Origin of the sequence: Aeromonas sp. MR16 (assembly GCF_022549315.1) — a bacterium.
GTDB lineage: Bacteria > Pseudomonadota > Gammaproteobacteria > Enterobacterales > Aeromonadaceae > Aeromonas > Aeromonas aquatica.
Genome location: NZ_JAKZFK010000025.1, coordinates 1 through 54,931 on the forward strand (window position 1 = coordinate 1; position 54,931 = coordinate 54,931).

57 protein-coding genes and 2 pseudogenes (1 of these 59 cut by a window edge) are annotated in these 54,931 nt (G+C 62.4%); 21 read left to right on the forward strand and 38 right to left on the reverse strand.

Annotated elements, in window-relative coordinates; translation table 11 throughout:
• Positions 1–251 precede the first annotated feature (251 nt).
• Both pnp and MM194_RS16270 read left to right on the forward strand, forming a co-directional pair.
• Positions 252–2,399, forward strand: a complete 2,148-nt coding sequence (pnp, locus tag MM194_RS16265) for a polyribonucleotide nucleotidyltransferase (RefSeq protein ID WP_241344140.1) — start codon at positions 252–254, stop codon at positions 2,397–2,399.
• A gap of 153 nt (positions 2,400–2,552) precedes the next feature.
• Positions 2,553–3,770: an MFS transporter gene (locus MM194_RS16270; protein WP_241344141.1), complete on the forward strand. Its 1,218-nt coding sequence runs from the start codon at positions 2,553–2,555 to the stop codon at positions 3,768–3,770.
• Positions 3,771–3,773: 3 nt separating this feature from the next.
• Here the strand turns inward: MM194_RS16270 and MM194_RS16275 are convergent, their stop codons facing one another.
• Positions 3,774–4,127: a DsrE/DsrF/TusD sulfur relay family protein gene (locus tag MM194_RS16275; protein WP_241344142.1), complete on the reverse strand. Its 354-nt coding sequence runs from the start codon at positions 4,125–4,127 to the stop codon at positions 3,774–3,776.
• Positions 4,128–4,305: 178 nt separating this feature from the next.
• On the opposite strand from MM194_RS16275, the gene MM194_RS16280 reads away from it, so the two are divergent.
• Positions 4,306–4,680: a DUF1090 domain-containing protein gene (locus MM194_RS16280; protein ID WP_241344143.1), complete on the forward strand. Its 375-nt coding sequence runs from the start codon at positions 4,306–4,308 to the stop codon at positions 4,678–4,680.
• 86 nt (positions 4,681–4,766) lie between these two features.
• On the opposite strand, the gene MM194_RS16285 is transcribed toward MM194_RS16280, so the two are convergent.
• Positions 4,767–5,015: a YfhL family 4Fe-4S dicluster ferredoxin gene (locus tag MM194_RS16285; RefSeq protein ID WP_033130936.1), complete on the reverse strand. Its 249-nt coding sequence runs from the start codon at positions 5,013–5,015 to the stop codon at positions 4,767–4,769.
• Between the two features lies 1 nt (position 5,016).
• Complete coding sequence (yegQ, locus tag MM194_RS16290) at positions 5,017–6,378, reverse strand: tRNA 5-hydroxyuridine modification protein YegQ (RefSeq protein WP_033130937.1); 1,362 nt, start codon at positions 6,376–6,378, stop codon at positions 5,017–5,019.
• Positions 6,379–6,833: 455 nt separating this feature from the next.
• Here yegQ and MM194_RS16295 point away from each other — a divergent pair, with 455 nt between their 5' ends.
• Entirely contained in the window at positions 6,834–7,760 is a 927-nt protein-coding gene (locus tag MM194_RS16295) for a L,D-transpeptidase family protein (protein WP_033130938.1), read from the forward strand.
• Between the two features lie 99 nt (positions 7,761–7,859).
• Here the strand turns inward: MM194_RS16295 and MM194_RS16300 are convergent, their stop codons facing one another.
• The 7 genes and pseudogenes from MM194_RS16300 to fldB all read right to left on the reverse strand — a co-directional run bounded on the left by MM194_RS16300 (position 7,860) and on the right by fldB (position 12,396).
• On the reverse strand, positions 7,860–8,234 hold the full coding sequence (locus tag MM194_RS16300) for a VOC family protein (protein ID WP_241344144.1): 375 nt from the start codon (positions 8,232–8,234) through the stop codon (positions 7,860–7,862).
• 225 nt (positions 8,235–8,459) lie between these two features.
• Positions 8,460–9,800: a TldD/PmbA family protein gene (locus MM194_RS16305; RefSeq protein ID WP_241344145.1), complete on the reverse strand. Its 1,341-nt coding sequence runs from the start codon at positions 9,798–9,800 to the stop codon at positions 8,460–8,462.
• On the reverse strand, positions 9,800–9,901 hold the full coding sequence (locus tag MM194_RS16310; protein WP_152599239.1) for a TldD protein: 102 nt from the start codon (positions 9,899–9,901) through the stop codon (positions 9,800–9,802). The genes MM194_RS16305 and MM194_RS16310 overlap by 1 nt, the downstream gene beginning before the upstream one ends.
• Before the next feature lie 99 nt (positions 9,902–10,000).
• Positions 10,001–10,102 (reverse strand): TldD protein, encoded by a 102-nt coding sequence (locus MM194_RS16315; protein ID WP_241344146.1) that lies wholly within the window; start codon positions 10,100–10,102, stop codon positions 10,001–10,003.
• Positions 10,102–11,502: a TldD/PmbA family protein gene (locus tag MM194_RS16320; RefSeq protein WP_241344147.1), complete on the reverse strand. Its 1,401-nt coding sequence runs from the start codon at positions 11,500–11,502 to the stop codon at positions 10,102–10,104. Before MM194_RS16320 ends, MM194_RS16315 begins: the two co-directional genes overlap by 1 nt.
• A gap of 171 nt (positions 11,503–11,673) precedes the next feature.
• Positions 11,674–11,766, reverse strand: a pseudogene (locus MM194_RS16325) (flavodoxin FldB); the annotation flags it as partial.
• 111 nt (positions 11,767–11,877) lie between these two features.
• Positions 11,878–12,396 (reverse strand): flavodoxin FldB, encoded by a 519-nt coding sequence (gene fldB / locus MM194_RS16330; protein WP_033130942.1) that lies wholly within the window; start codon positions 12,394–12,396, stop codon positions 11,878–11,880.
• A gap of 234 nt (positions 12,397–12,630) precedes the next feature.
• Here fldB and xerD point away from each other — a divergent pair, with 234 nt between their 5' ends.
• Positions 12,631–13,542 (forward strand): site-specific tyrosine recombinase XerD, encoded by a 912-nt coding sequence (gene xerD / locus MM194_RS16335; protein WP_241344148.1) that lies wholly within the window; start codon positions 12,631–12,633, stop codon positions 13,540–13,542.
• A gap of 103 nt (positions 13,543–13,645) precedes the next feature.
• On the opposite strand, the gene mscL is transcribed toward xerD, so the two are convergent.
• Positions 13,646–14,056, reverse strand: coding sequence for a large-conductance mechanosensitive channel protein MscL (gene mscL / locus MM194_RS16340; protein WP_033131098.1), 411 nt, complete (start codon positions 14,054–14,056; stop codon positions 13,646–13,648).
• Between the two features lie 79 nt (positions 14,057–14,135).
• On the opposite strand from mscL, the gene MM194_RS16345 reads away from it, so the two are divergent.
• The 7 genes from MM194_RS16345 (at position 14,136) to nqrE (ending at position 19,989) form a co-directional block, all read left to right on the forward strand.
• Positions 14,136–14,285, forward strand: a complete 150-nt coding sequence (locus tag MM194_RS16345) for a hypothetical protein (protein WP_241344149.1) — start codon at positions 14,136–14,138, stop codon at positions 14,283–14,285.
• A 31-nt stretch (positions 14,286–14,316) separates the two neighbouring features.
• Positions 14,317–15,033 (forward strand): disulfide isomerase DsbC N-terminal domain-containing protein, encoded by a 717-nt coding sequence (locus tag MM194_RS16350; RefSeq protein WP_241344150.1) that lies wholly within the window; start codon positions 14,317–14,319, stop codon positions 15,031–15,033.
• Complete coding sequence (gene recJ, locus MM194_RS16355; RefSeq protein WP_241344151.1) at positions 14,999–16,729, forward strand: single-stranded-DNA-specific exonuclease RecJ; 1,731 nt, start codon at positions 14,999–15,001, stop codon at positions 16,727–16,729. Before MM194_RS16350 ends, recJ begins: the two co-directional genes overlap by 35 nt.
• Positions 16,730–16,886: 157 nt before the next feature.
• Positions 16,887–18,068, forward strand: coding sequence for a MerR family transcriptional regulator (locus MM194_RS16360; RefSeq protein ID WP_241344152.1), 1,182 nt, complete (start codon positions 16,887–16,889; stop codon positions 18,066–18,068).
• A 27-nt stretch (positions 18,069–18,095) separates the two neighbouring features.
• Positions 18,096–18,599, forward strand: coding sequence for an N-acetyltransferase (locus MM194_RS16365; RefSeq protein WP_241344153.1), 504 nt, complete (start codon positions 18,096–18,098; stop codon positions 18,597–18,599).
• Positions 18,600–18,827: 228 nt separating this feature from the next.
• Complete coding sequence (locus MM194_RS16370) at positions 18,828–19,217, forward strand: hypothetical protein (RefSeq protein ID WP_033130947.1); 390 nt, start codon at positions 18,828–18,830, stop codon at positions 19,215–19,217.
• A gap of 172 nt (positions 19,218–19,389) precedes the next feature.
• Positions 19,390–19,989 (forward strand): NADH:ubiquinone reductase (Na(+)-transporting) subunit E, encoded by a 600-nt coding sequence (gene nqrE / locus MM194_RS16375; protein WP_241344154.1) that lies wholly within the window; start codon positions 19,390–19,392, stop codon positions 19,987–19,989.
• Positions 19,990–20,014: 25 nt separating this feature from the next.
• Here the strand turns inward: nqrE and MM194_RS16380 are convergent, their stop codons facing one another.
• The 16 genes and pseudogenes from MM194_RS16380 to leuS all read right to left on the reverse strand — a co-directional run bounded on the left by MM194_RS16380 (position 20,015) and on the right by leuS (position 35,634).
• Entirely contained in the window at positions 20,015–20,527 is a 513-nt protein-coding gene (locus MM194_RS16380) for a GNAT family N-acetyltransferase (protein ID WP_241344155.1), read from the reverse strand.
• Between the two features lie 180 nt (positions 20,528–20,707).
• Entirely contained in the window at positions 20,708–21,673 is a 966-nt protein-coding gene (gene lipA / locus MM194_RS16385) for a lipoyl synthase (RefSeq protein ID WP_033130949.1), read from the reverse strand.
• An 85-nt stretch (positions 21,674–21,758) separates the two neighbouring features.
• On the reverse strand, positions 21,759–22,436 hold the full coding sequence (gene lipB / locus MM194_RS16390) for a lipoyl(octanoyl) transferase LipB (protein ID WP_241344156.1): 678 nt from the start codon (positions 22,434–22,436) through the stop codon (positions 21,759–21,761).
• Positions 22,437–22,521: 85 nt separating this feature from the next.
• Complete coding sequence (gene ybeD, locus MM194_RS16395; protein ID WP_033130951.1) at positions 22,522–22,785, reverse strand: DUF493 family protein YbeD; 264 nt, start codon at positions 22,783–22,785, stop codon at positions 22,522–22,524.
• 270 nt (positions 22,786–23,055) lie between these two features.
• Positions 23,056–24,285 (reverse strand): D-alanyl-D-alanine carboxypeptidase family protein, encoded by a 1,230-nt coding sequence (locus MM194_RS16400; protein ID WP_241344157.1) that lies wholly within the window; start codon positions 24,283–24,285, stop codon positions 23,056–23,058.
• 202 nt (positions 24,286–24,487) lie between these two features.
• Entirely contained in the window at positions 24,488–25,432 is a 945-nt protein-coding gene (locus MM194_RS16405) for a septal ring lytic transglycosylase RlpA family protein (RefSeq protein ID WP_241344158.1), read from the reverse strand.
• Entirely contained in the window at positions 25,374–26,384 is a 1,011-nt protein-coding gene (mltB, locus tag MM194_RS16410) for a lytic murein transglycosylase B (RefSeq protein WP_241344159.1), read from the reverse strand. The genes MM194_RS16405 and mltB overlap by 59 nt, the downstream gene beginning before the upstream one ends.
• Positions 26,384–27,487, reverse strand: coding sequence for a rod shape-determining protein RodA (rodA, locus tag MM194_RS16415; RefSeq protein WP_033130954.1), 1,104 nt, complete (start codon positions 27,485–27,487; stop codon positions 26,384–26,386). Before rodA ends, mltB begins: the two co-directional genes overlap by 1 nt.
• Positions 27,480–29,441: a penicillin-binding protein 2 gene (gene mrdA, locus MM194_RS16420; protein ID WP_052101017.1), complete on the reverse strand. Its 1,962-nt coding sequence runs from the start codon at positions 29,439–29,441 to the stop codon at positions 27,480–27,482. Before mrdA ends, rodA begins: the two co-directional genes overlap by 8 nt.
• A gap of 91 nt (positions 29,442–29,532) precedes the next feature.
• Positions 29,533–30,000, reverse strand: a complete 468-nt coding sequence (rlmH, locus tag MM194_RS16425) for a 23S rRNA (pseudouridine(1915)-N(3))-methyltransferase RlmH (RefSeq protein ID WP_033130955.1) — start codon at positions 29,998–30,000, stop codon at positions 29,533–29,535.
• Positions 30,001–30,041: 41 nt separating this feature from the next.
• Complete coding sequence (rsfS, locus tag MM194_RS16430) at positions 30,042–30,380, reverse strand: ribosome silencing factor (protein ID WP_033130956.1); 339 nt, start codon at positions 30,378–30,380, stop codon at positions 30,042–30,044.
• A gap of 186 nt (positions 30,381–30,566) precedes the next feature.
• Positions 30,567–31,214: a nicotinate-nucleotide adenylyltransferase gene (gene nadD, locus MM194_RS16435; protein ID WP_241344160.1), complete on the reverse strand. Its 648-nt coding sequence runs from the start codon at positions 31,212–31,214 to the stop codon at positions 30,567–30,569.
• A 70-nt stretch (positions 31,215–31,284) separates the two neighbouring features.
• A complete protein-coding gene (gene holA / locus MM194_RS16440) occupies positions 31,285–32,319 on the reverse strand; it encodes a DNA polymerase III subunit delta (protein WP_241344161.1) in 1,035 nt (344 codons plus the stop codon).
• A gap of 67 nt (positions 32,320–32,386) precedes the next feature.
• Positions 32,387–32,479, reverse strand: a pseudogene (locus MM194_RS22050) (DNA polymerase III subunit delta); the annotation flags it as partial.
• Between the two features lie 13 nt (positions 32,480–32,492).
• Positions 32,493–32,975, reverse strand: coding sequence for an LPS assembly lipoprotein LptE (lptE, locus tag MM194_RS16450; RefSeq protein WP_033130960.1), 483 nt, complete (start codon positions 32,973–32,975; stop codon positions 32,493–32,495).
• Positions 32,976–33,054: 79 nt separating this feature from the next.
• A complete protein-coding gene (leuS, locus tag MM194_RS16455; RefSeq protein WP_241344162.1) occupies positions 33,055–35,634 on the reverse strand; it encodes a leucine--tRNA ligase in 2,580 nt (859 codons plus the stop codon).
• Between the two features lie 145 nt (positions 35,635–35,779).
• Here leuS and MM194_RS16460 point away from each other — a divergent pair, with 145 nt between their 5' ends.
• Positions 35,780–36,262: a zinc ribbon-containing protein gene (locus MM194_RS16460; protein ID WP_033130962.1), complete on the forward strand. Its 483-nt coding sequence runs from the start codon at positions 35,780–35,782 to the stop codon at positions 36,260–36,262.
• An 82-nt stretch (positions 36,263–36,344) separates the two neighbouring features.
• Here MM194_RS16460 and lnt read toward each other — a convergent pair whose 3' ends face one another.
• The 5 genes from lnt to miaB all read right to left on the reverse strand — a co-directional run bounded on the left by lnt (position 36,345) and on the right by miaB (position 42,155).
• Positions 36,345–37,922, reverse strand: a complete 1,578-nt coding sequence (lnt, locus tag MM194_RS16465) for an apolipoprotein N-acyltransferase (protein ID WP_241344163.1) — start codon at positions 37,920–37,922, stop codon at positions 36,345–36,347.
• A gap of 139 nt (positions 37,923–38,061) precedes the next feature.
• On the reverse strand, positions 38,062–38,943 hold the full coding sequence (gene corC / locus MM194_RS16470) for a CNNM family magnesium/cobalt transport protein CorC (RefSeq protein ID WP_033130964.1): 882 nt from the start codon (positions 38,941–38,943) through the stop codon (positions 38,062–38,064).
• 203 nt (positions 38,944–39,146) lie between these two features.
• A complete protein-coding gene (gene ybeY, locus MM194_RS16475; protein ID WP_241344164.1) occupies positions 39,147–39,614 on the reverse strand; it encodes an rRNA maturation RNase YbeY in 468 nt (155 codons plus the stop codon).
• Positions 39,611–40,666, reverse strand: coding sequence for a PhoH family protein (locus MM194_RS16480; RefSeq protein ID WP_033130966.1), 1,056 nt, complete (start codon positions 40,664–40,666; stop codon positions 39,611–39,613). Before MM194_RS16480 ends, ybeY begins: the two co-directional genes overlap by 4 nt.
• Positions 40,667–40,721: 55 nt before the next feature.
• Complete coding sequence (miaB, locus tag MM194_RS16485) at positions 40,722–42,155, reverse strand: tRNA (N6-isopentenyl adenosine(37)-C2)-methylthiotransferase MiaB (RefSeq protein ID WP_033130967.1); 1,434 nt, start codon at positions 42,153–42,155, stop codon at positions 40,722–40,724.
• 257 nt (positions 42,156–42,412) lie between these two features.
• Here miaB and MM194_RS16490 point away from each other — a divergent pair, with 257 nt between their 5' ends.
• The 3 genes from MM194_RS16490 to MM194_RS16500 all read left to right on the forward strand — a co-directional run bounded on the left by MM194_RS16490 (position 42,413) and on the right by MM194_RS16500 (position 45,095).
• On the forward strand, positions 42,413–43,576 hold the full coding sequence (locus MM194_RS16490) for an FAD-dependent monooxygenase (protein ID WP_241344165.1): 1,164 nt from the start codon (positions 42,413–42,415) through the stop codon (positions 43,574–43,576).
• 154 nt (positions 43,577–43,730) lie between these two features.
• The gene (locus MM194_RS16495; protein WP_241344166.1) at positions 43,731–44,297 is read left to right on the forward strand and encodes an isochorismatase family cysteine hydrolase; all 567 of its coding nucleotides are present in this window, start codon (positions 43,731–43,733) and stop codon (positions 44,295–44,297) included.
• Positions 44,298–44,405: 108 nt separating this feature from the next.
• Positions 44,406–45,095, forward strand: a complete 690-nt coding sequence (locus MM194_RS16500; RefSeq protein ID WP_033130970.1) for an excalibur calcium-binding domain-containing protein — start codon at positions 44,406–44,408, stop codon at positions 45,093–45,095.
• Between the two features lie 95 nt (positions 45,096–45,190).
• Here MM194_RS16500 and MM194_RS16505 read toward each other — a convergent pair whose 3' ends face one another.
• Complete coding sequence (locus tag MM194_RS16505; RefSeq protein WP_241344167.1) at positions 45,191–46,102, reverse strand: LysR family transcriptional regulator; 912 nt, start codon at positions 46,100–46,102, stop codon at positions 45,191–45,193.
• 115 nt (positions 46,103–46,217) lie between these two features.
• Here MM194_RS16505 and MM194_RS16510 point away from each other — a divergent pair, with 115 nt between their 5' ends.
• Positions 46,218–46,463, forward strand: a complete 246-nt coding sequence (locus tag MM194_RS16510) for a hypothetical protein (RefSeq protein ID WP_033130972.1) — start codon at positions 46,218–46,220, stop codon at positions 46,461–46,463.
• Positions 46,460–47,122 carry an HAD-IA family hydrolase gene (locus tag MM194_RS16515; protein ID WP_241344168.1) on the forward strand — a complete coding sequence of 221 codons (663 nt, stop codon included), beginning with the start codon at positions 46,460–46,462 and terminating at the stop codon, positions 47,120–47,122. The genes MM194_RS16510 and MM194_RS16515 overlap by 4 nt, the downstream gene beginning before the upstream one ends.
• 52 nt (positions 47,123–47,174) lie before the next feature.
• On the opposite strand, the gene MM194_RS16520 is transcribed toward MM194_RS16515, so the two are convergent.
• Positions 47,175–47,777 (reverse strand): nitroreductase family protein, encoded by a 603-nt coding sequence (locus tag MM194_RS16520; RefSeq protein WP_033130974.1) that lies wholly within the window; start codon positions 47,775–47,777, stop codon positions 47,175–47,177.
• A 291-nt stretch (positions 47,778–48,068) separates the two neighbouring features.
• Between MM194_RS16520 and MM194_RS16525 the strand changes: the two genes are divergently transcribed.
• The 3 genes from MM194_RS16525 to MM194_RS16535 all read left to right on the forward strand — a co-directional run bounded on the left by MM194_RS16525 (position 48,069) and on the right by MM194_RS16535 (position 51,684).
• Positions 48,069–49,613, forward strand: coding sequence for a sensor domain-containing diguanylate cyclase (locus MM194_RS16525; protein ID WP_033130975.1), 1,545 nt, complete (start codon positions 48,069–48,071; stop codon positions 49,611–49,613).
• Positions 49,614–49,863: 250 nt separating this feature from the next.
• Positions 49,864–50,349, forward strand: coding sequence for a YMGG-like glycine zipper-containing protein (locus MM194_RS16530; protein WP_033130976.1), 486 nt, complete (start codon positions 49,864–49,866; stop codon positions 50,347–50,349).
• A 252-nt stretch (positions 50,350–50,601) separates the two neighbouring features.
• Positions 50,602–51,684, forward strand: a complete 1,083-nt coding sequence (locus MM194_RS16535) for a glycerophosphodiester phosphodiesterase (protein ID WP_241344169.1) — start codon at positions 50,602–50,604, stop codon at positions 51,682–51,684.
• A gap of 177 nt (positions 51,685–51,861) precedes the next feature.
• On the opposite strand, the gene MM194_RS16540 is transcribed toward MM194_RS16535, so the two are convergent.
• The 4 genes from MM194_RS16540 to efp all read right to left on the reverse strand — a co-directional run.
• Complete coding sequence (locus MM194_RS16540; RefSeq protein WP_241344170.1) at positions 51,862–52,818, reverse strand: D-2-hydroxyacid dehydrogenase; 957 nt, start codon at positions 52,816–52,818, stop codon at positions 51,862–51,864.
• Between the two features lie 118 nt (positions 52,819–52,936).
• Positions 52,937–53,689, reverse strand: a complete 753-nt coding sequence (locus MM194_RS16545; protein WP_241344171.1) for a DUF3530 family protein — start codon at positions 53,687–53,689, stop codon at positions 52,937–52,939.
• Between the two features lie 110 nt (positions 53,690–53,799).
• Entirely contained in the window at positions 53,800–54,411 is a 612-nt protein-coding gene (locus tag MM194_RS16550; RefSeq protein WP_241344172.1) for a DUF2238 domain-containing protein, read from the reverse strand.
• A gap of 196 nt (positions 54,412–54,607) precedes the next feature.
• Positions 54,608–54,931, reverse strand: the 3' portion of a protein-coding gene (gene efp, locus MM194_RS16555) for an elongation factor P (RefSeq protein ID WP_011707002.1). 243 nt of this gene lie beyond the right edge of the window; 324 of the gene's 567 nt are visible here — the last part of the coding sequence; the start codon falls outside the window, past its right edge; the stop codon is at positions 54,608–54,610.

Below are 54,931 nucleotides of genomic sequence, written 5' to 3' on the forward strand. Positions count from 1 at the left end.
TGGATATTTACAACCTGGAGCGACCGCATCATACGTTGACATACAGAACCCCCGATGCGGTACATCGGGGGTTCTGAGTCACGTGAAGCTAGACGAAAATGTGTAAACCTATTTCAGGACTAGACAGTATTTTTCTGAGGCCGCAAGTCGTTGCCTGCCTCACAGAATTCGTGTCGCCGCTTACCTTTTGGTTCGAATCAAGTATACTTGCACGCGAATTTAAAGCGCCAAATTGTAAAAAGGAAATTCACGTGAATCCTATTGTAAAGTCATTCCAGTACGGTCAACACACCGTTACCCTGGAAACCGGTGTGATGGCCCGTCAAGCCACTGCGGCCGTAATGGTCAGCATGGACGATACCTGCGTATTTGTGACCGTCGTTGGCAAGAAAGAGGCCGATCACGGCCGTGATTTCTTCCCGCTGACCGTCAACTACCAGGAGCGTACCTATGCTGCTGGTCGTATCCCGGGTGGTTTCTTCCGTCGCGAAGGCCGTCCGAGCGAAGGCGAGACCCTCATCTCCCGTCTGATCGACCGTCCTATTCGTCCGCTGTTCCCGGAAGGCTTCCTCAATGAGGTTCAGGTGGTTGCCACCGTCATGTCCGTGAACCCGGCCGTGTCCCCCGACATCGTTGCCATGATCGGTGCCTCTGCTGCACTGGCCATCTCCGGCATCCCGTTCGGCGGCCCGATTGCTGCTGCTCGCGTCGGCTACATGAACGGCCAGTACGTGCTGAACCCGACCACCCAGGAACTGCCGCAGAGCGATCTGGATCTGGTCGTCGCCGGTACCGCCAACGCGGTGCTGATGGTGGAATCCGAAGCGGCCATCCTGTCCGAAGAAGTGATGCTGGGCGCCGTGGTCTATGGCCACGAGCAGATGCAAGTGGTGATCAACGCCATCAACGCATTCGCCGCCGACGTGGGTACCCAGCCGTGGGATTGGACCCCGCCTGCGACCAACGAAGCGCTGAAGGCCAAGATTGCCGAGCTGGCCACCGCCGAGCTGGGTGAAGCCTACCGCATCACCGAGAAGGCCGTGCGTTACGCCGCCATCGGTGCCATCAAGCAGCGTGTGGTTGAGCAAGTCATCGCCTCCGGCGTGGAAGAAGATGCCAAGAAGATCGGCGAAGAGTTCCACAGCCTGGAAAGCCGCATCGTCCGTGGCCGTGTGGTTCGTGGCGAGCCGCGCATCGATGGTCGCGATCCGGAAATGATCCGCGCCCTGTCCGTCGGCACCGGCATCCTGCCGCGCGCTCACGGCTCCGCCCTGTTCACCCGTGGTGAGACTCAGGCCATTGTGGTTGCGACCCTGGGTACCGAGCGTGACGCCCAGAACATCGACGAGCTGGCTGGCCACCGTGCCGACCGCTTCATGCTGCACTACAACTTCCCGCCGTACTGCGTCGGTGAGACCGGCATGATGGGTAGCCCTAAGCGTCGTGAAATCGGTCACGGTCGTCTGGCCAAGCGCGGCGTTGCTGCCGTGATGCCGAGCGCCGCCGAGTTCCCGTACGTGGTGCGCGTGGTGTCTGAAATCACCGAGTCCAACGGTTCCTCCTCCATGGCTTCCGTCTGTGGTTCCTCCCTGGCGCTGATGGACGCGGGTGTGCCGATCAAGGCCTCCGTCGCCGGTATCGCCATGGGTCTGGTGAAGGAAGAAGAAGGTTTCGTCGTGTTGTCCGACATCCTGGGTGACGAAGATCATCTGGGCGACATGGACTTCAAGGTAGCCGGTACTACCCAAGGTATCACCGCGCTGCAGATGGACATCAAGATCGAAGGCATCACCAAAGAGATCATGGAGATTGCCCTCAAGCAAGCCCGTGGCGCTCGCCTGCACATCCTGAAGGTCATGGACGAAGCCATCCAGGCTCCCCGTAGCGAGATCTCCGATTTCGCTCCGCGCATCCACACCATCAAGATCAATCCTGAGAAGATCAAGGATGTGATCGGCAAGGGTGGTTCCGTGATCCGTGCCCTGACCGAAGAGACCGGCACCAACATCGAGCTGGATGATGACGGCACCGTCCGCATCTCCGCCGTTGCCAACGAAGCCGCCATGGAAGCCATCCGTCGTATCGAGGCCATCACCGCCGAGATCGAAGTGAACCGCATCTATGAAGGCAAGGTTGTGCGTCTGGCCGATTTCGGCGCTTTCGTCAACATCCTGCCGGGTAAAGACGGTCTGGTACACATCTCCCAGATCACCGATGCCCGCGTGCAGAACGTGGCCGACTTCCTGAAGATCGGTGATGTTGTGAAGGTGAAGGTACTGGAAGTGGATCGTCAAGGCCGTGTGCGTCTCTCCATCAAGGAAGCGAATGCACCGACCGAAGCCGCCGCTCCGGTTGCCGACGTGGCCGTTGCCGCCGTCGAAGAGCCGACCGCCGAATAAGGCTGCCATGCCGTGAAAAAGCCGACTCTTGGGTCGGCTTTTTTTATGCCGGCGTTTCTCTCTGACTCTGTTGCAAGCGAGATGGCTTGTTCCTTTTGGCGCCAATTGTTATAAGGGACGACCCGCCTCTTCGCTGTCAAAAGGAATTGCAGTATGTCATGGGCCTATCTCAGGCATTTTCCCCCTCTGGTTTGGATCGTGATCCTGGGCACCTTCATGGTGCGCACCACTTTTTTCATGGTCTGGCCGTTTCTCTCCATTCTGCTCTACCGTGACTACGGTCTGTCGGCGACGCTGATTGGCCTCATCCTGGGGTCAACTGCGGCACTCTCTACCCTGGTCAGCTTCTATGGGGGCTGGCTGTCGGACAAGTGGGGACGGCGCAACATACTGTTGTTTGGCTGCCTGGTGTCGGCCTTGAGTGTCAGCCTGCTCGGGCTCTCCCATCAGGTGTTCTGGCTGGCGATCGGCGTGGTAGGCAGTGGACTCTCCTACGGGCTCATCGATTCACCGGGCAAGGCGCTGATGGCCGATAGCCTGGCCGAGCCGAAAGCTCGCGAGCTGGCGCTGCACCTTCGTTACTTTCTGCTCAACCTGGGCGCGGCCATAGGCCCCCTACTCGGTGTCAGCTATGGCCTGAGTGCCCGGCAGGAGACCTTTCTGTTGCTCAGTGCCAGCTATCTGCTGCTCGGCCTCATCTTCATACTCGGTTTTCGACTCGCGGGAGCTCAGGCAGGCAGTGCAGCCGGCCCCGGCATGCGGGCCGTGTTGCGCGTGCTCTGGCAGGACAGGGGCTTCCTGTTGTTGACCCTGGCCAACGTGCTGCTGATGCTGGTCTATGCCCAGTTCGAGTCGCCGCTCATCCAGTATCTGACCCGGGCGGGGACTCCCGAGGTGGAGCGGCTCATCGGCTGGCTGGTGTCGGCCAATGCACTGACCATAGTGATCCTGCAGTTCCCACTGTTGCACCTGACCGCCAACTGGCTCATCAAGAGCCGGTTGCAACTCGGGGTGGCGATCTTTCTTGGCGCTCAGGTGCTGTTTGCACTCGGGGATACCGCCATCTGGTGGCACTGGATAGTGGCGGTGATCCTGCTCAGCGTCGGTGAGTGCATCCTGTTCCCGCTGCTCAACGTGCTGATCGATCAGATGGCGCCAAGCCACCTCAAGGGCAGTTATTTTGGGGCCGCGTCCATGTCCGGGCTAGGGATCGCCATCGGGGCGCTGTTGGGAGGCTGGATCCTGACCAATTGGGGAGGCAGCTGGCTCTACGGGCTCATGGCGCTGCTCTGTCTGGCTATTCTGGTTCTCTATGGATGGGGGACCCGGATCCCGCGTCCGACGCTGATCCAGGTCAGTACTGAGTACTGAGGATTAGAAGGTCAGCACCTTGTCGGCCGCCAGGGTCCACTGGGCCAGCAGGGGCAGGGTGCCTATCTCGATGCCCTCGATAAGGGGCAGGGCCGTGATGCCGCGGGCATCGGTGCAAGTCTTGCACAGCCGGATCAGGGTGCCCTGTGCCAGCAGGATCTCCAGCATCTGGCGCAGGTTGTAGCCCTCGGCTGGCGCCTGGCTGGCCAGAGCGGCGCCGACGGCATCGGACATCAGGAACAGCTTCAGGATGACGCCACCCTGCTCGTTGAGGGCGATGGCCAGACGCAGGGCGTTGAACAGGGACTCGCTGCCATAGGGGGCGCCGTTGGCGATGATGACGATCTGTTGCTTCATGGGGCTCTCCGGATTGAAAGGTGTCATTGTAGCGCCATATGGACTCTGTTGACGTGATGGGGTCCCAAGTCTGTCGTAGGTTTTTTCCGCCGGCTTGACCTCGGAGGGTGAGTCAGGTCTCATAGGCAGCCATCCAATATGACAGAATGACGAGGTCGTTATGTGGAAAATTGCCGGAATGAGTATGCTGCTGTTGGCCGGTCAGGCCTATGGTAGCCAGGAGGTTGGCTGCAAGGCTCGGCATCAGGCGGTGACCGATCAGCTGGTCTTCGCCAAGGCACACAACAATGCGGATCAGGTGGCCGGGCTGGAGCAGGCCCTGCGCAACATCGAGACCCACTGCACCGATGCGGGCCTGATCGAGGAGCAACAACAGAAAGTGGCCAAGCAGAAGGAGGAGGTGGAAGAGCGCCTTGCCGATCTGCAGAGTGCGCGGGTGTCGGGCAAGCCGGACAAGATCGCCAAGAAGCAGGTCAAGCTGGAGGAGTCCCAGGCCGAGCTGCTGGAAGCCCAGCGCGAGCTTGAGGCGCTGCAGAAACTGATCAAGCCCTGACCGGGCTGCAGCGCAATAGAAAAAGCCGGGCATGCCCGGCTTTTTCTATTTCTGGATGGTGCAGTCCGTAACCCGCAGGTCCGGCATTACTGCCGATGCATCAGCACAAACTTGTCCATCAGCTGCTCTTCGGTCTCCACGTGGGCGGGATCCCAGATGATGCAGTCGATGGGACAGACGCTGATGCAGGTCGGCTTCTCATAGTGACCGACGCATTCGGTGCAGCGATCCGGGTCTATCTCGTAGATCTTGGCCCCCAGGCTGATGGCCTGGTTCGGACACTCGGGATCGCACATGTCACAGTTGATGCATTTGCTGGTGATGAGCAGCGCCATCTCAGGCCGCCGAGTGCGGCTGACGGGTGTCCTGACGATCGCCGAGGTTGCGCAGCAGTATGCCGTAGTTGATGTCGATCTCTTTGGGGACCGGCACATAGACCACGTGACCGTTGCCCGGCGCGGTGTCGATAAGCTCCCCTTTGCGGTTCTGCATCTGCTCCAGGTTGAAGCTGACGTTGCCCTGGGGCGTCATCAGCTCCAGGCTGTTGCCCACCAGGAACTTGTTCTTCACTTCCACTTCCACCATGTCGCCCTGACGGCCGGTGATCTCGCCGACGAACTGCTGGGTGTCGGAGACGGAGTAGCCGTAGTCGTAGTTCTGGTACTCGCTGTGGTTGTGGCGACGCAGGAAGCCCTCGGTGTAGCCGCGGTGAGCCAGGTTCTCGAGGGTGCCCATCAGGGTCGGATCGAACGGCCGGCCGGCGACCGCATCGTCGATGGCCTTGCGATAGACCTGGGCGGTGCGGGCGCAGTAGTAGAAGGACTTGGTACGGCCTTCGATCTTGAGGGAATGCACACCCATCTTGGTCAGACGCTCCACGTGCTCGACGGCGCGCAAGTCCTTGGAGTTCATGATGTAGGTGCCGTGCTCATCCTCGAACGCCGTCATGTACTCGCCCGGACGGTTGGACTCTTCCAGCAGCACCAGCGCATCGCTCGGTTTGCCGAGCCCCAGGGTGTTGTCCGGACGCACGGCAATCGGCTCCTGACGGTGGACTATCTGGCCCACGTCATCTTCCTTGCCCTCGTGCACCTTGTACTCCCAGCGGCAGGAGTTGGTGCAGGTGCCCTGGTTGGGGTCGCGCTTGTTGATGTAACCGGACAGCAGGCAGCGGCCGGAGTAGGCCATGCACAGGGCGCCGTGGACGAAGACTTCCAGCTCCATCTCCGGCACCTGCATGCGGATCTCCTCGATTTCGTCGAGGGAGAGCTCGCGGGACAGGATGGCGCGGGTCAGGCCCATCTGATGCCAGAACTTCACCGTGGCCCAGTTGACCGCGTTGGCCTGCACCGACAGGTGGATCGGCATGTCCGGGAAGGCTTCGCGCATCATCATGATGAGACCGGGGTCGGACATGATCAACGCGTCCGGCTTCATGTCCACCACCGGGCGCATGTCGCGGATGAAGGTCTTGAGCTTGGAGTTGTGGGGCTGGATGTTGGCCACCACGTAGAACTGCTTGCCCAGCGCGTGGGCTTCGTTGATGCCGAGCTGCAGGTTCTCGTGATCGAATTCGTTGTTGCGCACCCGCAGGCTGTAGCGCGGCTGGCCCGCATAGACGGCGTCGGCGCCATAGGCATAGGCGTAACGCATATTCTTGAGGGTCCCGGCAGGGGAGAGCAATTCTGGTCTGAACATGTTGGACTCTTTCTATCTGATTGCAAATCAGGACGACGCCACCTGATGGCGTCGTATTGGTTCATCTGTGATGCACGACGGTACTCGACGCACTGGCACCCGATGGGGTACACCCTGAGTATGAAATGGCTCGATACTCCTGATATACGGGGTGCGAGATTGTACTCGTCACTGGCCCATCATGCAATTTGAGCGGGTGACACAGGAGGTTCACGGTTGTTCATTTTACGCTCAGATTGTCGATGCTAGGGTGTCGGGGCGCCGATGGAGGGAATTGTTGAGGGCAGAATGGATCTTTTCCGCTAAAAAGCCCCCTCTTCAAGTTGAAATTTTGTCCGACTCGGGAAAGAATGCGCGCTCGGTGATTGGTCCAGGGCGCGAGTGAATCGCAGCAGGACAAACCGGGAAAAAAACAGGTCTCAGGCCCACAGGAACAGGAACAATACAGGAACTTTATGAATCCCCTTCGCATTGCCGCTTCGGCCCTTTTTTGTACTCTGACTCTGGTCAGCCAGCAGGCTTCCGCCGTTGAATACGTGCTGCCCGCCGCCAACAGCCGCCTGATCGGCGAGAATCAGGAGTACGTGGTGCCTGCGGATAATCGTCCGCTGGAGCAGATCGCCTCCGACTTCCAACTGGGCCTGACCAACATCATGGAAGCGAACCCGGGCGTTGACCCCTATCTGCCGACCCCGGGCAGCAAGCTGGTCATCCCCCATCAGCTGATCCTGCCGAATGCGCCGCGCGAGGGGATCGTCATCAACGTGGCAGAGATGCGTCTGTACTACTACCCGAAAGGCCAGAACGTGGTGCAAGTGCTGCCCATCGGCATCGGCCAGCTGGGGGTCAACACCCCGGAAAACTGGATCACCAAGGTGGAGCGCAAGCGCGCCAACCCGACCTGGACCCCGACCGAGAACATCCGTCGCCGCTATGCCGCCCAGGGCAAGACCCTGCCTGCGGTCTGGCCGGCCGGCCCGGATAACCCCATGGGCCTGCATGCGCTCTACATCGGCAACCTCTACGCCATCCACGGTACCAACGCCACCTTCGGCATCGGTCTGCGGGTGAGCAGTGGCTGCGTGCGCCTGCGCGCCGACGACATCAAGTACCTGTTTGACAAGGTGCCGGTCGGTACCCGCGTCCAGTTCGTGAACCAGCCGGTCAAGTCCACCGTCGAGCCGGATGGCGGTCGCTACATGGAAGTTCATGAGCCCCTGTCCCGTACTGAGGCGGAGTTCAATTCCAGCGAATCCGTGCCCTTGCCCATGACCCCGGCCATCACCCGCTTCATCGCCCACATGGACAGCGATTCCAATGTGGTCAAGCAGGTGCTGGAGCAGCGTAACGGCTTGCCGACCCGTCTTAACCCGCAGGCCTGATGGCCGCTGACGAGACAATGAACAACGGCGACCTCAGGTCGCCGTTGTTGTTTCTGCCGTGGCCGAGCCTTGTCTGAGTGGTTGTCAGGGTGAATGCACTCAGGCGGCGGGCGGGGCATAGAGGGCGAGACGGTTGCCCTCGGTGTCTTCGATGATGACCCGGGAGCCGTGGCCGCTGCCGATGCTGTGCAAGGGTTCGAGCACCCGTCCGCCGAGTTTGGGCACCATCTGCTCGGCCTCGCTCAGGCGATCATTCAAGGCAAGGTAGATGAGGGGGCCAGTGCCGCCCGGTTGGTGGTATTCGTCCATGGGGCCGAGGCAGGCCGCCGCGTTGTTGCCATCGTGGCGCAGCATGGCGAAGCGTATCTCCTCCTGTATTGGTGTGACCGGCACGCCGAGCAGGGCCGAATAGAAGGCCATGGCACGATCCAGATCCCGGGTCGGAATGTCGGCCCAGACCAGAGTGTTGTCCATCTTCGTATTCTCCAGACGTTCCCGGCCGATGCGGCCGGTGGCTCTTAGAGGGTAGGAGTGGCCGCAGAGGGGCGCCAGCAGTGAAAAAACGGCGCCTGATGGCACCGTTTTTGAGTGGGGAAGAGAAGTGGTTTCCGCTCTGTATACAGTCACTTGCCTGCGATGTTCAGGCCACCGAAGCGGCTCTGCGCCGGCGCGTCGCGGCCCTCCTCATCCTGGGCGTAGTCATTTGCCGGCGATGCTCAAACCACCGAAACGGATGAGGGGGGCATAGAAGCCCTTGCCATCGTCGTGGTGCAGTTGGCCGCCGACCGCTTCCAGCTCCCCCAGCAGGCGGTAGAAGTTGCCCGCCACCGTGATGCCGCGCACCGGTTGAACGCGCACGCCATCACGGCACAGGAAGCCGGATGCCCCGAACGAGAAGTCACCGCTCACCGCATCGGCGCCCGAGTGCAGACCATCGAGCTTGACCAGCTCCAGATACTCGCCGCTCTTGACCTCGGCTTCCGAGTGAGGGCCTGTGCCAAACACCAGGTGGCGGGCCGTCACATCCAGCGCGCCGCGGGCACTGCGGGCCGCCGAGCCATTGCTGGCGATGCCGAAGTGGTGGGCGGTGGCGCTGTTGTGCAGCAGGCTCTTCAGCTCCCCCTCGCCGATCAGCAGCAGATCCCGGGTGGGGGCGCCTTCACCGTCGAACCCCTTGATGTTCATGCCACCCGGCATATAGGTCCGGCTCTCCAGGCTGAGCCAGCGGGAGGCAACCTGCTGCCCCAGCTTGTCCCGCCAGGGGTTGATCCCCTGCTGGGCCCATTTGCCGGAGAGCGCCGCCTGGAAGCAGCCGAACAGGCTGGCCAGTGCGTTGGGGGTGAAGATCGCGCCGTAGCGACCACTTGGCACCGCCTCACCGGCCAGCAGGGCATGGGCCACTGCGTGGATCTGCGTGATGAGACTCTGGCTGTCCAGCTCGTCGAAGCGGCGGCCATATTGTCCCTGGGAGTGCATGGACTGGCGGCCACCGCGGGAGATCAGGGCCGAGCTGTAGCAGCCGACGCTGAACTCCTGATGCTGGCAGAGGGTGCCCCGGCTGTTGGCGAGCCAGAGCCGGCTCTCTCCCTCGAAGAAGCTGTTGTAGGGGGCGCCGGTCACATCGGGCTGCGCCAGCATGTCCGCCTCGAGGCGCAGGGCGAGGGCGATCTTCTCCTCCACCGGGGTGCCGTCAGGCTGATTGATCTCGGCGCAGTCGGTGCTGATCTGGCTGTCCTCGACCCGAATGGCCTGATCCGCATCCAGCTTGGCGAAGCGGCTGGCGTCACAGGCATCCTGCAGCATGGCGGCCAGGGCCGCCTCGTCCAGCGACTCCGAGTAGGCGATGCCGACTCGGCCCTCCTTGATCAGGCGAATGCCGATCTGCTGGCTGCTGGTGACCTTGTATTCGGCGAGTTCGCCCTTGTCGGCCTTGAGGGAGAAGGCCTTGTCCCGATTGGCGATAAGATCCGCCTCGGCACCGAGATCGGCGACCTGGTTGAGCAGACGGCTCAGCAATGCATTCATATCGAGTTGGCTCATCAGGCATTCCCCCCCACGAGGATGTTGTCTACCTTGAGTGGCGGCTGGCCGACCGAGGCCGGGATGGAAACTGAGCCCGGCAGGTTGTCAATTATGCTCATCAGACGTTCCCCCCACGAGGATGTTGTCTACCTTGAGTGGCGGCTGGCCGACCGAGGCCGGGATGGAAACTGAGCCCGGCAGGTTGTCAATTATGCTCATCAGACGTTCCCCCCCACGAGGATGTTGTCTACCTTGAGCGGCGGCTGGCCGACCGAGGCCGGGATGGAAACTGAGCCCGGCAGGTTGTCAATTATGCTCATCAGACGTTCCCCCCCACGAGGATGTTGTCTACCTTGAGTGGCGGCTGGCCGACCGAGGTGGGCACTGAGCCCGAGACAGAGCCGCACATGCCGGCGGCCAGCGCGAGATCGCGGCCCACCATGGAGATCTCCTTGAGCACCTGTGGGCCTGTGCCGATCAGGGTTGCCGATTTGAGCGGTTTGGTGATCTTGCCGCCCTCGATGAGGTAGGCCTCCTGCACGTTGAAGTTGAACTCGCCGGTACCCGGCTGCACCGAGCCGCCCCCCATCTTCCTGGCGTAGATGCCGTGCTCCACCGTGGCCAGCATCTCATCGAGCGAATGGTTGCCCGGCTCGATAAAGGTGTTGCGCATGCGCGAGGCGGGGGCGAAGCGATAGGATTCGCGCCGGCCCGAGCCGGTGCGGGCATGGCCGGTCTTCAGCGCTCCCATGCGGTCCACCAGGAAGCCGGTCAGCACCCCATCCTTGATGAGCTGGGTGTGCTGGGTCGCCATGCCTTCGTCGTCGACGTTGATAGAGCCCCAGGCGTTGGCCTGCAGGCCTTCGTCCACCGCGCTGACCGCCGGGTTGGCAATCAGCTCCCCCATCTTGTCGTGGAACACCGAGGCTTTCTTCGCCACCGAGGTGGTTTCCAGCAGATGGCCGCAGGCCTCGTGGAAGATGACGCCGCCAAAGCCACTCTCCATGATGACCGGCAAGTTGCCGCTCGGGCAGGGGGCCGCGCCGAGTTTCACCAGCGCCTGGCGGGTGGCGGTGAGGGCGAGCTCCCGGGGATCGATGAGGGCCGCATGCTCCCAGCCCATCAGGGCCCCGGGGGCCTCGTAGCCGATGCTCTGCTCGCTGCCGTTCTGGGCTATGGTCTGGGCCATGATGCGGTTGTAGTGGCGGCGGTCGCTGACCATGAGCCCTTCGCTGTTGAAGATCTCCACCTCCTGCTCCCAGCCCAGCGCATTGGCGGAGAACTGGCTCACCTTGGCGCTCTCGGCGCGGGCTGCGGCGTCCATGGCGTACAGGTAGGCAATCTTCTGCTCCAGCTGCTTGTCCGCCGATAACGGCAGCGCCACCGGGTTTCGGTCGGTGAAGCGGATGAAATCGAAGGCGGTAGCGGTCACCACGGGGTCACGCCTGTCCTTGGCCGCCAGCAGGCTGACGATGCGCAGCAGCTCGTCGCGATCCGCCAGATTGGTGTAGCCATACAGCACCTTGTGGCCGTAGCACAGCCGCACGCCTATGCCGAAATCGAGGCCGCCGCTGATATTTTCGATCTGGCTGGAGAGCAGGCTGAGCTGGCTGCGACGCTTGCGTTCCACGAACAGCTCGGCGAAGTCGGCGCCAAGCCGCAGCGCGTGATCGAGCACATCGCGGGCAATGGCGGGGGTCAGCAGGGAGAATGGGGTCATAGCATATCCTTTTCTGGTCTGAGCCTGTTCAGGGCCGTCCCCGGCGCCGAAGGGGACTGGGGACGGTTTCATTGTTACAGACCTGTGCAAAAAAGTCGTCATGGCATCATGCGATGATACCGATTGGGACAATCGGCTCGAGATCTGCACCCGCTAGCCAGCGGTCAAGGCTCACAGCAGCTCGTGGATCTCACCGAGGATTTGGTCAACCCACTGCTCGATGCGGGGCTCGGTCTGGTCGGCACATTGGCTGGCATCGTCGAGCAGGCACGATCACAACAGTTCGTGGATCTCGCCGAGGATCTGGTCAACCCACTGCTCGATGCGGGGCTCGGTCTGGTCGGCACATTGGCTGGCATCGTCGAGCAGGCACGATCAGAGCAGCTCGTGGATCTCACCGAGGATTTGGTCAACCCACTGCTCGATGCGGGGCTCGGTCTGGTCGTACTGGTTGGCATCGTCGAGGGCCAGGCCGACGAAGTGACGGCCATCGTCGATCAGCGCCTTGGAGGCGTCGAACTCGTAGCCTTCGTTCGGCCAGTAGCCCACCAGCTTGACGCCTTTTGGCACCAGCTGATCGTGCAGCAGGCCGAGGGCGTCCTGATACCATTCGCCATAGCCCAGCTGATCACCCATGCCAAACAGGGCGATGATGCGTCCTTCCAGATGGAGATCGGCGATGTCCTCCCAGCGGGATTCCCAGTCTTCTTGCAGCTCGCCGAAGTCCCAGGTGGAGATGCCCAGGATCAGGATGTCGTACTCCTGCATGCGGACGAGGGGCACATCCTTGATGTTGTGGAGATCGACCAGCTCGGGGCCGATGAGGGCGCGGATCTTCTCGGCGGCCATCTCGGTGTAACAGGTGGTAGAGCCGTAAAACAAACCAATCTTCATCTCGCTGTCCTTACCGTAAAACAGAGCCATCTCGTGTCATCCCCTGTTTTTTGCGGCAAACAGGGCATACTGGCTTCTTAAGACACGCCGGGGTGAGCATGGCGGGCCAGGTGGAGGGGCGCCAGTCTAACAGATTGCGATTCGCCCTTCACCGGGCAAGGGGTCAGAGGCCATCACTTGCCGTGCCTCGGGACCACGCTACAATGGCGCACCCTTTGTCGAAGACTCAAGCCCATGACCAAGCCCGCTCCCGCCCAGCACAACCATCCCCTGATCGAGCCCTTCCTCGATGCACTCTGGCTGGAGCGTGGCCTGTCTGACAACACGGTCAGCTCCTATCGCACCGATCTGGAGAAGTTTGCGCTCTGGCTCGATGAGCAGGGCGGCTCCTTGCTGCTGGTGGGGATGGACGAGATCCAGCACTACCTCGCCTGGCGGGTGGACAAGCAGTTTGCCGCGAGCTCCACGGCCCGCTTCCTGTCGGCCCTGCGCCGTTTCTATCAGTATCTCAATCGGGAAAAATTGCGCAGCGACGATCCGACCGTGTTGCTGGAGGGGCCCAAGCTGCCCAAGAAGTTGCCCGCCGATCTGAGTGAGGCCGAGGTGGAGGCGCTGCTGGGGGCACCGTTGGTGGACGATCCGCTGGAGCTGCGGGACAGGGCCATGCTGGAGCTGCTCTACGCCACCGGGCTGCGGGTCTCCGAGCTGGTGGGGCTCACCGCCGAGCACGTCAGCCTGCGCCAGGGGCTGGTGCGGGTGGTGGGCAAGGGCAACAAGGAGCGACTGGTGCCCATGGGGGAAGAGGCCGTCCATTGGCTGGAGCGCTACTACCGGGAGGGACGTACCCTGCTGCTCGGCGGCACCAGCTCGGACGTCGTCTTTCCCTCCAAGCAGGCCAGGATGATGACCCGCCAGACCTTCTGGCATCGGATCAAGCTCTATGCCATGCGCGCCGGGATCAGGGGGGAGCTCTCCCCCCACACCCTGCGCCACGCCTTTGCCACCCATCTGCTCAACCACGGCGCCGATCTGCGGGTGGTGCAGATGCTGCTGGGTCACGCGGATCTCTCCACCACCCAGATCTACACCCATGTGGCGAACGAGCGCCTCAAGACACTGCACGGCGAGCACCATCCGAGGGCCTGAATGCCTTCCCCTGACGAAAGCTGTCGTGCTTCGCCTGGAGCTTTCGCCCATAAAAAAACCGCCTGGTGGCGGTTTTTTTGCAAGTGCCGGGCAGGCCGCGAGCTTATTTGCCCTGCTGGGATTTCAGCAGATCGCGGATCTCGCTCAGCAGTTCCTGATCCTTGGTGGGACCGGCCGGGGCAGGGGCTTCCTCTTCCTGCTTCTTCTGCAGGGTGTTGACGGCCTTGAGCCCCATGAAGATGGCAAAGGCGATGATCAGGAAGTCGATGACGGTCTGGATGAATTTGCCGTAGGCGATGACCACGGCGGGCACCTCGCCTTCGGCGGCCTTCAGGGTCACGGCGAGATCGCTGAAGTCCACGCCGCCCAGGATGAGGCCGATGGGCGGCATGATGACGTCACCTACGAAGGAGGAGACTATCTTGCCGAAGGCGGCACCTATGATGATACCAACCGCCATGTCGATGACGTTGCCTCTGGCCGCAAAGGCCTTGAACTCTTTAATCAGACTCATGTTCCCCTCCAAAAATGGGTTCTGAGCGGCCGCTACCGCTCCTTTGATTTGAATAATAAAGCATCAGGAAAACAGAGGGATGCCCTTGCTGCTGCCTGTTGTCCTGATTAGCTTGCTGGGCCTCGGCCCAATTGGCAACCTGCTGGAATGGGAATTTTTTGCATTCGCCACTATTAATCAGTCTGTAATTTATGAGTTGAGCCACCAATGTCACTGGTTTACCGTATGAAACCTCTCGTTCATACCAAGTGAGTGAAATAGTGCACTATTTACTGCTGGGAATGATGCTGTTGTGCGCCTTTGCCGCCAACGCGGGGATGGATCCTCAACAATTGAAGCAGACCATAGCCCAGCGTCTCGGCGTGCGGGTCTTCCTGATCGACGAGACCCCGGTGCCTGGCCTCTTCCTGCTGGGCACGTCTCAGGGGCTGATCTACAGCGATGCCAGGGGCGACTATGTGCTGCAGGGCTCCATGCTGGATCTGGGTCACGGCATGAAAAATCTCACCATGCTGGACCAGCAACGCCAGCGCCGGCTGGCCCTGGCCCAGATCGGCGAGCAGCGGATGCAGCTCAAGGCCCCGCACGAGCGTCATCATCTCACCCTGTTTACCGAACTGGGTTGCCGCAACTGCCGGGCCACGCTGGATGAGTTGCCCATGCTGCAGGCGAGGGGGGTCAGTGTGCAGTTACTGCCGGTGCTCGGCCGCTTCGCCGATCTGGCCGATGCGCAGGCGCTCTGGTGCGATCCTGCACTTCTGGGTGAACTCAGTCTCAGTGATCGTTTGCCTGCGGCCGGATGTAATGAGATCCTTGCCCATCATATCGGCCTGAGCCAGTGGCTCGGGATCAAGGCGTCACCGAGCTGGGTCCTGCCAAACGGGGATCTGGTGCGCGGTTACCAGCGCCCTGAACAACTGCTCAAGCTACTGGATCATATCGATGCCCCTGCAAATCTGTCGTCGTCCGCGAGTTGATGATTCCCATCTGCCCGCCACCCTGCATCCCCTGCTTCGTCAAATCTTCGCCAGCCGCGGCGTGGAGGATCCCGCCCTGCTGGAGCGCAGCGCCAGCCAGTTGTTGCCGCCTCAGCGTCTGTTCGGCATGGAGCAGGCGGTGCCGCTGCTGGCCGCCGCCCTGAGCGCCCAGAAGCGCATCCTCATCGTCGGCGACTTCGACTGTGACGGCGCCACCAGCTCGGCCCTGTGCGTGCTGGCGCTGCGGGCCATGGGGGGGAAGAGCATCGACTTTCTGGTGCCGAACCGCTTCGAATTCGGCTACGGCCTCACCCCGGAGATCGTCGAGCTGGCGGTGGTCCGGGGCGCCGAGTTCCTGATCACCGTGGATAACGGCATCTCCAGCATCGCCGGGGTGGCCGCCGCCAAGACGGCCGGCATGCAGGTGCTGGTCACCGATCATCACCTGCCGGGTCATGAACTGCCCGCTGCCGATGCGATAGTGAACCCTAACCAGCGTGGCTGCGACTTCCCCTCCAAGTCCCTGGCCGGGGTGGGGGTCGCCTTCTACCTGATGGCGGCGCTCAACACCCATCTGCGCCAGACCGGCTGGTATGAGCGTCAGGGCATTCGCGTCCCCAATGTGGCGGACTATCTCGATCTGGTGGCCCTCGGCACAGTCGCCGACGTGGTGGCGCTGGATGGCAACAACCGCATCCTGGTCCATCAGGGGCTGCAGCGGATCCGGGCCGGTCGCTGCCGCCCCGGCATCCAGGCGCTGGTGGATGTGTCGGGCCGCGACGGTCGCCGCCTGTGCGCCGCCGATCTCGGCTTCGCGCTGGGCCCCAGGCTCAATGCGGTCGGCCGTCTCGATGACATGTCCCTCGGGGTCGCCTGCCTGCTGTGCGATGACATCAATCTGGCGCGCCAGCTGGCGGCCGAGATGGACAGCCTCAATCAGGAGCGCAAGGAGATAGAGCAGGGGATGCAGCAGGAGGCCCTCGCCACCCTGGAGCAGATCCGTTTTCGCGATGGCGAGGTGCCGTCCGGCATAGTGCTGCACAGAGACGAGTGGCATCAGGGGGTGGTGGGCTTGGTGGCCTCCAAGATCAAGGAGAAGTACTACAGACCGGTGATCGCGTTTGCCGAGAGCAGCGACACCGAGCTCAAGGGCTCCGGTCGCTCCATCCCCGGCGTGCACCTGCGCGATGCGCTGGAGCTGCTCGATACCCGCCATCCCGGCCTGATGGGCAAGTTTGGTGGCCACGCCATGGCGGCGGGGCTGACCCTGCCCAAGGCAAACATAGAGGCGTTCGGCCGGGCATTTGAAGCCGTCATCGCCGAGCTGGTGACGCCGGAGCTGCTGACCGGGGTGCTGCTCACCGACGGCGAGCTGCTGCCGGACGAGCTCAGCCTGGAGCTGGCGGAGTTGATCCGTGCCTCCGGCCCCTGGGGCCAGGCCTTCCCCGAGCCGCTGTTCGACGGCGAGTTCGTGCTGGTGCAACAGCGGCTGGTGGGGGAGAAGCACCTCAAGCTGATGCTGACCACGGATTCCGGCCACGCGGTGGATGCCATCGCCTTCGGGGTCGATCTCAAGCGCTGGCCGGATGCCTCGGTGAAGCGGGTGCGGCTGGTCTATCGGCTCGATGTCAACGAGTGGCGCGGCAACCGCAGCGTCCAGCTGCTGGTAGAGCATCTGGAGGCCGCCGGTCTCTAATATCCGCACCTCTGTCTACGTCGCTCAAGCCAACGGCCACCCTCGGGTGGCCGTTTTGTTATGGGAAATGGGACGGGGGAGTTGACCCGTCTATGGCTTCACAGTTTAAGCTCTCTTTCATAGGGTCGACTGACGACCCGCACCAAGAGTGGTTGCCATGAAAATATCCGAACTGGCGCGCCGCTGCGGCCTCGCCCGCTCCACCCTGCTCTATTACGAGAAGCTGGGGGTGATCGAGGGTGTGCGGGCTGCCAACGGCTATCGCCACTACGACGAGGCCGATCTGCAGCGGTTGCAGATGGTGCAGGCGCTACAGGCCGGTGGCCTCAGCCTCAAGCAGTGTCTAGCCTGCCTGGCGGGGGAGATCGATCAGGCTGCACTGCGGGCAAGGGTTGAGGAACTCGACATTGAGCTGGCCCGCATGCAGCGGGCCCGGGATCTGCTGGCGGATCTGGCGGGCATGAGTGCTCACTCCGGCGAGGCGTTCAAGGCCTGGCAGCTGCAACTGCGGCGAGAGGCGCCCCAGGCCTATTTCGACTGGGTGATGAGGCAGGGATTCAGCGAGAAGGATCGCTATCAGCTGCAGTGGCTCAGCAAAGACATGAACGAACACCAGCGATACATTCGCGATTTCAAACTGCTGCTGGATGGCATGAGCCACTGGGGGCCGGGAGATCGCGCCTTTACCCAGCAGCAGTTCGAGGCCCTCGCCATGACCCCCAACCGCATCCTCGACATCGGTTGCGGGCGTGGCGCCGCCACCCTGGCGCTGGCTCAGGTGTGCGACGCCCCCATCCTGGCCATCGATCTCGATGAGACGGCCCTGGCCGCCCTCGATCGTTCGGCCAGGGCGGCGGGCTATGAGCAGGTGAGCACCCTGTGCGCCAATATGGCGGCCTTGCCCTTGGAACTGGCGCCGGTCGATCTTATCTGGGCCGAGGGGAGCGCCTATGTGATGGGCTTTGCCGAGGCGCTGACCGCCTGGCGGCCCTTGTTGAGCGACCCCCACGGCAGATTGGTGGTCAGCGAATTGGTGTGGCTGACCGACGCGCCCCCGTCCGAGGCCAGGGCGTTCTGGCAAGAGGGGTATCCCGGCATGCAGACCCTGGATGCCTTGCTCGAGGCCATCCGGGCCAGGGGTTATGAGTGCCTCTCCCATACCATGTTGCCAGCGCGGGGGTGGCGCAATTACCTGGATCCCATAGATCGCAATCTGGCACACCTCGAGGGCGAGCTGGGAGACTCGGCGGCCTTCAGGGACTTAACCCAGGAGCTCGCCATCCACCGTCAGTATCTCGGCCACTATGGCTATGTGATGTGCTGCCTGCGGGCAGCCTGACACCGACAACATTCAACAGGAGACAAGATGAATATCCAGATCCGACCCGAAACCCGTGCCGACAGCGACGCCATCGAGGCGCTGACCATAGCCGCCTTCCTGGAGGCGCCCCACACCGACCACAACGAGCAGCTGATCATTCGCGATCTGCGCGCGGCCGGGGCCCTCAGGCATTCGCTGGTGGCGGAGCAAGAGGGCGTCATCGTCGGCCACCTCTGCTTCTCGCCGGTGACCATCAGCGATGGGAGTCAAGGCTGGCTTGGTCTCGGCCCCATTGCCGTTGCGCCAAAGTGGCAGGGGCAGGGCATAGGTGCCCAACTGATGCGGGCCGGACTCAAGGCCCTGGATAGCGATGGGGTCGCCGGTTGCGTGGTGCTGGGGGATCCCGGTTTCTACGGCCGCTTCGGCTTCCTGGCCGATGAGCGGCTGGTGCTGCCCGGCATACCGCCTGAGTACTTTATGGCCCGGCGGTTTAGGGATGAGCAGGCCCGCGGCGAGGTGAGCTATCACGCCGCCTTCCATCAGGGGTGAGAAGCAGGAACAGGGGAGCCATGGCTCCCCTGTTTTTTTGGGGGAGAGATGGTGAATATTCATTGCCAGCCTACGGTATCAGGCAGCGGTTTCATCTCCTGAACCTGCATTTTGGCCCGGCTGAATATGGGTTGGCGACCCATTTTGTGATATATTCGGCTCCTTCCCCTTGCGTCCCCGAAGGAGCCTGATCCCTTGCCAGGCCTTGGTCGTTTACAGACTGGGCTGATGTCTCTTTTCATCGCCTGCATCCTGTGGCTGGCGGCCCTCGCGGCGGCCGGGCTGGATGCATCCGTGCGCATCGCCCAAGCCGAGAGGCCGGTGGCGCAGCAGCTGTACGAGGCGTCGGACAGTCGACTGACCGAGGAGATCGGCCTGCCCCCCGGCGGCCAGTGGCGGCTCAGCTTCGAGCAGGGACGACGGTTGGAAGGGGTCGATCCCGAGCGCTATCGTATGCTGCTGGCCTGGTTCCAGCACGACATTCAGGGCTGGCTCTGGGGCCTGATGTTCTTTCTGCCCCTCATCTACCTCAGGCAGGTGCCTGTTCACTTCGGCTATCTCCATCGGCGCCTGCTGGGGTGCCGCCATCTCAGATTCAGGTTCTGCCACGGCGACTGACGGCCGGCTCGCCATCCCGCGCGTGCCCGACCCAGCGTCTTCCTCATTGCATTCGGCTCCCCGAGCCATGCTGACTGCCGCCTCCGTTCGTTGCCGCGCCTTGTGATCCCTGTCCCGCCAGCATGACTGCCGTTCGGGACCAGACTGTCCGCGCAACCCGTGAGCCGACCCGATGGAATATTACCTAAACCTGTTCATTCACTCGATCTTTGTCGAAAACCTGGCCCTGGCCTTCTTTCTCGGCATGTGTACCTTCCTCGCGGTGTCGAAGAACATCAACACCGCCTTTGGCCTTGGCATGACGGTGCTGGTGGTGATGGTGATCGCCATTCCCCTCAACAACCTGATCTACCGCCATATACTGCGCCCGGACAGTACCTTCCTCGGGGAATTTGATCTGAGTTTCCTCGATTTCATCATCTACATAGGCGTGCTGGCGGCCCTGGTGCAGGTGATGGAGATGGTGCTAGACAAGCATTTCCCGGCGCTCCACCAGGCCCTGGGGATCTACCTGCCGCTGTTGACTGTGCACTGCGCCATTTTCGGCGGTGTCATGTTCATGGCCCAGCGGGATTACGACTTCATCGAATCCGTGGTCTATGGGGCGGGCTCCGGGCTGGGCTGGCTGCTGGCCATCGTCGCCATCGCCGGCCTGCGCCAGAAGATGAAGTACTCGGATGTGCCCGAGGGGCTGCGGGGAATCGGCATCACCTTCATCGTGGCGGGGCTGATGTCGCTCGGCTTTATGTCGTTTTCCGGCATCTCGCTCTAAGGTGCAGGGAAACGACTGACGGCCGTCAGTTCAGATGTTTGGCCATGTTGTAGCCGGTGATCACAAACCCCAACTCCTGGTAGAGCGCCAGTGCCCGCGGGTTGTCCTGGGCGACCCGCAACTTGATCTGGCCGATGCCCAGCGCCTGCAAGCTGGCCTCCAGCGCCGCCATGGCGGCCTTGCCATAGCCCAGGCCGCGGCGGGACGGCGCCATGTAAAAGTCGCAGATAAAGGTTTCGCCCTTGGCGGTGTCGATGGCGTGCCAGAGGTAGCCGAGAGGTTGGGTATCTATGTCGAGCGCGCCGTCATCGGCCCTCGGCCCGCCTGCGGGCACGATGCAGAGCAGGTGGTGGTTTGGCGTGGCAACCCCCTGGGGCAGGGACTGGTGCAGGCTCTGCTCGGCCTTGTGGCGGGCGGTGGGCAGATCATGACCATGATTGCTGGCGAGATCTTGCGCGTAATCCTCGATGAAATAGGCGCAATAGGTGGGGTAATGCTGCTCACTCATGGGGAGCAAACGGACGAGGGGAGTCGGCATCCTGCTGATCACTCAATGAGAAAATGAGCGGTCACGTTAACCCGCTAAGGGGGAGCAGGGCAAACATCCTGGCCTCTGGAGGCGTCATTGCGGATAAAATAGCACCAATAAAAAGAGCGCCCTTGGGCGCTCTTTTTTTGACGAAGGAGGGAGGCAGTCTGGCCTCTCTTCCTTGCGAGGTTATTTGACCTCTTCGCCCTTGGCTTGCAGATCCGCGTGGTAGGAGGAGCGCACGAAGGGACCGCAGGCGGCGTGGGAGAAGCCCAGCCCCATGGCGACATCCTTGAGCTCGTCGAACTCTGCCGGCGGCACGTAGCGCTTCACCGGCAGGTGGTGGCGGCTCGGCTGCAGATACTGGCCCAGGGTCAGCATGTTAACGCCGTGCTCGCGCAGATCGGTGAGCACCTGCACGATTTCCTCGTTGGTCTCGCCGAGGCCCATCATGACGCCGGACTTGGTCGGCACATGGGGGTGCATCTCCTTGATGCGGCGCAGCAGCTCCAGGGACCACTTGTAGTCGGCGCCGGGGCGGGCGACACGATACATGCGCGGTGCGGTTTCCAGGTTGTGGTTGAACACGTCCGGCGGGGTCTCGCGGAACACCTCCAGCGCCTGCTCCATCCGGCCACGGAAGTCCGGGGTCAGGATCTCGATGCGGGTCTGGGGGCTGTGCTCGCGGATCTGCTTGATGCAGTCGGCGAAGTGCTGGGCACCGCCGTCACGCAAGTCGTCGCGGTCCACCGAGGTGATCACCACGTATTTGAGCCCCATCTCCTTGATGGTCAGCGCCAGCTTCTTCGGCTCGTCGGGATCCAGCGCCAGCGGGCGGCCGTGGGCCACGTCGCAGAAGGGGCAGCGACGAGTACAGATGGCGCCCATGATCATGAAGGTGGCCGTCCCATGGTTGAAGCACTCCGCCAGGTTGGGGCAGGAGGCCTCCTCACAGACCGAGTGCAGCTTGTTCTTGCGCAGGGTGCTCTTGATGTGCTCGATCTTCTGGCTCGACGGCGGCAGCTTGATCCGCATCCAGTCCGGCTTGCGTAGCACTTCCTCGTTGGGATCCGGCATGAATTTCACCGGGATCAGGGCCATCTTGTCGCCATCGCGCAGCTTGACGCCCGGCTCCATACGAACGGGTTTGCTCATGATTCACTCTCGGTGTTTGTTATTGTCTGATTGATAGCCACCAGGGTCATCGCTGTGCCCTCATGGCCGCGCGGCATGGACGTGCTCATGCCGCCTCTTCGGTATTGGTGATCGTTTGATAGCCGATCAGGCTGGCCAGTTCGGCCACCAGGATGGATTGCGCCTCGGCCACGCTCTGCGGGCCGCCCAGGGCGCTGGTCTGGGTCATGGCCATGCCCGCATAGCCGCACGGATTGATGCGCAGGAAGGGGGTCATGTCCATGTTGATATTCAATGCCAGGCCGTGGAAGGAGCAGCCCTTGCGGATGCGCAGGCCCAGCGAGGCCAGCTTGGCCTCCATACCGAGCGCGTTCTTCACGTAGACGCCGGGGGCATCGGCCTTGGCATAAGCCTCAATACCGCTCTTTGCCAGGGTGTTGATGATGGCGGTCTCGAGGCAGGTCACCAGCTCGCGCACCGTCAGCTTGCTGCGGCGCACATCCACCAGCACGTAGAGCACCAGCTGGCCGGGACCGTGATAGGTCACCTGGCCGCCGCGATCGCTCTGCACCACGGGGATGTCGCCGGGGGCGAGCAGGTGTTCGGCCTTGCCCGCCTGCCCCTGGGTGTAGACGGGATCGTGCTCCACCACCCAGAACTCATCGGGGGTGTCGGCGCAGCGCGTGTCGGTGAAGGCCTTCATGGCATCCCATACCGGTTGGTAGGGGCGGCGGCCCAACTGTCGGACGAGCAGCTGTGGCTGGGCAGGCGTTTGGAGTGACATCTTTCCTCACTGACGGGCGCTTGAGCCGGCAAAAAACGGGATGGCAAATAATCGCTCGCCCCTGGGGCGGGGCGAGAGAGGTGACTTACAGGACGTAGCGAACCAGCTCGATCTTGCCAAGTGCGGTGTACATGGCTTCGATGTGTTCCTTGCTCTGGGCGTTGACCGTCACCCGCACCGAGTGATAGTTGCCCTTACTGCTGGGCTGAACGGTCGGGCTGTAGGTACCGGGGGCGTGCTGCTGCAATACTTCGACCACCCTGTCCGGCAGGGCCGGGTCGGCCACGCCGAGCACCTTGAACGGGAACTTGCAGGGAAACTCCAGCAGTTCATCAAACTTGGTATTCATTTACTCACCTTTTGGCGTCGTCATGAGACGACTTCATCTGTGATCTTGTATGGCCGATGAGGCATCAGGCCGCCAGTACCTGTCAATATGGGCATGACCCACGCCAGGATCAAGGTCCTGGCCGGTCGACAAGACGTGGAAGTGCTGCTTTTTACCACAAATAGACCCTCGGCGGAACCTGCAGTTTGCAGGGTTATTCGCTCGCAATGGCCTTAACTGGAGAGCGGCGCCCATTGGCGCCGCTCCTTTATCACTATTTTATGCTGTGGCTTACTTGAACCAGCTGGAGACCAGCAGCACCAGGTAATCCCACAGGCGGCTCACCAGCCCGCCTTCCTGTACCTCTTCGAGGGCGACCAGCGGAACCTGCTTGATCTCCTTGTCACCCTGTTTCAGGAATACGGTACCGACCCGTTGGCCCTTGGCCAGCGGTGCCTTCAGCTCGCTTTCGAGCTGGAAGTCGGCCTTGAGGTTGTTGCCCTGACCGCGGGTGACCAGCACGGAGACGTCTTGATCCACACCCAGCTTCACCTCGGACTTGTCACCCATCCAGATCTTCTGGGTGACCAGCACGGTGCCGGCCTTGTAGGGGGTCAGGCTCTGGAAGAAACGGAAACCGTAGGTGAGCAGCTTCTTGCTCTCGGCGGCGCGGGAACCTTCGCTGCTGGCGCCCAGCACCACGGCGATCAGGCGCATGCCCTCGTTGTTGGTGGCGGAGGAGACCAGGTTGTAGCCGACCTGGCTGACATGGCCGGTCTTGATGCCATCCACCTGCAGGGACTGATCCCACAGCAGGCGGTTACGGTTGTGCTGGGTGATGCCGTTGAACACGAAGGACTTCTGGGAGTAAACCTTGTACTCCTCCGGCAGATCGCGGATGAGCGCCTGACCCAGGCGAGCCATGTCGTGAGCGGTACTGTAGTGGCCCTCCGCATCCAGACCGTGCGGGTTCATGAAGTGGCTGTCGTTCATGCCGAGCTTGGCGGCCCAGCTGTTCATCAGGCTGGCGAAGGAGTCGGTGCTGCCCGCCAGGTGTTCGGCCATGGCGACACAGGCGTCGTTGCCGGACTGAATGATGATGCCCTTGTTCAGATCATCGACCGAGACCTGTTTGCCCACCTCGATGAACATCTTGGAGGAGTCGGAGTAGTTCTTGGACCAGGCGTTCTGGCTGATGGTCACCATGTCGGTGCGCTTGATGTTCCCCTTGGCCAGCTCCTGGCCGATGATGTAGGAGGTCATCATCTTGGTCAGACTGGCGGGCGGCAGACGCTCTTCGGCGTTCTGCTCGGCCAATACCTGACCCGAGTAGTAATCGATCAGAATGTGGGCCTTGGCGGAGATCTCCGGCGCGGCGGGCACGACCATGGGCGCGGCGTTCAGGGTCGGCACCGGCTGGGCGGTCGGCAGGGCTGAATCCGGCGTCGGCACTGGCTGATTGGCCTGGGCGGTGGCGCTTAACAGGGAGGCCAGAATAACGGAGCGGGCAAATTTGGACATCTTGAAATTCCTGGTGCCTGGATGGGGAGTACCCAAGTTAAAACAAGTTAAAAAAAGCGGGCTTCACTATACCAGATGTGCTCGTCGGTCATAGTCCGACATGCGATCTGGACGGGTTTTTATGGCTTTCGGCTCGGCGTCACGCCGGGATACGACGTGACGCCTGGACGACCGGGTGGCCCAGGCGAGTGGGCCGCCCCTATCAAGGAACGATAAAGGCCTGCTCCAGTCCACCCTGACGGATCTGCTCCAGCAGGGGGGCTTGCTGATCCGCCGCGACCGGCCCCAGCAGGACCCGGAAGATGGCGTCATGGGCCACCACCTGGTAGGGCACGCCATAGCGCTGGGTCATCACCTTGCCCATGGCCTCGGCCCTGGGTTGGGAGCCGCTCGCCAGCACCTGGATCATCTTGCCCTGGCCGGTCTGGGCCGCAGAGAGGGTGGAGGTCGCGGTGGCGGCGGCCTTGGGCGGGGTGGCTGGCGCCGGCTTGGGAGCCGGTGCCGGGGTAGGGGCCGCAGGCTTGGGCTCACCCAGGAAGGCGCCCTCCTCGGCCGGGGCGGCCGGCTGCATGGGCTGCATCGGTGTCATGGGCACCATCTCGACCATCTGATCCGGGGTGTCGTTGATGAGCTCCAGCCGTACTCGCGCCTCGCCGTTCTCCACCATCTCCAGCTGCTTGGCGGCCGCATGGGAGAGATCGATCAGCCGATCGCTGCCGAAGGGGCCGCGATCATTGACTCGCACTATGGTCTCCAGCCCGTTATCCAGGTTGGTGACCCGCACATAGCTTGGCAGCGGCAGGTTGCGGTGGGCTGCGCTGAACTGGGTGCTGTCCAGCACGTCGCCATTGGCGGTCTTCTGGCCGTCCAGCTCCTGGGCAAGCCAGCTGGCGGTGCCCTCCTCGCTGTAGTGCTTGATGTCGCGCCACACCTCGTATTTCTGCTTGCCAATCCAGTAGTCCCGGTTACCGCTCGCGCTCAGGGGTTCGGGGCGCGGGATGGCGCCGGTGGCCTGGGGGATCTCGATCACCTGAGGTTTTTCTTGCGAGGCGGGTTCCTCGGGCAGGGGGAGCTGCTCCGGTTGGCTGCTACAGGCGGCCAGCAACAAGGCCAGGCTGAGGGGGAGAAGTTTGTGGCTGTAATGCATAAGCGTCCTGGATGGCTTGACTGAGTTGATGCACCGCCATCGCATAGAGAGGGCTGCGGTTATAGCGGGTGATCACATAAAAATTGTGGCGCGCGACCCAGTATTCGGGCCCGTCTGCCTGCTCCAATGCCAGCAGTTTTACCGGCGTGTCCGGTGCCAGCGGGGTGGCTATCTCTACCCCAGCGGCGGCCAGTTCGGCCCATTGCTGCTTGAGGTCCGGACTGGGCGCCAGCAGGGTATCCACTGGTACCAATCCAATCAAGGCGGGTTCGACTACCGCCTCTCCCCACCGCCAGCGATGCTCGGCGAAGTAGTTCGCCACGCTGCCGATGGCATCGACCGGATTGGCGAACAGATCCCGTCGGCCATCCCCGTCAAAATCGACCGCGTAGTGGCGGTAGCTGGAGGGCATGAATTGCCCCATACCCATGGCGCCCGCATAGGAGCCCTTGAGATGGGTGAGCGACCACTTCTCCTCCCTGGCAAGCAGCACCAGCTGGGCGAACTCCTTGGCGAAGAACTCTGCCCGCGCCGGGTAGTGGAAACCCAGGGTGTAGAGGCTGTCGAGCACGGAATGGCGGCCCATCTGGCGGCCATAGAAGGTCTCGATGCCGATGATGGCGACGATGAGGGAGGCGGGCACCCGGTAGTGCTGCTCGGCCCGCGCCAGTGTCTCGGCGTGGCGTTGCCAGAAGCCGACCCCGTCCCGGATCCGCTCGGGGGTGACGAACAACGGCCGGTAGCGATGCCAGGGTTTGGCCTCCCAGGGGCGGGCTATGGTGTCGAGGATCTCCTGGCGCAGTCGAGCCTGAGCCGTCGCCGCTTGCAGCTCGGCAAGGGGCACGGCTTGCTGCTCTGCGAGCCGGCCGAGTTGCGGCGGCTCGGGGGCGGCGCTGGCTGGCAAGGAGCCGAGCGCCAGCGCACAAAGAGCGAGCCACCGCAACCGACGCATCAGGCGAGCAATCTTCTGTGGGTCTGGATGGACATCAAGATGCCGAAGCCCGCCATCAGGGTCACCATGGAGGTGCCGCCATAGCTCACCAGGGGCAGGGGCACCCCGACCACAGGCAGTATGCCGCTCACCATGCCCATGTTGACGAACACATAGACGAAGAAGGTGAGGGTCAGGGCACCGCCGAGCAGGCGCTCGAAGCTGTTCTGGGCCTGCATGGAGATAAACAGGCAGCGGCTGATGATGTAGAGGTAGATCACCAGCAGCAGGGCCACGCCCACCAGACCGAACTCCTCGCTGAACACCGCGAAGATGAAGTCGGTGTGCCGCTCCGGCAGGAACTCCAGCTGGGACTGGGTGCCCTGCAGCCAGCCCTTGCCGAACACGCCGCCGGAGCCGATCGCTATCTTGGACTGGATGATGTGGTAGCCGCGGCCGAGGGGGTCTTTCTCGGGGTCGAGCAGCATCAGCACCCGCTGGCGCTGATAGTCGTGCATCAGGAAGAACCAGAGCACCGGCATAAAGGCGCAGATCAGTAACACTGCGAGCCCGATCAGCCACCAGCTGATCCCCGCCAGGAAGATGACGAAGAAGCCGGAGGCGGCCACCAGGATGGAGGTACCGAGATCGGGCTGGGCCGCGATCAGCAGGGTCGGCAGCAGCACCATTACCAGGGCGATCAGCACGTGGCTGAACTTGGGCGGCAGGGAGTGACGGCTGAGCCAGGCAGCCACCATGATGGGCATGGAGAGCTTCATCACCTCTGAGGGCTGGAACTTCATGAAGCCGAGATCCAGCCAGCGCTGTGCCCCCTTGCCGATGTGACCGAACACATCCACCGCGATGAGCAGCAGCACCACCACGGTGAAGGTCGGTACCGACCAGCGCGCATAGAGAGAGGGTGGCAACTGGGCCAGGCCGATCATCAGGCCGAAGGCCAGACCACCACGCACCAGCTGGCGCACGATGGAGTCGAAATCCTGCCCAGAGGCGGAATAGAGCACCACCATGGAGAGGGTCATCAGGGCCAGCAGACCGAGCAGCAGCGGCAAGTCGATGTGCAGGCGATACCAGATGCTCTGCTGGCGAGCGGAATTACTCATTGGAGACGGCCTCGCTTGGTTTCTGACCCTGGCCCGGAGTCGGGCTCAGATCTGGCGTAGGGCTCGGGGTGGATGGTTTGGGGGCCGGCGGCAGCTGCGGCTCGGGCGGCAACAGATAGGCATCCAGCATCTGGCGTGCCACGGGGGCTGCGTTCTTACTGCCCCCCCCTGCGTTTTCCAGCACCAGGGCGACCACGGCCTTGGGAGCCTCGAAGGGAGCGAATGCAACGAACAGGGCGTTGTCACGGTGCTCTACTTTGATCGCATTGGCGTTGTAGACCTGGTTCTCCTTCAGGCCGACGACCTGAGCCGTGCCCGATTTCCCCCCGGAGGTGTAGGGCGTATTGGCAAAGGCGTGGCGGCCACTGCCTTCACGTCCTTGGTTGACTCGCCACATTCCCTCTTTGGCTACCTGCCAATAGCTGTCACTCTTGGTCTTGAGTGCGATGTTGGGGTTGATAGGAGCGTTGACTACGCCATCTTGGGAAGCCGTGCTCTTGAGCAGGTGTGGCGTCACGTCGTGGCCGTTCTGGGTCAGGATGCTGATCGCCTTGGCCAGCTGGATCGGGGTGGCGCTCCAGTAACCCTGGCCGATACCGATGGAGATGGTGTCACCCTGGTACCAGGGTTGACGCCAGCGGGCCATCTTCCAGTCGCGGGACGGCATGACCCCGCGGGTTTCTTCATACAGATCCACTCCGCTGTACTGGCCGAAACCGAACTTGGTCATGTAGGCGTGGATCTTGTCGATGCCGACCCGGTAGGCGAGATCGTAGAAGTAGGTATCCGCCGACACCTCGATGGCGCGATAGACATCGAGCCAGCCGTGGCCCCAACGGCGCCAGTCACGAAACTTCTTGGTGGTGCCCGGGATCGAGAAGCTGGGGCCGCCAAAATAACGGTAGTTGGGGGTGATGGCCCCTTCGTTGAGCCCCATCACCGACATCATGGGCTTGACGGTGGAGGCGGGGGCATAGATGCCCTGGGTGGTGCGGTTCACCAGCGGGCGCGCCGGATCGTTGAGCAACGCCGAATAGTTGGTGTTGGAGATGCCGGTCACGAACAGGTTGGGGTCGTAGCTTGGGCTCGACTCCATGGCCAGGATGGCACCTGTGTTGGGATCCATCATCACGATGGCGCCTCGCTGGCCGGCCAGCAGCTCCTGCGCCTTCAGCTGCATCCTGATGTCGATGTTGAGGTAGATGTCCTTGCCGGGCTCAGGCGGCTGGAACTTGAGGGTACGCACCACCCGGCCGCGGTTGTTGACCTCGACCTCCTGGTAACCCGCCACGCCGTGCAGCTGATCCTCGTAGAACTTCTCCACCCCCTGCTTGCCGATATCCTTGGTGGCGGCATAGTTGGCGAGCTTCTCTTCCTTGTCGAGGCGCTCCACGTCGCGGGTGTTGATCTTGGCCACATAGCCGATGGCATGAGTGAGGGTATTGCCAAACGGATAGTAACGCTTGAGGTAGGCCTCGATGCTGGCGCCCGGGTAGTTGTGCTGGTTGACCGAGAAGAGCGCGACCTGATACTCGGTCAGCTTCTCGAACAGGGGGACTGGCTTAAAGCGGCGTTGGCGCTTGACCTCGGCCAGGAACTTCTCCTTGGTGCCTTCCGGCAGCGCCAGCAGGGTGATCAGCTCGTCGGCGGTCTGCTCCAGATCGCCGGTCTCTTCCGGCACTATTTCCAGGCTGTAGACGGGGCGGTTCTCGGCCAGCAGCACGCCGTTGGCGTCATAGATGAGGCCCCGCGGCGGCGCCACCGGCACGACCCGGATGCGGTTGTCGTTGGAGCGGGTCTGGTAGGTATCATAAGACTCTACCTGCAGGTAGTAGAGGTTGCCCAGCAGCACCAGCATGAGTACCACCATACCGATGTAGGCCACCAGGGTGCGCCGAAAGAACAGACGTCCCTCGGCACTGTGATCGCGCATCTCGATGCGATTCTTCAGCATGCCGCTACCTTATGGCCGACGAGGGGAAAGAGATCAACCACATGGGGCCACGCCCTGTGATCTGGCTGGGGATGTTCCAGATATTCATGGCTCATTCCCTGTGATACGGGTGATTGGTGGTGATGCTCCAGGCGCGATAGAGGCTCTCTGCTACCAGCACCCGCACCAGCGGATGGGGCAGGGTCAGCGGCGACAGCGACCAGCTCTGCTCGGCGGCGGCTTTGCACTCGGGCGACAGGCCTTCTGGCCCACCGACCAGCAGTGCGACGTCGCGGCCATCCAGCTTCCAGGCTTCCAGCTGGGTGGCGAGCTGCTCCGTGGTCCAGGGCTTGCCCGGAATATCCAGGGTGACGAGGCGGGAGCGGCCGGCGGCGGCCAGCATGGCTTCCCCTTCCTTCTGCAGGATGCGGGGAATGTCGGCATTCTTGCCCCGTTTGCCGGCACCTATCTCGACGAGCTCGAACGGCATGTCTTTCGGGAAACGGCGACGGTACTCTTCGAAGCCATGCTCTACCCAGGCAGGCATCTTGGTGCCCACTGCAATCAACTGGATCTTCATCTTTCTTTACACTTGCACCCTTGTATTACGCTTGCGCACTCTTATTGCGTTGGCACTTGGGCGCCGCCCCAGAGCTTTTCCAGTTGGTAGAAGTCGCGGTATTCATCCTGCATCACGTGGACGATGACAGATCCCATGTCCACCAGCACCCATTCACCGCTGAGCTGGCCTTCCACGCTGAGCAGACTGAGCCCGGCGTGGCGTGCCTCGCTGGCCAGATTGTGGGCGATGGCACTGACATGGCGACTGGAGTTGCCGGAGCAGACGATCATGGTGTCCGTGATGGTGGATTTGCCGCGTACATCCAGAGTGATGATATCGCGGCCTTTCATGTCATCGATCTTGTCGACGATAAAGGCGAGTAATTCGTGGCCTTGCAATGTCTTCTCCTACTCTGTCCGGCGCGCTGCATAGCATCAGGGCGGCGGATTATATCATGGTCATTCCCGTTTCCCAGTCCGGCAAAGGGGAACGCATCCGGGGCTGCCTCATGGGAGGGCTAGCCCTTATTGATCACTATAGTGCGCAACCGGACCGGACAATAGTCGCCTCGTCTCCGCTGCGCCTCAGGGTGTCGGCTGGTAGAGCCTGTGCTGCGCAATGTAGCCGGCCACCGAGGCCGGCAACAGATACCTGGGATCCTGTCCCGCCGCCAGCAGGGCTCTGAGCCGGGTGGCCGACAGCTCGATGGGCAGGTTGTCGCTAAGCCAGATGTACCCCTGACGATGGCGGTGCAGATCCTGAGGATATTGCGTCTGATGGCGGGCTAGCAGCTCGGCCACCTCGGTTGGGTAATCCGGTTGCCAGCCCGGGCGCAGGCTCACCACCAGATGGGCATAGTCGAGCAGTTCCCGCCAGCGATGCCAGCTCGGCAATGAGAGCAGCGAGTCCATCCCCATCAGGAAGCAGAGCGGGGTGTCCGGCAGTTCCTGCTTGAGCTCGATGAGGGTGTCTATGGTCCAGGAGGGCTTGTCCCGTTGCAGCTCCCGCTCATCCACCCGAAAGCCCGGGTTCTCCGCCGCCGCCAGCCTGACCATGGCCAGGCGTTGCTCGCTCGAGCAGAACGGGCTGGCTCTATGGGGGGGGATATGATTCGGGATGAGGCGGACTTCGGCCAGTCCCAGCGCGGCCCGGGCCTCGATGGCGGGACGCAGGTGGCCGATGTGGATGGGGTCGAAGGTGCCACCCAGGATCCCGATGGGGGCCTTCAACATGCGCTTGCCCCTGTTGGCTTGGGGAGGACTCTGGGGGGGAAGCGGCCCTCCTGGGTATCGATGGGGGCCTTCAGCATGATGCAGGCTCCAGCAGGGGGAGTGGGGTGGCATCGCGAAAACCCAGGGCGATAGTCTGCAACATCAGCCAGGCCTGCTCGGTGTCGAAGCGGCGCTGGGCGTCGTCGAGCCGGGCCATCAGCTGCCATAGCTGCTGTAGCTTGCCAAACGGCAGCCGGGTCAGGGCCTGTTGAATGAGCTGCTGGCGGCTCTGCCAGATGCGCAGGCGGGAGAAATGCTCCACCAGCGGTTGGCCTGCCCGGGCGGCCAGGGCCAGCTCGGTGAGCTGCTCCAGCTCGCGGCACAGGGCCCAGGCCAGCATGCCGGGCTCGGTGCCCTCGGCCCGCAGCGCCAGCAGGATGCGCTGGGCCCGGTTCACCTTGCCCTCCAGCAGGCAATCGATGAGCTGGAACGGCGTGAAGTGGGCGTGGCGAATGATGGTCTCTTGCAGATAGGCGACGCTGATGGGCTGGGGCGGTGACAGCAGGGTCAGCTTCTCTATCTCCTGGCTCGCGGCCAGCAGGTTGCCCTCATAGGCATGACACATGAAGTTGATGGCATCCGGCATCGCCTTGAGGCCGAAGCGCTGGAAACGGGCCCCCATCCAGCGCGGAAAGAAACGGGGCTCGGGGTGATTGACCGGCACATAGGTGCCAATCTGCCCGAGCTTGTCGAACCAGGCCGCCTTCATCTGGGTTTGATTGAGGCGATTGCCACTCAACACCAGCAGCAGGTCGGGATGCAGCTGTTTGCCGATTTCCGTGATGCGGGCGGCGAGATCCTTGTCGACCTTGGCGGGCAGCTCCAGCTCGATGATCTGGCGGGCCGAGAACAGGCTCATGGCCTGGCAGGCATCGTAGACCTGGTTCCAGTCCAGCCCGGCTTCGACCACGAAGCTGTGGCGCTCATCGAAGCCTTGTTTGCCGGCCAGCTGACGAATGGCGTCGATGGCCTCCAGTTTGAGCAGCGGCTCGTCACCGAAGATCAGATAGCAGGGCTTGAGCCCTGCCTTGAGATGGTCCGCAAACTGCTCGGGATAGACTCTCATCGAGATACTCGCATCAGAACTTGACCTGGCTGGGTTGATGGATTGCAAGGCCGCTGGCCAGCCCTGGCATCTTGAGCAGCGGCTCGTCACCGAAGATCAGATAGCAGGGCTTGAGCCCTGCCTTGAGATGGTCCGCAAACTGCTCGGGATGGACTCTCATCAAGATACTCGCATCAGAACTTGACCTGGCTGAGCTGACGGATCACCAGGCTCGCGGCCTGTTCCTGCATCTCCTTGCCGAGCTGCTCCTGCTCGCGGGAGGAGGCGAGGGCCGCATCCGGCTTGTTCAGGAAGCTACGGTTGAAGGTGATGGGGAAGACCTGAGTCGGCTTGCCCGGCATGCTGATGCTGAACTGGGTGCTGTAGCCCAGCAGGTACTCACGTTCCTGGCCGATGGCGTCGACGGAGGCAACCTGACTGCTGCTGCTGATGCCCGCCAGGGTCATCACCGGAATGCCCTCCTTGTCGGCCAGGCTCACCCCGGCAGCCTTGAGACGAGTGGTCACCATGCGATAGAAATCGCTCTTGTTGTCACCGACCACCTTCATGGTCATCAGCTCGGGGGGGATGGCGGTTCCCCGCATCTGAAAACCGCAGGCCTGCAGCAGCAGGCCCGTCAGCATGATGGCAATCCAGCGAGTAAGGGGCATGCCCATGTGAATTCCTCTTTGAATGATTTAAAAGACGGCGGGCCAGGCCCGCCGTCGTCATCGTTGGCGAGTGTCCGTTGCGGGATCAGTTTGCAACGATGTTGAGCAATTTGCCCGGCACGTAGACCACCTTGCGCACTGTCAGGCCGTCGGTGAACTTCTGCACCGAGGCATCGTTCATGGCCAGCTTCTCGACCTCGGCCTGGCTTATCTCGGCCGGCACTGTCAGCTTGCCGCGCATCTTGCCGTTGATCTGTACCACCACCAGCTTTTCGGTCTCGACCATGGCGCTCTCGTCGGCCACCGGCCAGCCGGCCACGTCGATGTCCCCTTCCTTGCCCAGCATCTTCCACAGCTCGAAGCCGATGTGCGGGGTGATGGGGTAGAGCATGACCAGCACGGCTTCCAGCGCTTCCTGCATCAGGGCGCGGTCCTGCTCGCCGGTATCCAGCTTGGAGAGATTGTTCATCAGCTCCATGATGGCGGCGATGGCGGTGTTGAAGGTCTGGCGACGACCCACGTCATCGCTCACCTTGGCGATGGTCTTGTGCAGCTCGCGGCGAACGGCCTTCTGCTCGTTGCTGAGGGCGGCCAGGTTCAGTGCGGGGGCGGCACCTGCACTGACGTGCTCGAAGGTCAGACGCCACAGGCGACGCAGGAAGCGCTGGGCCCCCTCGACGCCGGAATCGGACCACTCCAGGGTCATGTCGGCCGGGGAGGCGAACATCATGAACAGACGCACGGTATCGGCGCCGTAACGCTCCACCATCAGCTGGGGATCGATGCCGTTGTTCTTGGACTTGGACATCTTGGTCATGCCAGAGTGGATCACCTCGCGGCCTTCATTATCCACCGCCTTGGTGATGCGACCCTTGTCGTCCCGCTCCACCTTGACCTCGGTCGGGCTGACCCAGACGTTGCCGCCCTTCTCGTCCTTGTAGTAGAAGGCGTCGGCCAGCACCATGCCCTGGCAGAGCAGGCGCTTGAACGGCTCGTCGCTGTTGACCAGGCCGGCGTCACGCAGCAGCTTGTGGAAGAAGCGGGCGTACAGCAGGTGCATACAGGCGTGCTCGATGCCGCCGATGTACTGATCCACCGGCAGCCAGTGGTTGGCGGCCGCGGGATCCAGCATGCCCTTGTCGTAGTCCGGGGAGCAGTAGCGGGCGTAGTACCAGGAGGACTCCATAAAGGTGTCGAAGGTATCGGTCTCGCGGAAGGCTTCCTGGCCGTTATAGGTGGTCTTGGCCCAGGCGGCATCGGCCTTGATCGGGCTCTGGATGCCGTCCATCACCACGTCTTCCGGCAGCAGCACCGGCAGTTGCTCTTCTGGGGTCGGTACCACTGTGCCGTCGGCCAGGGTCAACATCGGGATGGGGGCGCCCCAGTAGCGCTGACGGGAGACACCCCAGTCACGCAGGCGGAAGTTGACGGTGCGCTTGCCCTTGCCCTCGGCCTCCAGCTTGGCGGCGATGGCATCGAAGGCGGCCTGGAACTCGAGGCCGTCGAACTCGCCGGAGTTGAACAGCACACCCTTGTCGGTGTAGGCGGCGGCAACAACGTCCGGCACCTCACCCTCGGCGGGCTTGATGACGGCCTTGATCTCGAGGCCGTACTTGGTGGCGAACTCGTGATCGCGCAGGTCGTGGCCGGGCACCGCCATCACGGCGCCGGTGCCGTAGTTCATCAGCACGAAGTTGGCGACCCAGACCGGCACCTTGCGGCCATCCAGCGGGTGAATGGCATAGAGGCCGGTGGCCATGCCCTTCTTCTCCATGGTGGCGAGCTCGGCTTCGGCGACCTTGGTGTTCTTGCACTCTTCGATAAAGGCGGCAAGCGCCGGATTGTTTTCGGCGGCTTGCTGGGCCAAGGGGTGACCGGCGGCGATGCCCACATAGGTCACGCCCATGAAGGTGTCCGGACGGGTGGTGTAGACCTCAAGATGCTCGTCCTGGCCCTCGACCCGGAAGCTGATGTTGACCCCTTCGGAACGGCCGATCCAGTTGCGCTGCATGGTCTTGACCATCTCGGGCCAACCGTCCAGGTTGTCGATATCGTTCAACAACTCCTCGGCATAGTCGGTGATCTTGATAAACCACTGAGGGATCTCTTTTTGCTCCACCGGGGTGTCACAGCGCCAGCAGCAGTTGTCGATCACCTGCTCGTTGGCCAGCACCGTCATGTCATTCGGGCACCAGTTGACGGAGGAGGTCTTCTTGTAAACCAGACCCTTCTCATACAGCTTGGTGAAGAACCACTGCTCCCAGCGGTAGTAGTCAGGCTTGCAGGTGGCCAGCTCCCGGTCCCAGTCATAGCCAAGCCCCAGCATCTTGAGCTGGTTCTTCATGTATTCGATGTTTTCGTAGGTCCAGGGGGCCGGCGCAGTGGCGTTCTTGATGGCGGCATTTTCTGCCGGCAGACCGAACGCATCCCAGCCGATGGGTTGCAGCACATTCTTGCCATTGAGCCGTTGATAACGGGAGATCACATCACCTATGGTGTAGTTACGCACGTGCCCCATGTGTAGACGACCAGACGGATAAGGGAACATGGACAGGCAGTAGAACTTCTCCTTGTCTACTTTCTCCACGGCCTTGAAGGTTTTCTTGGCATCCCAGTGCTGTTGCACTGCTGGTTCGATGGATTGGGGAACGTATTGCTCTTGCATTGGTGACATCCGGATCTGTGAAATGAATAGATAAAACGGCTGGGAAATCCCGATAGAATACCCATATCCTGCGGCGGCAACAACCGCCAGCATCCGCCGGGTCTCGGGCCGGCCATGATCAGCGAGTAGCAGAGGAGTAACGGCCATGGACAAACGTCGACAAGGGTATGAAGCCTTCATCGCCCAGCTCAAGAAGCACTGGGAGGAGACGGAAGAGTTTCAGGGAGAGCGTCTCAACCGCATGATCGCCAAGGTGCAGGCGTACCTTGAAGCGGCCGGTGACCTGACCCAGGACGAACTGGCACTGATCGCCGAATACGTGAAACGGGATCTCGGCAACTATGACGAGGGACGGGCCGAGGCGCCGGAATCGGCCTTTATGCTGGCATTGAAAGATACAGTGTGGTCCTGGCTGGCGGATGTAACCGACCGCGCCCAGGTGGAGTGGAGCGAGCTGGCGGACGAGCTGGAGCACAAGGGCGTTTACCGGGCTGGCGACTGGGTCGGGCTCGGTGTGCTGGTGTGCGACCACTGCGAATGGCGCCATACAGTACTGCACCCGGAACAGCTCGGCACCTGCCCCGAGTGTGGCGCCAACGAGTATCACCGCGAGCCGCTCTCTCCTTGAGCCGCTGGCCACGACAGCACATGAAAGAGGCGCCCATGGGCGCCTCTTTTTATCGGGTTGGGTAGCCGGTCTATGACCCCGATCAGAGGGTACGAGCCCAAGGATGGGCACGGGGGCGCAGGGCTAGCCCCAGTCCCAGCAGCAGGGCGGCGATGCCATACATGGGCCAGCTGCCAAAGCGCAGGTAAGGAGTCGAGCCGTGAGCGGGGCGCACCTCGGCTCGCAGCACCCCGGCCTCGAACTGCGGAAGCTGGGCTATGATGCTGCCGTCAATCTCGGTGACGATGGTGATGCCGGTGTTGGTGTCGCGCAGCAGCGGGCGAGCCAGTTCGAGGGCGCGCATGCGGGCGATCTCCATGTGCTGCCAGGGGCCAATGCTGGTGCCAAACCAGGCGTCGTTGGAGACGGTCAGCAGGAAGTCGGTATCCGGCTGCACGTTGCGGCGTACCTCGTCCGGGAAGATGATTTCGTAGCAGATGGCGGCGGCGAACTTGAGCCCCTTGGCGAGCAGGTTCGGCTGCACCTCGTCTCCCCGGCTGAAGGAGGACATGGGCAGGTTGAAGAAGGGCGCTATGGGGCGCAACAGATCTTCGAAGGGCACGAACTCGCCGATGGGCAGCAGGTGGTACTTGTAGTAGCGGTTCTTGTGCTCGTAGTGGTAGGACTCCTTGCCGTCCAGATCCTGCACCCCCATGCCGAGCACTGTGTTGAAGAAGCGCTGCTGCTGGAGATCGTAGTGAATGATACCCGCCAGCAGGCCGGTGTCGTTCACCTTCATCGCCTTGTCCAGGCTCTCCAGATAGGTGCCCATCTCCTTCTCGATGGCCGGGATGGCGGATTCAGGCCAGACGATGATGTCGGCATCCTGATTCTCGCGACTCAAGTCCTGATAGGTTCGTACCGTGGGGATCAGCGCCTCCGGATCCCACTTGAGGGACTGGGCGATGTTGCCCTGCACCAGCGCTACTTTTACCGGCTCGCCCCGGGTCACCCAGTTCAGTTGCATCAGCCCCTGGGCGGTGCCCACCAGGGCAACGGGGACCAGCAGCCAGGCCGGCTTGCGGCTCTGCCAGGTCAGCCAGAGCGCGGAGGTACACAGCAGCAGCGCCAGTGTGATGCCCTGCACCCCGAGGATGGGGGCGAAGCCCTTGAGGGGGCCGTCGATCTGGGTGTAGCCGAACCAGAGCCAGGGGTAGCCGGTCATCACCCAGCCCCGCAGCCAGTCGGCCCCGAGCCAGAGCGCCGGGAAGGCGAGCAGCCAGCGACTCCAGTGACGACCGCTGAAGAAGCGGGCGAACAGCCAGCAGGCCAGGGTCGGGTAGAGTGCGAGGTAGGCGCAGAGCCCGGCCAGCAGCACGAAGGCGACCGGCAACGGTATGCCACCGAACTCCGTCATGCTGACATGGATCCACCACTGTCCCGGCAGGAACAGCCCCATGGCGTAACCAAAACCACGCCAGGCGGCTTGCTTGGGGTTGGCCTTGTCCAGCAGGGCGTAGAGGCCGAGCAGAGACGGGATCACCAGAGGCCAATAGCCGAAGGGGGAGAAGGCAAGTACGGCGATGGCGCCAGAGGCCAGGGCAAACAGGCTGATCAGGAGTTTCGATTTCACTGGGGCTAGGGGCTCGATTGGACTGAATGAAAGTTGAATGGCCGACATCTTAACCGCAAACCGCGCCAACGGCGAGCCTCCCGATTTGGCACTGAATCCTGAGGGAATATGGAGGGGATGGTCTGGGTCAGAATGACAAACGCCCCTCAAGAGGGGCGTTGATAGACAGGACAAAAGCGGGGTGGGATCAGGACTCCGGCTGGGCTGCCGCGTGATTCTCCGGGATCTTCACCTGCAGCTGTTGCAGGCGGCGTCTGTCTGCGTGCATCACCTTGAACAGGTAGCCGTCGAGCTCGATCTCCTCGCCCTTCTTCGGCAGGTGGCTGAAGGCGTGCATCACCAGGCCGCCGACGGTGTCCACCTCTTCATCGCTGAACTGGGTGCCGAAGAAGTCGTTGAAATCCTCGATCTCGGTGAGGGCGCTGACCGAGAAGACCCGCTTGCTGATGCGGCGGATCTCTTCCGGCTCGTCCTCGATGTCGTCGAACTCGTCATCGATCTCGCCGACGATGAGCTCCAGTATGTCCTCGATGGTCACCAGACCGGAGACGCCGCCGAACTCGTCCACCACGATGGCCATGTGGTAGCGCTCCTCGCGGAACTCCTTGAGCAGACGATCGACCCGCTTGCTTTCCGGCACTATCACGGTCGGGCGCAGGATCTGCTCGAGCTGCAGCGGCTCGCTGGCGTGGTGGCCACCGAAGCCGAATGGCAGCAGATCCTTGGCGAGCAGAATGCCTTCCACGTGATCCTTGTCTTCGTTGATCACCGGGAAGCGGGAGTGGCCGGATTCGATGATGACCGGCAGGAACTCGTCCACCGGTTGGGACTTCTCGATGGTTACCATCTGGGAGCGGGGGATCATGATGTCGCGCACACGCAGCTCGGCAATTTCGAGCACGCCCTCGATCATGTCCTTGGTGTCCTGATCGATGAGGTCTCGCTCCTCGGCGTCGGCTATCACTTCCACCAAATCGTTGCGGTCTTTTGGCTCGCCCTGGAAGAGTTGGCTGAGTTTGTTTAGCCAGGTTTTCTTCGGCGAGCCGGTACTAGGGTGATCGTCGGTCATTTTCTCTCTTGGTTACTCGTTTGAACACATAGGGATTCTGGTCTGGCTATATAAGGATGATCGCAGTCTGTTTCAGTCAGGTGACCATCCCGGGTGCCTTTATGCTTCGACTTCGTCGTCGAGATAGGGATCTGCAAAGCCTAGCTCCTGCATGATGTCGCGTTCTGGAACTGCACCATCTCATCGGCTTCGATTCGCCTTTATTATTCGACTTCATCGTCCTGATAGGGGTCAGGGAAGCCGAGCTCCTGCATGATGTCGCGTTCCAGCTGCTCCATCTCCTCGGCTTCCTCGTCCTCGATATGGTCATAACCTAGCAGATGCAGACTGCCGTGCACAACCATGTGAGCCCAGTGGGCCGCCAGCGGTTTGCTCTGCTCGAGGGCCTCGGCCTCGACCACCTGGCGACAGATCACCAGATCCCCGAGCAGGGGCAGTTCCATGCCGGGAGGAGCCTCGAACGGGAAGGATAGCACGTTGGTGGGCTTGTCCTTGCCGCGATAGGTGAGGTTGAGCTCGCGGCTCTCTGCCTCGTCCACCAGCCGTACCGTCACCTCGGCCTCCTCCTGGAAGCCCAGAATGGTGCCGTCGAGCCAGCCTTGCAGTTGGGCTTCAGTTGGCAGGCCGTCCGGGCTGGCGCAGGCCAGTTGCAGATCCAGGGTCACGCTCATTGGGCACTCTCTTCTCTTGAATTGGCTTTATTGGATTTGTTCGAGAGGGACTCGGCCTGGGCGGCGTCGAACGCCTCGTAGGCTTGCACTATGCGGGCCACCACAGGGTGGCGCACCACGTCTTTGGATTCGAAGAAGTTGAACGACAGGCCATCGACTCCTTGCAACACCTCCAGGGCGTGGCGCAGGCCGGATTTGGTGCTGCGGGGCAAGTCCACCTGGGTGATGTCGCCGGTCACCACCGCCTTGGAGTTGAAGCCGATGCGGGTCAGGAACATCTTCATCTGCTCCGTGGTGGTGTTCTGGGCCTCGTCGAGGATGATAAAGGCGTCATTGAGGGTGCGGCCGCGCATATAGGCGAGCGGTGCCACCTCGATGATGTTGCGCTCCATCAGCTTCTCGACGCGCTCGAAGCCCAGCATCTCGAACAGGGCGTCGTAGAGCGGGCGCAGGTAGGGGTCCACCTTCTGGGAGAGATCCCCGGGCAGGAAGCCGAGCTTCTCCCCCGCTTCCACCGCCGGACGGGTCAGCAGGATGCGGCGGATTTCCTGGCGCTCCAGGGCGTCCACCGCGGCGGCCACCGCCAGATAGGTCTTGCCGGTACCGGCCGGGCCTATGCCGAAGCTGATGTCGTGGCGCACTATGTTGGCGATGTACTGCGCCTGATTCGGGCTGCGGGGCTTGATGAGGCCGCGCTTGGTCTTGACCGTCACCTCCTTGCCATAGGGCAGGGATGAGGCCTCTTCATCATCTTGCTCCAGCACCCGGGATTCTTGCACCGACAGGTGCACCATCTCCGGGGTGATGTCGGTCACCTTGCCGCCCTTGAGGGGCAGGGTTTCCACATAGAGGTGCTTGAGGATGACGGCTGCGGCATCCACCTGCGCCTGCTTGCCGAGCACTTGAAAATGGTTGTCACGGTAGCTGATCTCGACGCCGAGGCGGCGCTCCAGCTGCTTGAGATTGTCGTCGAAGGGGCCGCACAGGCTGGCGAGGCGCTGGTTGTCGGCGGGCTCCAGGTGCAGATTCAGGGTCGAGATGTGTCGGCTCAAGGTGTCCTCGTCTCAGCTGTTCCGCCATCCGGCCGTGCCGGATGGCGATGGTTGTTCAATGGGGCCTGAAGGCGGCAACGCCCAATTCATCCGGTACGTTGTCCGGGCGGCGAGCCAGGATCTCCTGGGGTGCCGTGGCGATGCGCAGATTCATTTCGTCCTCGCCGCGGATGAAGCGGCCACGCAGGGAGTAGGGGCGCACGTCGGTGATCTCCACGTCGGCGAAGCCACCAATCAGACGGTGCGGGCCTTCGAAGTTGACCACCCGGTTGTTCTCGGTGCGGCCACTGAGCTGCATGGGATCCATCTTGGAGGGCCCCTCCACCAGGATGCGCTGCACCGAGCCCAGCATGGCACGGCCGATGAGCATCGACTGGTGATTGATCTGGTTCTGCAGCCGGGTGAGGCGGGCCTTCTTCACCTCCATGTCGACATCGTCCGGCAGATCCGCGGCCGGGGTGCCGGGGCGCGGGCTGTAGATGAAGCTGAAGCTCATGTCGAAGTTGATCTCCTCGATGAGCTTCATGGTGGCCTCGAAGTCCTCGTCCGTCTCGTTCGGGAAGCCGACGATGAAGTCCGAGCTCATGGTGATGTCGGGCCGCACGCTGCGCAGGCGACGGATCTTGGACTTGTACTCCAGCACTGTGTGCGGGCGCTTCATCATGGTCAGGATGCGATCCGAGCCGCTTTGCACCGGCAGGTGCAGGAAGCTGACCACCTCTGGGGTGTCCCGATAGACCTCGATGATGTCATCGGTGAACTCGATGGGGTGGCTGGTGGTGTAGCGAATGCGGTCGATGCCGTCGATGGCGGCCACCAGCCTGAGCAGCTCCGCGAAGGTACAGTGATTGTCATCGAAGGTGGGGCCGCGATAGGCGTTGACGTTCTGGCCGAGCAGATTCACCTCGCGCACCCCCTGCTGGGCGAGCTGGGCGATTTCGTAGAGTACGTCGTCCAGCGGCCGGCTCACCTCCTCGCCACGGGTGTAGGGCACCACGCAGAAGGAGCAGTATTTGGAGCAACCTTCCATGATGGAGACGAAGGCGGTGACCCCCTCGGCACGGGGCTCCGGCAGGTTGTCGAACTTCTCGATCTCGGGGAAGGCGATGTCCACCTGGGCACCTCGCCCCTCCTGGACCTGCTTGATCATGGCGGGCAGACGATGGAGGGTTTGCGGGCCGAAGACGATGTCCACATAGGGGGCGCGCTGGCGCAAGTTTTCCCCCTCCTGAGAGGCGACGCAGCCGCCCACGCCGATCACCAGGCCTGGTTTTTTCAACTTGAGCTTCTTCCAGCGACCGAGCTGGTGGAACACCTTCTCCTGGGCCTTCTCGCGGATGGAGCAGGTGTTGAGCAGCAAGACGTCGGCCTCTGCGGGCTCCTCGGTCAGGGTGTAGCCGTTGCTGGCATCCAACAGATCCGCCATCTTTGACGAGTCGTACTCGTTCATCTGGCAGCCCCAGGTCTTGATATGAAGTTTCTTGCTCATCGCTACTCTTGACTATTTTTGCTATCGACAGGGTCAAAGGACCGGCCATTTTACTCCTCAATCCCGGTGCTGACCAGTCTGGGGCCATCGGGCCCGCCACGGGGCCGGTTGCCCCGCCAGTCGCGGCCTTGCCGCTGATCCGGCAAGGCAATTCGCCGCCTCTCTCCTGATTATCCCGCGCCCTTGCGCTATCATGCCTCCATTCGATTTAGCCTCTGGCTCCTCGCCTTGGGCGATCCTCTTTCAGGAAGCACGCTATGGAACACTGTGATATCGCCATCGTCGGCGCCGGTATGGTGGGGGCCGCCACCGCCTGCCTGCTGGCGGCGCAAGGCCTCTCCATCCGGGTCATCGAGACCCAGCTGCCCGAGCCCTATGCCCCCGAGCAGCCGCTGGATCTGCGGGTCTCCGCCATCAGCCAGGCCTCGGTGGCCCTGCTGGATCAGGCCGGCGCCTGGCAACATCTGCAGCAGATGCGGCTGTGCCCCTACCGCCGGCTGGAGACCTGGGAGCTGGACGGTTTTGCCACCCGCTTCGATGCCGCCGATCTGGGGCTGCCCCAGCTCGGTTACATCATCGAGAACCGGCTGGTGCAGCTCGCCCTGCTCAAAAGGATGGAGGACTTTCCCAACATCCAGACCCACACCCCGGCGGCGGTGCAGAGTCTGCGCCAGAGCGCGGACGCCGCGGTGCTGACGCTGAACGATGGCACCGAGCTGGCCGCCCGCTGGGTGCTGGCCTGTGACGGCGCCGAATCCCTCACCCGCCGCCTCACCGGCATCGGCGTCTCGCGCTTCGAGTACCGCCAGCACTGCATGTTGATCAACATCGACACCGAGTTTGAGCAGGAAGACATCACCTGGCAGCAGTTTACCCCGAGTGGCCCGCGCGCCTTCCTGCCGCTGCCGGGCCGGCACGGCTCCCTGGTGTGGTATGACAGCCCGGCCCGCATCCGCGCCTTGTCCGCCATGGGCAACGAGGCCCTGGCCGCCGAGGTGCGCCGCCACTTCCCGGCCCGGCTCGGCGGCTTCACCGTCACCGGCAAGGGCTGCTTCCCGCTGGTGCGCCGCCACGCCAACGACTATCACGCCGGGCGGGTGGTGCTGCTCGGGGACTCGGCTCACACCATCAATCCGCTGGCGGGGCAGGGGGTCAACCTCGGCTTCAAGGACGTGGCCTGCTGGGTGGAGTTGCTCGCCAAGGCGGGCAGCGACTGGCACCAACTGGCCCAGGCCGGGCGCTACGAGCGCCGCCGGCGGCCGGACAATCTGCTGATGCAGTCGGGGATGGATCTCTTTTACGGGGTGTTCAGCAACGAGATAGGGCCGCTGCGGCTGGCCCGCAATCTGGCGCTCAATCTGGCGGACAAGGCGGGCCCGCTCAAGGAGATGGCGCTACGCTACGCACTGGGATTGGTGTGAGAGGTAGCATTTTACACTACTAGTTAATTAAGTGGTGGAGTATCAATCCACCAGTCTGATGTATCTAGTGTTTTATATTACCCAAGGGCAGCACCTTTGGTGATGTCGGCGGGCGCAAGGGTTGAACAGAGACGGACAATCGGAGAGCAAAGGGATGAACAAGGCACTGCTGGTGATCGACTTTATCAACGATCTGGCCCACCCGGACGGGCGCATCGCCGCCTCGGCGGCCCATGTGGTGGAGCAGGATGCCATCACCCACGCGAATCAGGCGCTGGCCCATGCCCGCGCCCAGGGTTGGCTGGTGGTGCTGTTCAAGGTCGGCTTCGACGCGGGTTACAAGTTGCAGCCCAAGGGCTCCCCCATGTTCGGTCGTGCCCAGCAGTTCGGCGCCCTGTCGCTGGCCGACAGCGGCACCGACTTTCATCCCGCGCTGGACGTGCAAGCGGGCTATCTGGTGCTGACCAAGCCCAGAGTCAGCCCCTTCTATGGCACCGCGCTGGAGCCGGCGCTGCGGGCCAACCAGATCGATCACCTCTACCTGTGCGGGATCAGCACCAGCTGGGCCATTCAGGCCGCCACCCGGGATGGGCACGACAGGGATTACCGCATCACCATCCTCGAGGATGCCTGCGCCGCGGCCGATGCCATGGATCATCACGGCTCGCTGCGCATGCTCGGCCGCATCGCCGAGATCATCAAGGTGGCCCAGCTGAGCTGAAACCCTCGCTCTTATCGAGTCGCTCACATTTTGCTCATGGGCCGCTGTTGAAACCGCGTGGTTTTGGGGCAAGATGGCAGAAACAGAGCTGGCCACAAGGATGAGGGCATGCGTTATCAAGGAAACATTGCGAGCTGGAACCGGGAGCGCGGCTTTGGCTTTATCAGGCCGCAGTCGCAGCCACAGTCATATTCACAACAAGAGCAGAGAGACGCGGATCTGTTCGTGCACGTCTCTTCCCTGACCTTCGACGGCACACCGCCGGAGGCGGGGGAGCGGGTCTCCTATCAGCTGGGCACCGGCAAGGATGGCAAGCCCTGCGCCCTGCAGGTGTTCTTCCCCGACCGGCCCCTGTCGCTGGCGGATGGATTCAGCCCAGCGCTGGAGCGGCCCTCCCCCACGCGCAATGAATCCAGCCGCTTGCCACCCTCCGCCCCCTCCATGGCGCAGAGCGCGACGCCTCGGCCCCGCAGACAACCCACCTACAGGCGCAAGAGCAACTGGCGCGGCAAGCTTATTCCCTTGCTGGTGCTGGCGGGCCTGTTCTCCATTTATTCCCGTTTCTCGGCCGAGTCGGTCTCGCCGCCGCCAGCTTCCTCTTTCAGTCAGGGAGAGAGCAGCGCCTCATATAGCACATCGCAGGCCCCGGTCTTCGCCCGTCAGTGCGACGGCCGGCAGTATTGCTCCCAGATGACGTCTTGTGAGGAGGCGACCTGGTTTTTGCAAAACTGCCCAAACATGAAGATGGACGGAGAGGGGGATGGTATCCCCTGTGAAGATCAGTGGTGCGGCCACTGAGTTGCCAAGGCCATCAGGCGAAGAGGCCAGCCCGTCCGGGTTGACCTCTTCTTGCCCTGCGCCGTCGGCAGGGAATGCCCATCAATCACCCTGCATCAAGAGGAGAGGCTGGGCCTGGCCTCCACCTCTGGATGTTCCGCCCTGACCAGTGCCAGGAAGCGATCGCGAATGGGATCGGCGAAGGTCGGGTTCCACACCAGGCTGATCTCCCACTCGGAGTAGGGTCCCGAGAGGGGGTAGAGGGTCACGTCCGGACCGGCGATAAAGCTGACGCTGCGGGGCAGTATGGCGTTGCCGATCCCGGCGGCGACCAGGGCTACCAGGGTCTGGATGTCTTCCGCCTCCTGGATCATGCCGGTCAGCCGGTTGGCGCCGAGGAAGCTGGCGATCTGCTGGGTGAGGCCGGGACAGCGATGGCCCACCATCTGCAACAGGGGCTGCCGGGTCAGCGCCCGCTCCACCTCGAAGGCGGCGGGATCTGGCCCTATCAGCTGGGTCGGCACCGCCAGCACCAGCCGATCGGTCAGCAGTCGGTGCTCTTGCAGTTGCGGTGCCTGTGGCCGGCGCATAAAGCCGATTTGCAACTGCCCCGATAGCAACAGCTCGTGCTGGATGGCGGAGGGCATGTCCTGCAGGTGCACCAGCACCTCGGGCACCTGCCGTTTGAAACGGGCGACCAGGGAGGGGGCCAGCACGAAACTCGACAGTCCGAAGCCCATCTTGAGCCGTCCGGCGACGCCGCTCGCCAGTGCCAGGGCATGGTGCTCGAAGCCCTTGCCGTGCTCGACCAGGGCGCTGGCCTGGGTGAGCAGTTGGGCGCCGATGGCGGTCAGCTCGGCGCCGTGGCGACCCCGGTTGAACAGGGTGGTGCCGAGGCTCAGCTCCAGCCCCTGGATCTGCTTGGTGAGCGCCGGCTGGGTGATGAATAGCCGGTTGGCGGCCTCCCGGTAGTTGGCGGTCTCGGCCAGCGTCACGAAAGCCTGCAGCTGTCTCAGGTCGAATTTCATTCCGTTTGGTTATCCAATGTGGCGATTTAGTGATTATAAATTATCTATCTACCTTGTTCTAATGAGGTTGTCACGGACCGACAGCCGGTCTGAACTGGGAACGAGGGATCACATCATGCATACCGAACGCTATCTGTTTTTGATCAAGGGAAGCCTCATCATGGCTCAGCCGCTGGCCGCAACCGAGACGGGGGAACTGCTGACCAGCCTGTTGTCACAGGGATTCGTGGTCGCCCCCTTGCTGGTGTGGGCGAGCGACACCGAACAGGCGATGGCCTGCTATGAGGGCAGGGCTCAGCGTCAGGCACTCTCCAGCTCGCTCTCCGGGGTCGAACCCGGGTTGGCGGGAGCGGCGACATGAGTACCATCATCTTGCGGGCCAGGGCCCTGTTGCTGGACATGGATGGCACCCTGGTCAAGTCGACTGCGGGCGTGGAAACCGTGTGGCGAATCTGGTGCTGTCACCATGGGCTGGCGCCTGAGCCCGTGCTGGCCATGTGTCACGGGGTGCGGGCCAAGGAGGTGATCGAGGCACTGGCGCCCCAGCTGGACATAGCGCAGGAGATGGTCCGGCTGGACGAGCTGGAACTTGCGCACGCGGGCGTGGCCGAGCCAGTCGAGGGGGCTCGGGCCCTGCTCCATGACTTGCCTGCCGATCGCTGGGCCCTGGTCACCTCCGCCAGCAAGCGAGTGGCACAGGGTCGGCTCGCCGACGCCGGGTTGCCGCAGCCGGGACTGATGATTGGCGGGGATGACGTGGTGCGGGGCAAGCCGGATCCCGAGCCCTATCTGCTGGCGGCGAGTCGGCTTGGCCTGGATCCCGCCGACTGTCTGGTGTTTGAGGATGCACAGGCCGGTATCGCGAGCGCCCTGCAGGCCGGTTGTCAGGTGGTGCAGATAGGGGGTGAGCGTTTGCTCGATGCCAGGGTGAGCGGGTGGCTGAACGACTGGCGGCCGATGAGGGTGACTGAGGAGGTGGCGGGGCTTTTGCTCAGCCTTCCGAATCGCCTGCTTGGCTGAATTCGGGGGAAAGGGGCAGAAAAAGGCCCCCTCGGTGAGGGGGCGGGAGCGGTTAGCCGAAGACCCGGAAGCGAACCTCGTCGTCGATGAAGGTCTTGTCACCGGCCGGTTGCTTGATGCTGCCAAAGGGCATCTGGGCGCGCAGCAGCCAGCTGGCGGGCAGATCCCACTCCTTGCGAACAGCCTCGTCGATCAGCGGATTGTAGTGCTGCAGGGAGGCACCAATCCCCTCTTGGGCCAGGGCGGTCCAGACCGCGAACTGGGCGATCCCGGTGGCATGCTCGGACCAGATGGGGAAGTTGTCGGCATAGAGCGCAAATTTCTGCTGCAGATCCTGGATCACGGCCCTGTCTTCGAAGTACAGCACTGTGCCCGCACCCGCACGGAAGCTGCCATCCACCTTGGCCTCACTCTGGGGATAGGCCTCTGGCGGGACTATCTTCTTGAGCTCCGCCTTGACGATGTCCCACAGCTTGTGGTGCTCGGCCCCAAACAGGATGACGGCGCGCGAACTCTGGGAGTTGAACGATGAGGGGCTGTGCTTGATGGCATCCTTGATGAGGGCGCTCAGCTGTGCCGGTGACTGGGACACCTGGTCACCCAGGGCATAGATGGTACGACGTACTTTGATCTGTTCGATAAACGGACTGCTCATAACATCTCCTTGGTTTACTGAATCATCGTCGCCAGTCATGGGCCATGAAGGTCATCTGGCTCCGATCTTTCGAGTCATCGACTATAACACCCTCTGCACGATAAACCGTCAACACAGGGTGATGAGTGTTTCTACTTTTTATGGATATTCACATGAAGAAATCCGCAATAGCTCATCGGAGCTGATAATTCATCATTTGTCAGTAAAATGGATGTTAATGATTCCAATCAATATTTTTTCGGCGCATCCCACCATAGAATCAATCTGGCAGGATATTTTATAGAGGGTGCTATGGCAGGCGAGATAATCAAACGGCGCTACTACGTGCTGACCCCGCTCTCCTTCCTGCTCGGCGCCCTGGTATTGATCGCCACCCTGCTGCTGGCCCTGTCCAGCTACCTGCGCAGCGTAGACAAGACGATTGCCGGCTATCAGCACATGCTCGGCTCCATCGAAGCCACCCTGATCCACGAGATGGTGCTGGCCAACCAGAGGCAGCTCGCGGTGCTGGAGGCTTCCCTGGACAAGACCGCCATCGCCAGGGGGGAGTCGGCCATCAATCCCATCTGGGCCATCGCTCACCAGTTCAAGCACGACGCTCACTACCTCTATTTCTACAATGCCCGTATCAACCGGGTCGACAGCTACCCCGCCAGATCTGCGCCGCCGAGCTACCAGCCGAAGACGCGCCCCTGGTACCAGGCACTGGCCACCGACAGCGACAAGCTGATCTGGTTCGGTCCCTACCAGGACTACGACTCGACCAACCAGGCCCTGACCCTGATCAAGCGGGTCGAAGACGGCGAGGGGCTGCTGCTGGGCCTGCTGATGGTCGACATGTCGTTCGGCTCCCTGCAGGCAGCGCTGCGCAGGGCGCTTGGGGATGAGCAGGCCGCCATCCATATCACCGAGCGTCACTCCGGCCAGCTGGTGGTGGGGCACAATCAGCAATTGTTGCCGGCTGCCGGGCCTGAGGCCGGATACGGGACGAGCGGGCTGGACGTGATCCGGCATGGCAGTCACCTCAGGCTGGCGCTGGCCGACATCGACTGGGATCTCAACCTCTATCTGCCGCCGTCCCGATTTCATGACAGCCTGCGGGAGACCCTGCTGATGGTGATGCTGCCCGCGTTGGCCCTGCTCGGCATCTGGCTATGCAGCCTCATTTTCCTGGTGCGGATCTTTCGCCAGGAGCAGGCGTTGATCCAGGGCTCCCTCAACGACATCCGGCAGAGCACGGATCCGATGGCCATCCCGCACAGGCAGCACACCTGGTTCGTGCACGGCAGCCTCGGCGAGATAGACCAGGTCAGGACCCATCTGCTGCAGGGGCAGGATGCGCTGTTGCAGGATCCCCTCACCGGCATCATGAACAGGCGCGCCTTCGATCAGGACCGCATCAGGTTGGAGCAGGAACAGATCCCCCACTGGCTGGTGCTGCTGGATCTGGATTGCTTCAAGCGGATCAACGACAGCTGGGGCCATGGGGTGGGGGATGCGGTGCTGCGCCGGGTGGCGACCATACTGGCGCGATCCTTTGGCAGCACCCAGGTCTATCGCATCGGTGGCGATGAGTTCGCCGCCCTGCTGCCCTGGAATAGCCTCGATATAGGCCCCAGTCTGGATCACCTCCTCACCCGAGTGCGAGAGCTGAAATGGCGGGAATTCAAGGAGCCCATCACCCTGAGTGCGGGTGGGGCCCGTTATCCGGATGCCGCGGATACTCTGTTCGAGCAAGCGGACACCTGCCTGTACCAGAGCAAGCGACGGGGACGGGACTGTTGGCATCTGTGGTCGGAAAGAGAGGAGGCTGGCACCCTGGCTGCTCTGTCGTGACAGTATCTGTCTGAGCGCCGTGAGAGAAAATGGGGCTGCGACAAATGAGACATGGGTCACAGGGGGGATGATTTCCCCTGTGACTTTTTTTTTTAGTTTTTTTTTCAGATGGTTATCTTATTTTAACGATAGCTGTCGCGAAGGAGAGACAGTTTATCTGCCGGTTGAGATCCCGTTGCCCGGGTAGCGGAGTTTTTGGCGCTTTGTATAGTGCAGGAAAATAATCAATCAGGTTTGACAGGAGTACCCCATGGAGATGAAGCAATACGGTATGAGCGCAATGGCGCTGTTGGGCGCACTGCTGTTGGGCAGCGGCCCGGTACTGGCCTCTGAAGATCTCAACACCGTCCTGGGTGGCGGCCTCGGTGGGGTGGCGGGCACCATGATCGGCAAGCAGCTGGGCGGAGATACCGGCGCCCTGGTGGGCGCCGCCGTCGGCGGTGCGGCCGGTGGCGCCGCGACGGCGAACAAGGGTAACAAGAACGAAGCCGCCATTGGTGGCGCGGTCGGCGCCCTCGGCGGTGCCGCCATCGGCAAGAGCGTGGGGGGCGACACCGGTCGCTTGATCGGGGCTGGTGTGGGTGGTGCCGGTGGCGCCGCCATAGGGGCGAGAACCGGCGATGGCCACGAGTCCCGTGACAACTACAAAGGCGGCCGCCGTTACTATGATGACAACGGTTATCACCGTGGTCATCACAAGAAGCACAAGAAGCACAGATGGCACGATGACGACTGATGTCATCCTGCCCATGACAGAGGGACCTGCGGGTCGCCGATGCCGGTCAGCCAAGGCTGACCGGCATTTTTTATGAGGTTTTCGTTGCATGACGTCTGCGGTATTCGGGTCAAGGGGGTTCGGTGCTTTGCCCCGCCGCCCTCGGTGGAAAACAGAGGAAGAAAATAACAATCAAAACATCAATAAGATTAATATTTTAGAAATACAAAGGAGTTAGGTTAGCTGAACCTCTTACTCAATAAGGTTATTGTCATGCCTATTCCCACACCTCGCCTCCTGAGCGTGGTGCTCTTTGCCCCCCTGTTGCTCTCGGCCTGCAATGAGAATGAGTCGACATCCCCGCCTGACTCTACATCGCATCTGTTCCACGAGCCCAGAGCCTTCGATCTCGAGGCGCATCGTGGCGGCCTCGGTCTCGTCTCGGAGAGTACCCTGGCGGCCTTTGCCAATGCCCTTGAGATGGGGGTCACCACCCTGGAGATGGATACCCAGATCACCCGGGATGGCATCGCGGTCGTGACCCATGATCGCAAGATCTCGGACAAGAAGTGCCTGGATACCGAGCCCGTTAGCCCGGGCGATCCCCAGTACCCCTACGTGGGGAAATATATCAAGGACCTGACTCTGGCTCAGGTGAAGACCCTGGATTGCGGCTCCCTGCCACTGGCCGATTTTCCGGAACAGGTGCTGGTCCCCGGCGCCACCATGCCGACCCTGCAAGAGGTGTTCGCCCTGGTGAAGTCCTATCGGGCCGATCAGGTGCTGCTCAATATCGAGACCAAGGTCGAGGCCGCCGCGCCGGAGGAGACGGCCCCCCGGGAACTCTTCGTCAAGACGGTGCTCAAGGACATCCGTGACGCGGGCCTGATGCGACAGGCGACCATACAGAGCTTCGACTGGGGTGCGCTCATGCTGGTACGGGAGCTCGAACCCAGCCTGCCCATCATCGCCCTGACCAATGGCCAGCCGTTCCTGCAGGTTGGTATGCCGGGGGCCTCTCCCTGGCTGGGCGGTATCGACATCGATGACTTCAATGGGGAGCTGGTGCAGGCCGTGGTCTCCTTCGGTGCCAATGCCATCTCCCCGGTGCACGGGGATCCTCAGGGGGGTCGTTACGGGGATCCTGGCTATGTGGAGTACACCACGCCGGATCTGGTCGATGCGGCTCACGCCGAGGGCATCAAGGTGATCCCCTGGACGGTCGACGATGAGGGCACCATGAACCGTATGCTGGAGAACGGGGTCGACGGCATGATCACAGACTACCCGGATCGGCTGCGGGTGGTGATGGAGGCGCGGGGCATCCCGCTGCCACCCCCCGTCGCCCTGCGTTGAGGCGCAGAGCGGGAGACCGAGAACGATGCCAGTGAGGCACGCCAGTCAGCGACGCAGTATTCGCCGACTGGCGAAATACCAGAGGGGAGGCACTGTGCCTCCCCTCATTTTTTCGCGTTCATCCGGTCATGATGCTCGGCCGACATCACCTGCGGGCTCCTCTTCCATGGCCAGGCGTCAGACCAGCCGATGCTGGCGTCGGCCGACGGCGAAGGCGTTGATATTGTCGATCAGCTGATCGGCGAGGCGCTGCATCGACTCTGCGCTGGCCCAGGCCACGTGGGGGGTCAGGATGAAGTTGGGGTATTGCAGGGCCCGCATCAGCGGGTGGTCGGGGGGCGGTGGCTCCTGGCTCGCCACGTCGAACCCGGCGCCGCCGAGCCGGCCGTTGGCCAGCGCCTCGAGCAGGGCCTGTTCGTCCACCAGGCCGCCCCGGCCCACGTTGATGAGCAGGGCGCCCGGTTTCATCATGGCCAGCTCCCGCTCGCCTATGAGATGGCGGGTATAGGGGGTCAGCGGGCAGTGCAGGCTGATGACATCCGCGCTCTGCAGCAGGGCCTCCAGCGGCAGCCTGTCTTCATCGCCCACGGCACCGACCTGACTCTGGGCGTAATAGACCTCCATGCCGATGGCGCTGGCGCGTTGACCCAGGGCCTGGCCCTGGGTGCCCTTGCCGATGATGCCGAGGCGCTTGCCGTGCAGATCCGAGATGGGGTGATCGAAGAAGCAGAACTGGCCGCTCTGCTGCCAACGCCCCTCCAGCAGGGACTGACGCCAGGCGAACAGGTTGCGCGACAGGGCCAGCATCAGCGCCATGGCATGCTCGGGGACCGAGGGGCCCGAGTAGTTGCGGATGTTGCACACCGCGACATTGGCGGCGCGGCAGGCTTCCAGATCCAGGTTGTCGCTGCCGGTGGCGGCCAGGGCGATCAGGCGAAGCTCGGGTAGCTGGGCCAGCTCGGCGGCGCCGATACGGATCTTGTTGATGATGGCGATGCTGGCACATCTGAGCCGCTCTACCACCTGCTCCTGCACCGTATTGGGGTAGCTCTGCCAGTGATGGGGAAAATCGGGGCGACCCAGCTTGATGCCGGCGTCCAGGGTGTCGCTGTCGAGAAACACGATTTGCTGCATGAAGCCTCCTGCCATTGATGAGGCCATCATGCCAAAGATGGGGGCGGGCTGACCAGCCCTGCGGCCTGCTCGCGACCGTCACAACCTGGCCCGAATATGCCTATACCCCGTGACTGGGTCAGATCCAGCCGAGGTGGGTCAGCCAGCCCTGGATGCGGGCGGGTGTCTCGTCCAGTTCCATCAGGGCGTAGGGGCGGTAGTTGAGTTTGTGGCTGCGGCGGCTCTCGCTCTTGCGCGCCTCGGCCGCCAGCAAAGGCCAGCGCCCCCCTTCCTCCTGATAGAGATCAAGGGTCGGAATGCTGGCCTGAGCCACCTGTTTTGCCAGGGTCTGGTTGCTCAGCTGATTGGGGAAGAAACCGTCGAGCAGCACCAGGGCATCGGGGGCGGGGAGTTGTTCGCTGGCGATGAGGTTGGCGGCCCAGGCCGCGCTGGTGCCCTGTGCCAGCAGCAGCTTGAAGCCGCCCTCCTGCAGCTTGGCATCGCTGAGTTTGACGATGCGCTCGGCAAATTGCTGGCGAAAGGCGTCCATGGTCTTCTGTTTCTTCTCTGCGGCCGGATCCAGCTCGGTCTGCTGGGGGGAAGGCAGCAGCAACAGGATATCGAAGCCGAGTCGGCCGAGATCCCGGGTCAGCTGCCACAACTGGCCGCTGCGCTGCCAGTCCGGCAATAGTATGGCGAGCCCCAGGTAGTTATCGCTGCTGTGTTTGGCGAACAACACCGTCTGCTTGTCGACCTGGATGCTGGCTGGCAGGCCTTTCCAGTCGGCCTCCTGCCAGTGGTCGAGCGGTGCGGGAGGCGCCTGCTCGCTGGCCGACAAGCAGTGGCTTGCCAGCAGGCTCAACAACAGCAGTGGTAAGGATAATCTGGCCATATGCGCTCCCCGGTTACTCGGGTTAACGGCGGCAGATCCTTTTTCTGAAGGGCGGCGATCGTTTTGCGGTGCCTGGTAGGGGGAAGGAGCAGACCCCTTCCCCCTGAGCCTTAACGTTGTTCCAGTCTGGCCAGCTGCCGATCGTGCAGGGGAGTGAACAGCAGCAGGGCGCTGATGGCCCCGATCAGGGCACAGAAGATGTCGGACTGGGTATCCCAGGGATCCCCCTGGGTGCCGAGGAACTCGTCTGCGCCCTGACCCAGCGCCAGTGCGGCGCCCCACTCGATGAGCTCATAGGTGGCGCTGATGGCCAGCACCACGCAGATCACCAGAAACGCCAGCATGCGCTTGCCTTGCACGTGGTGACCGCGCAGCAGTATCTCCCGGCAGGCCAGGGCGGGCACCAGGCCCTGGAAGAAGTGGCCAATCTTGTCATAGGGGTTGCGGCTGAGTTCGAACCACTGCTGCAGATCGAAGCCGAGCGGCACCCGGGCATAGGTGTAGGCGCCCCCCAGGATCAGCACCAGGGCGTGCAGGAAGATGCCGAGATAGAGCAAGGTGGTGAGGGGGTAGCGCTCGTGGCTCAGGATCAGCAGCGGCATGACGATGAGCACGGGGATGACTTCCAGCAGCCAGGTCACGCGGTCATAGGGTTGCCAACCAGAGACGGCCAGTGCCAGCAGGGTGAGCAACAACAGCAGGATTTTTTGATGAGATGTCATAAGGAGCCCGTGATGAAGGAGAAGTCTGACTTCATGGTGTAGCCCCGATTGACGCGAGATGGAAGGGGGCGAGCGAATTCTCCCCCAACCTGCGGCTCACTGTCACTGACCCGGGCTGAACAGCACTGGCGCTATTGCGCGCAAAGAAAAAGCGAGCCTGGGCTCGCTTTTTCTACACTGGCATGAAGCCGTCGGATCAGTTGACGCGACGCTTGAACTCGCCGGTGCGGGTATCGATCTCGATCTTGTCGCCGATCTCTACGAAGGCGGCAACGGCCAGCTCGTAGGTGGTGCCCTTCAGACGGGCAGGCTTGGTCACTTTACCGGAGGTGTCGCCACGGGCGGCCGGCTCGGTGTACTCAACTTCGCGGACGATGGTGGTCGGCAGCTCGACGGAGATGGCTTTCTCGTTGTAGAAAGTCACTTCGCAGATGTCTTCCATGCCGTCAACCATGTAGTTCAGCGCGTCACCCAGGTTGTCTTTCTCGACGTCGTACTGGTTGTACTCGGTGTCCATGAA

Excerpts from the sequence above, each read along its gene's own strand:
- MM194_RS16270 (WP_241344141.1), top strand. The coding sequence starts at position 2,553 with ATGTCATGGGCCTATCTCAGGCATTTTCCCCCTCTGGTTTGGATCGTG.
- MM194_RS16275 (WP_241344142.1), bottom strand. The coding sequence starts at position 4,127 with ATGAAGCAACAGATCGTCATCATCGCCAACGGCGCCCCCTATGGCAGC.
- MM194_RS16280 (WP_241344143.1), top strand. The coding sequence starts at position 4,306 with ATGAGTATGCTGCTGTTGGCCGGTCAGGCCTATGGTAGCCAGGAGGTT.
- MM194_RS16285 (WP_033130936.1), bottom strand. The coding sequence starts at position 5,015 with ATGGCGCTGCTCATCACCAGCAAATGCATCAACTGTGACATGTGCGAT.
- yegQ (WP_033130937.1), bottom strand. The coding sequence starts at position 6,378 with ATGTTCAGACCAGAATTGCTCTCCCCTGCCGGGACCCTCAAGAATATG.
- MM194_RS16295 (WP_033130938.1), top strand. The coding sequence starts at position 6,834 with ATGAATCCCCTTCGCATTGCCGCTTCGGCCCTTTTTTGTACTCTGACT.
- MM194_RS16300 (WP_241344144.1), bottom strand. The coding sequence starts at position 8,234 with ATGGACAACACTCTGGTCTGGGCCGACATTCCGACCCGGGATCTGGAT.
- MM194_RS16305 (WP_241344145.1), bottom strand. The coding sequence starts at position 9,800 with ATGAGCCAACTCGATATGAATGCATTGCTGAGCCGTCTGCTCAACCAG.
- MM194_RS16310 (WP_152599239.1), bottom strand. The coding sequence starts at position 9,901 with ATGAGCATAATTGACAACCTGCCGGGCTCAGTTTCCATCCCGGCCTCG.
- MM194_RS16315 (WP_241344146.1), bottom strand. The coding sequence starts at position 10,102 with ATGAGCATAATTGACAACCTGCCGGGCTCAGTTTCCATCCCGGCCTCG.
- MM194_RS16320 (WP_241344147.1), bottom strand. The coding sequence starts at position 11,502 with ATGACCCCATTCTCCCTGCTGACCCCCGCCATTGCCCGCGATGTGCTC.
- fldB (WP_033130942.1), bottom strand. The coding sequence starts at position 12,396 with ATGAAGATTGGTTTGTTTTACGGCTCTACCACCTGTTACACCGAGATG.
- xerD (WP_241344148.1), top strand. The coding sequence starts at position 12,631 with ATGACCAAGCCCGCTCCCGCCCAGCACAACCATCCCCTGATCGAGCCC.
- mscL (WP_033131098.1), bottom strand. The coding sequence starts at position 14,056 with ATGAGTCTGATTAAAGAGTTCAAGGCCTTTGCGGCCAGAGGCAACGTC.
- MM194_RS16345 (WP_241344149.1), top strand. The coding sequence starts at position 14,136 with ATGCCCTTGCTGCTGCCTGTTGTCCTGATTAGCTTGCTGGGCCTCGGC.
- recJ (WP_241344151.1), top strand. The coding sequence starts at position 14,999 with ATGCCCCTGCAAATCTGTCGTCGTCCGCGAGTTGATGATTCCCATCTG.
- MM194_RS16360 (WP_241344152.1), top strand. The coding sequence starts at position 16,887 with ATGAAAATATCCGAACTGGCGCGCCGCTGCGGCCTCGCCCGCTCCACC.
- MM194_RS16365 (WP_241344153.1), top strand. The coding sequence starts at position 18,096 with ATGAATATCCAGATCCGACCCGAAACCCGTGCCGACAGCGACGCCATC.
- MM194_RS16370 (WP_033130947.1), top strand. The coding sequence starts at position 18,828 with ATGTCTCTTTTCATCGCCTGCATCCTGTGGCTGGCGGCCCTCGCGGCG.
- nqrE (WP_241344154.1), top strand. The coding sequence starts at position 19,390 with ATGGAATATTACCTAAACCTGTTCATTCACTCGATCTTTGTCGAAAAC.
- MM194_RS16380 (WP_241344155.1), bottom strand. The coding sequence starts at position 20,527 with ATGCCGACTCCCCTCGTCCGTTTGCTCCCCATGAGTGAGCAGCATTAC.
- lipA (WP_033130949.1), bottom strand. The coding sequence starts at position 21,673 with ATGAGCAAACCCGTTCGTATGGAGCCGGGCGTCAAGCTGCGCGATGGC.
- lipB (WP_241344156.1), bottom strand. The coding sequence starts at position 22,436 with ATGTCACTCCAAACGCCTGCCCAGCCACAGCTGCTCGTCCGACAGTTG.
- ybeD (WP_033130951.1), bottom strand. The coding sequence starts at position 22,785 with ATGAATACCAAGTTTGATGAACTGCTGGAGTTTCCCTGCAAGTTCCCG.
- MM194_RS16400 (WP_241344157.1), bottom strand. The coding sequence starts at position 24,285 with ATGTCCAAATTTGCCCGCTCCGTTATTCTGGCCTCCCTGTTAAGCGCC.
- MM194_RS16405 (WP_241344158.1), bottom strand. The coding sequence starts at position 25,432 with ATGCATTACAGCCACAAACTTCTCCCCCTCAGCCTGGCCTTGTTGCTG.
- mltB (WP_241344159.1), bottom strand. The coding sequence starts at position 26,384 with ATGCGTCGGTTGCGGTGGCTCGCTCTTTGTGCGCTGGCGCTCGGCTCC.
- rodA (WP_033130954.1), bottom strand. The coding sequence starts at position 27,487 with ATGAGTAATTCCGCTCGCCAGCAGAGCATCTGGTATCGCCTGCACATC.
- mrdA (WP_052101017.1), bottom strand. The coding sequence starts at position 29,441 with ATGCTGAAGAATCGCATCGAGATGCGCGATCACAGTGCCGAGGGACGT.
- rlmH (WP_033130955.1), bottom strand. The coding sequence starts at position 30,000 with ATGAAGATCCAGTTGATTGCAGTGGGCACCAAGATGCCTGCCTGGGTA.
- nadD (WP_241344160.1), bottom strand. The coding sequence starts at position 31,214 with ATGTTGAAGGCCCCCATCGGGATCCTGGGTGGCACCTTCGACCCCATC.
- holA (WP_241344161.1), bottom strand. The coding sequence starts at position 32,319 with ATGAGAGTCTATCCCGAGCAGTTTGCGGACCATCTCAAGGCAGGGCTC.
- lptE (WP_033130960.1), bottom strand. The coding sequence starts at position 32,975 with ATGGGCATGCCCCTTACTCGCTGGATTGCCATCATGCTGACGGGCCTG.
- leuS (WP_241344162.1), bottom strand. The coding sequence starts at position 35,634 with ATGCAAGAGCAATACGTTCCCCAATCCATCGAACCAGCAGTGCAACAG.
- MM194_RS16460 (WP_033130962.1), top strand. The coding sequence starts at position 35,780 with ATGGACAAACGTCGACAAGGGTATGAAGCCTTCATCGCCCAGCTCAAG.
- lnt (WP_241344163.1), bottom strand. The coding sequence starts at position 37,922 with ATGTCGGCCATTCAACTTTCATTCAGTCCAATCGAGCCCCTAGCCCCA.
- corC (WP_033130964.1), bottom strand. The coding sequence starts at position 38,943 with ATGACCGACGATCACCCTAGTACCGGCTCGCCGAAGAAAACCTGGCTA.
- ybeY (WP_241344164.1), bottom strand. The coding sequence starts at position 39,614 with ATGAGCGTGACCCTGGATCTGCAACTGGCCTGCGCCAGCCCGGACGGC.
- miaB (WP_033130967.1), bottom strand. The coding sequence starts at position 42,155 with ATGAGCAAGAAACTTCATATCAAGACCTGGGGCTGCCAGATGAACGAG.
- MM194_RS16490 (WP_241344165.1), top strand. The coding sequence starts at position 42,413 with ATGGAACACTGTGATATCGCCATCGTCGGCGCCGGTATGGTGGGGGCC.
- MM194_RS16495 (WP_241344166.1), top strand. The coding sequence starts at position 43,731 with ATGAACAAGGCACTGCTGGTGATCGACTTTATCAACGATCTGGCCCAC.
- MM194_RS16500 (WP_033130970.1), top strand. The coding sequence starts at position 44,406 with ATGCGTTATCAAGGAAACATTGCGAGCTGGAACCGGGAGCGCGGCTTT.
- MM194_RS16505 (WP_241344167.1), bottom strand. The coding sequence starts at position 46,102 with ATGAAATTCGACCTGAGACAGCTGCAGGCTTTCGTGACGCTGGCCGAG.
- MM194_RS16510 (WP_033130972.1), top strand. The coding sequence starts at position 46,218 with ATGCATACCGAACGCTATCTGTTTTTGATCAAGGGAAGCCTCATCATG.
- MM194_RS16515 (WP_241344168.1), top strand. The coding sequence starts at position 46,460 with ATGAGTACCATCATCTTGCGGGCCAGGGCCCTGTTGCTGGACATGGAT.
- MM194_RS16520 (WP_033130974.1), bottom strand. The coding sequence starts at position 47,777 with ATGAGCAGTCCGTTTATCGAACAGATCAAAGTACGTCGTACCATCTAT.
- MM194_RS16525 (WP_033130975.1), top strand. The coding sequence starts at position 48,069 with ATGGCAGGCGAGATAATCAAACGGCGCTACTACGTGCTGACCCCGCTC.
- MM194_RS16530 (WP_033130976.1), top strand. The coding sequence starts at position 49,864 with ATGGAGATGAAGCAATACGGTATGAGCGCAATGGCGCTGTTGGGCGCA.
- MM194_RS16535 (WP_241344169.1), top strand. The coding sequence starts at position 50,602 with ATGCCTATTCCCACACCTCGCCTCCTGAGCGTGGTGCTCTTTGCCCCC.
- MM194_RS16540 (WP_241344170.1), bottom strand. The coding sequence starts at position 52,818 with ATGCAGCAAATCGTGTTTCTCGACAGCGACACCCTGGACGCCGGCATC.
- MM194_RS16545 (WP_241344171.1), bottom strand. The coding sequence starts at position 53,689 with ATGGCCAGATTATCCTTACCACTGCTGTTGTTGAGCCTGCTGGCAAGC.
- MM194_RS16550 (WP_241344172.1), bottom strand. The coding sequence starts at position 54,411 with ATGACATCTCATCAAAAAATCCTGCTGTTGTTGCTCACCCTGCTGGCA.